This is a genomic window from Kosakonia sp. R1.Fl (assembly GCF_023516815.1).
In the GTDB taxonomy this organism is placed as follows: domain Bacteria; phylum Pseudomonadota; class Gammaproteobacteria; order Enterobacterales; family Enterobacteriaceae; genus Kosakonia.
In genome coordinates this window covers 3,501,153-3,558,823 of sequence record NZ_JAMGSQ010000001.1, presented here as the reverse complement: position 1 = coordinate 3,558,823, position 57,671 = coordinate 3,501,153, and the positions used below count along the sequence as shown (strand labels likewise).

Genomic DNA, 57,671 nt, shown 5'->3' with positions numbered 1-57,671 from the left:
GCACGCCGTGCCCAACATTGCCGCCACCACCATATGTGCCATGCGCCAGGGAAATGACGGGTTGATAATTGCCGCCCACCAGTCGACCGGCACAAAGCGACCATCGGCCGCCACGGCGAAGCCATCCGGCGTTTGCATCCATGAGTTGGCCGCAAGGATCCAAAACGCGCTGAAAAGCGAACCAAGCGCCACAATACAGGTCGCTATAAAATGCACCCACGGCCGGACTTTGCCCATGCCGAAAAGCACCACGCCCATAAACCCCGCTTCAAGAAAGAACGCGACCAGCACCTCCATGTACATCATCGGGCCGAGTACGGCTCCCGCGCGGCTGGCCAGCCCGCTCCAGTTCGTCCCGAAGGCGAACTCCATTACCACGCCGGTGACCACGCCCACCGCCACGTTAAGGGCAAAAATTTTGCTCCAGTAGCGCCACAGTGACAGCCAGAGCCGCTGCTTGCGCCAGAGCCACATCGCCTCAAGGAACATCAAAAAATGCGCCAGACCAATGGAAAAAGCCGCCAGCACAATGTGAAAGCCGATGGTAAAAGCAAACTGGCCGCGCGCCAGCAACAGTGCGGTTTCCTCGTTCATTATGCGTCGCTGGGTTTCCCGGTCCACGCGGAGATCGGCTTATCAACCGGTTGCTCCATGCGCCGCGCGAAGGCTTTCATCCCGGTAAGCAGGGGTTGCAGGGCATGCCACAGATCCTCGTCCTGCAGCATCTTCCACGCCCCTTGCAGACCCGGAGCAGTATGCTCACCCGCTCCGGCAGGCTGGCTTAGCGCATCGGCCATATCGCGCAGGCCAAAGGCCAGTTTGTACATTTTCTCCGGTGGAATGCTGGAGAGCGCGAGCAGCAGCACCGAGATATTCTGCATCGCATTGAGCGTGCCTTCGCGCTGTAAACCCTTTACTAAAACCTGGGCGATCTCCTGATTAGCACCTACTAAATCATTTGCCAGTCGCAGCACGCCATGCTGATGCAGCGACTCCAGCAACCGCGCCAGTTCTTCATGGGCATCGGGGCCAATCTTTGCCGGTTCCGGCTGATAATCAATCGCTTTTGCCATCAGAATTTCTCCGGGTGGGGTTCGGTTGCTGGCGGTTCGCGGTAATCTTCGCGCCGCCATTTCTCTTCCACTGGCACCTTGTCAATCGGGGTACGTTTACCGTGGCGGAAATTGTGCTTCGGTAGCGGGTCGGGCAGCGGCGGGCGATCCAGCGTTTCCAGGCGCACGGCCAGCTCTTTATAAGCGGGTGTATTGACCGACGGATCGTGGTGTTCGCCAGTGAGTTTGTTAATGCCATCTTTACCCTGATGAATGGAGATAAACAGCACCTTCCCCTGAACGCGATCGGTCACCACCACCGGCACCTCAACTTCTCCGCGCCGGGAGATAAGTTTTACCCAGTCCCCCTCCTGCAAGCTGCGCGCGCTCGCCAGTTGCGGGCTGATTTCCACAAACCAGTCCGGTGAAAGACTGGTGGTGCGCCCGCCCTGCCCGCTCTGGTTGGTGGACTGGAAATGCTCCAGCATCCGGCCATTGTTGAGCAACAAATCATATTCGGCATCCGCCTCTTCCGCGGGCGGTTGCCAGCTCAGCGGATAAAGCGTGGCGCGCCCGTCGGGGGATTTAAAGCGTTCTGTGTTGAGCAGCGGCGTGCTGCTGCCATCGGCGTTGACCGGCCAGATTTGCGATTTCCAGCCCTCAAGACGTGAATAGCTGACACCGGCAAAACTTTCGGCAATGCCCGCCACTTCTGCCATGATCTCCTGCGGATGTTGATAGCCCCAGTCATGGCCCATGCGAGCCGCCAGTTGCGTGAGGATCCACCAGTCCGGGCGGCTGTCACCGAGCGGCGCCATAACCGGGTAAAAGCGCTGAATTCGCCGCTCAGTGTTCACAAATGAGCCCTCTTTTTCCACGCTCGGACAGCCAGGCAACACCACATCAGCAAACTGCGCCGTGCGGCTAAGAAACAGATCCTGCACCACCAGAAAATCGAGGTTGGTAAAGCCCTGATGGACATTTTCCGCATCCGCATCGGAAAAGGCCGTTTCCTCGCCAATGACGTACATGGCGCGGATCACCTCCTTGCGCGCCAGTTCGACCATCATAAAGTTATCCTGGCCGACCTTGAGCGACAGGCGCTCAGCCGGTACGCCCCAGGCGTTGGCCCATTTTTCGCGGATCTGTGGATCGCTGACCGATTCGTAGCCAGGGTAGAAGTTTTTCAGGCAGCCGAAGTCACTGGCGCCCTGCACATTGTTATGCCCGCGCATCGGATAACCACCGGTACCTGGTCGGCCATAGTTGCCGGTAACCAGTAGCAGGTTGGATAACGCGGTGCTGGTGTCCGCGCCGTGGCTGTGCTGCGTGATGCCCATCGCCCACATAATGCAGACGCTACCCGCCTTGCCGATCAACTCGGCCGCTTCGCGCAGGGTCTCTTCCTGTATGCCGGTGATTTGCGCGGCGTAATCCAGCGTAAAGGGGGTAAGCGACTGGCGATAGGCTTCCACCTGGTTGACACGTTCCGCGAGGAAGCCTGCATCTTCATAACCATGGTCAAACATATAGCGCGCCATCGCCGATGCCCAAACCAGATCGCTGCCGGGATGAATGCGTAAATGCAGGTCGGCGCGTTCTGCCATTTCGTGGCGTCTTGGGTCGACCACCAGCCATTTTTGCCCATGATGTTTTTTTGCCGCTTTCAGGCGTGAAGCGATCACCGGATGGTTTTCCGCCGTGTTGCTGCCGACGATAATCACCAGTTCGGCCTGTTGCAGGTCGTCAATCGTCCCGGCATCGCCGCCATAACCCACCGTGCGAAACAGCCCTTCCGTGGCCGGGTTCTGGCAATAGCGCGATGAATTATCCACGCTGTTGGTGCCAATAATCGCGCGGGCAATTTTTTGCGTCAGATACGCTTCCTCATTGCTGCCTTTGCTGGAGCCGATAAAACCAATACTGTCCGGGCCGTACTGGTCACGGGTCTGTAATAAGCGGCTGGCGACAAGGGTTAACGCTTCCTCCCAGCTTGCCGGGCGAAAACGGTCATTTTCGCGGATCAGCGGCGTGGTCAGGCGCTGCGGACTGTTAATGAAATCCCACGCGAATTTGCCCTTAACACAGGTGGAGATGCCATTCACCGGCGCATCAACCACCGGCTGCACTTTCAGAAGCTGGCGGTCGCGGGTCCACATTTCAAAGCTGCATCCGACGCCGCAATAGGTGCAGACGGTTTTGGTGCGTTTGATCTCCTGCTGGCGTAACGCGGTATCCATCACCGAAATACCGGAAATAATTTCGGCACCGGTGGAATTCTCCAGCACTTTGATTACATCGATCAGCGGACGTTTGAGCGACTGGCGCATCGAGGTGAAGGGGCCGGCATCCGGCTGCATGCTTTTTTCCAGCAGGGCGTTGCACGGGCAGACCGTCACGCAATGCCCGCAGCTAACGCAGCTTGAACCGGCAATCTGATTTCCCCCATCCCACAACACGCGCGGATGCTCCATGGTGTAATCAATGCTCAGCGTTTCGTTGACTTCCACATTCTGACAGGCGTCCACGCAGCGACCACACAATATGCATTGATCCGGATCGTAGGTGTAAAACGGGTTGGAGTGATCTTTAACGTAAGGCTTGCGCGTATACGGGTAGCGCTGAATGGGAATGTGCATATCCACCATGGTGTTATGCAATGTACAGTCGCCAGTGTTGTGTTCGCACACGGTACAATAAAGTTCATGTTTCGCCAGCAGACGATCCATACCCTCTTCGCGCGCCGCCCGCGCCTGAGTATCCAGCGAATTAATCACCAGCCCGTCATGGCTTCGCAGCGTACAGCCGCGCACCAGCTTCCCCTCTTGTTCGACCCAGCACACATCGCAGGTCTGTAACGGATCGAGCGCCGGGTGGTAACAAACATGGGGCAGCGTGATATTGCAGGTTTCAAGAAAATCGATCAGCGGGACATTTTCGGGGCCAACCAGCGCCCTACCGTCGTACAGGACGGTACATTTTTGCAGGCTCATCTTACTTCCTCACCAAAAAACGCTGTACGCGCACTCCCCGGTTCGACAGCTCAGTAAACTTGCAAAAAGTCGTTCCTGTTCAGGGTGACGTATCGGTTATTGAAGTTTAAAAGTAGTTGTCGCGTTGGTTGCGAGCCAAACGGCAAGATACATTCTGCATCCCTGTTTAAGACTTCTCTTAAAACCATAAGCGATAATGATGATTCAACAAAGCCAAATGTAAATTTATGTCAATAAATGCCATTTTCATGCCAGAAATCACACGAAAAAAGGTAGGTAATAACGATAGGTAATATTCGTTTTCTATCTACTTTTTGCTAAGTGACTTATTTTAAAGATACATCCTCAATGCCGCTTTGTTTAAATAACCAGCAGCTACACCTAAAGGAGTATTTTTTAACGTAGGAATTTTCACGTTTGACTATTTCACTACAGCGACTAACTTTAATCCCTGAACGCAGTGAACATGGTTTCGAATATTCATGTTCATATATTTAACAACGAAACAGGAGAAATATTATGGCTGAACATCGTGGCGGCTCAGGTAATTTCGCCGAAGATCGTGAAAAAGCGTCCGAAGCGGGCCGCAAAGGCGGTCAACACAGCGGTGGTAATTTCAAAAATGATCCACAGCGCGCTTCCGAAGCAGGTAAAAAAGGCGGCCAGAATAGCCACAGCGGCGGCCGTAAATCAGGGGATTAATTTCTGATTTAATTTTTTACCGCATCAATATATTTATTTTATTACTGGCGAGTCGGCAACGGCTCGCTATTTTTAACCTGAAATTAAAGGTCTTTAATTATGCAGATTAATACGCTAAACGATTTATTTATCCACGGCTTGTCGGACATTTACAGTGCGGAAAAACAACTTGCCCGCGCGTTAGCCAAACTGGCACGCGAAGCCTCTACCACCGAGCTGGTGCAAGCCTTCAAACAACACATGGAAGAGACGCAAGGCCAGATAGAGCGCATCGATCAGCTACTTGAAGCCGAAAGCGGCCTGAAGTTAAAACGCATGAAGTGTCATGCGATGGAAGGTTTAGTAGAAGAAGCCGACGAGGTGATTGAAAGCACTGAAAAAGGCACCATTCGTGACGCCGCGTTAATTGCCGCTGCGCAAAAAGTTGAACATTATGAAATTGCCTCTTACGGTACGCTTTGTACCCTTGCCGATCAATTAGGCTATAAAAAAGCGAAAAATCTTCTGGCGCAAACGCTGGAAGAAGAAAAAAACACCGACAATTTGCTTACCAAAATTGCGACCAGCAAAATTAATTCCAAAGCGGAAGTAGAATAAACGTCATTGAGTTAATTCCACCTGAGGTAAACGTATGACACGCGAAGAGAATTATCACGACTGGCTACGTGACGCACATGGGATGGAAAAACAGGCAGAGTCGATGCTGGAGGCAATGGCTAAACGCATCGATAATTATCCTGTGTTGAAAAGCAAAATTGAAAGTCATTTAGCCGAAACCCGCGAACAAATAGTGTTACTTGAAGGGCTTATTGATCAATGCGGAATATCGCGATCGGTCCTCAAAGACACCATGGGTAAAATGGCGGCGATGGGTCAGGCCGTTGGCGGTGTCTTTAATTCCGACGAGGTGGTTAAAGGCGCAATAGGTGGCTATGTCTTTGAGCAATTTGAAATTGCGTGCTACACCTCATTGATTAGAACGGCTGAAGAATTGGGCGATGTTAACGGCGTGCAGGTGCTGCAAAAAATCGTGGCGCAAGAGATTGAAATGGCGGAGTGGATGCTCCAGCACGTGCCGGAAGTGACAACCCAATTCCTTGACCGCTCCAGCGCGCCCGGCGTTGAAGCGAAAAAATAACCTGCGTTTATTGTTAATGGAGAGACGACGATGCTGCCAAAGCTGAAACGCGTAAGGAATGTGTTAATGAACAACCGTGCCAGTGACGATCTCGGCTGGCAGGTGTTGAGTGAGTTTGAACGCGCCCGGGAGCAAAAACCGTTTGTCGCCGGACAACCCGCCAGCAACCATGATGAGGCTGAATTGCCGCAACCCGATCTTTCTCTCGACCCCGTGCAGGAATATCTGGTCACGACCATGGCTAACCGTAAACAGGCCAGCGAATAACGCTCACAGACCGCGTTATTCCATAACATTTTGTGTCTTGTTAGATTTGCCCGGAGCGGAGACTCCGGGTTTTTTATTGCCCGTCATCCGCCCTCTTCCGCACCTGCTTGACTTAAAATGTAATTAGCGTACGTTTCAGGACATGAAAACATTCCTGATTATTGTTCCTGATGGCGGCATGCTGTTCGAAGCCGCCGGTATTGCCGACATTCTGATGCAGGCCAACCAGCTGCATCCGGATGAGACCGCCCAGCCGCGCTATCGCGTTGCTGTTGCCACCACCCAGCCACATCAGGTGATCCACGGACAGTCCGGGCTGAACCTGCTGGCGGATCATCGCCTGCCGGAAATCGATCCGCGCCAGCCGTGGGATACCATCATGATAACCGGTCGCGGTACTGATGCCGAAGAAGGTACGGCCGTGGTGGACTGGCTGCGCCTTGCCGCGCCGCACGCGCGCCGTGTGGTTTCTATTTGCGGCGGCGCGATGCTGCTGGCACAAAGTGGATTGCTCAACGGGCGGCGCGCAACCACTCACTGGCGGTTACTGGAAACCATGCAGAAGGAGTACCCCGCGATTACTGTTGAAGGCGGCCCGCTCTATATTCAGGACGGGCCAGTCTGGACCTCCGGCGGCGTCAGTTCCGGCTTCGATCTCACGCTGGCGCTGGTCGAAGATGATTACGGCTTCTCGCTGGCGCTGGATATCGCACAGAACATGGTGATGTACCTGCGCCGTCCCGGCGGGCAGTTGCAGTTCAGCCGCTATCAATTGCAGCAGGCCAGCGGCGTCGGGCCAATCAGCGAACTGCAAAACTGGATCCTTGCCAACCTGGCTGAGGATTTATCTGTTGAGCGGCTGGCGGAACAGGTTGCAATGAGCCCGCGCAATTTCACCCGCGTCTTTACCCGTGAAAGCGGCGTTTCTCCTGCGCGCTACGTGGCCGAAGCGCGGCTCGCCGCCGCACGTAGCCGGCTGGAGCAAACCGGTGAAACGCTGGAGCAGATCGCCGCCGCCACCGGTTTTGGCAGCAGCATCAATCTGCGGCGCATTTTCGAACGCCAGTTACACCTGACACCAGGCGATTATCGCCAGCGCTTCCACTGCCGCAAATTGGCGTAAAGTGATCCTTTTTTGTCGTTTACGCCAAACCATGACCGGCCTACAGTAACTGCAGTTAGTTACCGCACAGGAAGGAGTCAATTATGGTTAAGGTCGGCATTAATGGTTTTGGCAGAATTGGACGCAACGTGTTACGCGCGGCGCTGGGCAACCCGGAGATTCAGATCGTGGCGATTAACGATCTGGCAGACAGCAAAACCCTCGCCCATCTGCTGAAACATGATTCTCTGCTCGGCACCCTGCCCGTTCCGGTAGAAGCGGGTGAAGGCCAGTTGTTCGTCGATGGCAACGCGGTGCGTGTGTTCAGCGAACGCGATCCGGGCAACATTCCATGGCGCGATGTTGGCGTGGAAGTGGTGATTGAAGCCACCGGTTTCTTCACCGAACGCGACAAAGCCGAAGTGCATATCAGCCGCGGCGGCGCAAAACGGGTGATTATCTCCGCACCCGGTAAAAATGATGATTTAACCATCGTGCTGGGCGTGAACGACAGCCAGTACGATCCCAAACGCCATTTTGTGGTCAGCAACGGCAGTTGTACCACCAACGGCCTGGCCCCTGCCGCGCAAGTGCTGCATCAGCGCTTCGGGATCGAACATGGCCTGATGAACACCACCCACGCCTATACCAACAGCCAGGCGCTGCATGACCAGCCGGAAAAAGATCTGCGAGGCGCGCGTGCTGCGGCGCTGTCGATTGTGCCTTACTCCAGCGGAGCGGCGAAAGCGCTCGGCAAAGTGATCCCGGAACTCGACGGCCGGTTGACAGGCTACTCTCTGCGCGTGCCGGTTCCGGTGGTGTCGATTGTTGACCTGACGGTCACGCTGAAACGTGATGTCACGGTCGAAGAGGTGAATGCCGCGTTCCGCGAAGCGGCAGAGACCGTTCCGCTGAAAGGTATTCTGGGCTATAGCGACGAACCGCTGGTTTCCAGCGATTACCAGGGCGACCCGCGTTCGTCAATCATTGATGGATTATCAACACTGGTGATTGGCGGCAATCTGGTAAAAATCCTCGCCTGGTATGATAACGAGTGGGGCTTCTCAAATCGCCTGGTCGAACTGGCAAGCCTGATCGGCAAACGCGGTTTATAACGGCGAGACTTCCGCCCTGCACATTATGACGACGCCTCAGGGCGTCGTTTTTTGTTTTGTCGCGCCCAGAGCGGCAACCAGTTGCGCGCGGCGGCGTTCAAGGGTGGCGATTTGCGCCTCAATCGTCGCCAGCCGTTTACGCTGTAACGCGCGCGTTTGCGGACACATCGTCGCCCCTTCTTCATTGCGCATACAGGCAGGAAAGGCGGCAATTTCAGCAATGCTAAACCCCGTGGCGATTAACTGCTGGATTTGCCTCACCTGGCCGAGCGCCTGCGGTGGAAAGTAGCGATAACCGTTGCAGGCACGCGTGCTGCACAGCAGACCGTGGCGATCATAATGGCGGATAGAGCGCACGCTGATGCCCGTTTGTCGGGCGAGTTCGCCAATTGAAAACATTCTCTTCCTCCCGGTAAATGGCTTGACTCTGACACCAGTGTCAGGGTTGAGGATAGCCGCGAACATTCATCTGGAGGAACATTTTATGCTGTTATCCCCTGGCCGTTATCTCGCTATTTTGTTATTCAGCTTTTCCGCCTCACTGTTTGCCAGCGACAAACAGTACACCGTGACCTCGGCGGACGGTGTGGAACTGGCGGTACAAGAGTCCGGCTCGCCGCAAGGTAAACCGATTATTTTTATTCACGGCTTATTAGGCAGCCACCTGAACTGGGAAAAACAGCGTCAGGATCCGGCTTTGCAACGTTTTCGCTTAATCAGTTTTGATATGCGCGGCCATGGTCTGTCGGCAAAACCGACGCAGGCTGAGGCCTACCGCGAGGGAAGCCGCTGGGCGCAAGATGTCGCCGCCGTGATTGCCGCAAGCCATGCAAAAAAACCGCTGCTGGTCGGCTGGTCGCTGGGTGGCGCGGTGATCAGTCACTACCTGGCGCAGTTTGGTGACAGAGCCCTGTCTGGTGCGCTGTATGTCGACGCCGTAGTGGAGTTAACGCCCGATCAGATCCCGGCGCACCCGCAAGTCTATCAGGCGATGACCTCGGCGGATTTAGCCACCCACCTGGATGGCGAGCGCGAGTTTCTGCGGCTCTGCTTCTACCAGCAGCCTGACGCGGTCACGTTTGCGCGCCTGCAAGCCAATGCGGCGATGGCCTCCTGGGAGATGCAACGCGCCGTGCCGTCAATGAAAGTTGCGCTTGCGCAAGGGTTGGGAAAAGCGACAATCCCGGTACGCTTTATCTACGGCAGGCATGATCAACTGGTGGATCCGCAGGCGTCGCTGGCGCGGGCCAGAAGCGTGAATCCCCGGATTAGCGCAGTGTGGTTTGACCATTCGGGGCATGCTCCGTTCCTGGAAGAGCCAGCCCGTTTTAGCCAGCAGCTGGCAGAGTTTGCAGATTTCCTGCCCTGAAACACAAAACGGGGCATCGCTGCCCCGTTTTTACTCTGTTACTTCGACATATCAACGACGATCCTGCCGGTGATTTTCCCGGCGCGCATCCGCTCAAAGATACTGTTGATATTCTCCAGCGGCTCCACGGCGATTTCCGCATGCACTTTGTTGCGCCCGGCGAAATCCAGCGCTTCCTGCAGATCTTTACGCGTACCGACAATCGAACCGCGCACCGTGGTGCCGTCGAGCACCATGTCAAAAATCGACAGGTCGAATTTCCCCGGTGGTAAGCCGTTGAGCACCATGGTGCCGCCACGGCGCATCATGGTGGTTGCCTGCTCAAACGCTTTTGGCGATACCGCGGTCACCAGCACGCCGTGCGCACCGCCAAACTCGCTATGGAAACGCGTTCCCGGATCTTCCTGGCGCGCATTGACCACCACCGAGGCACCGAGACGGCGGGCAAACGCCAGCTTGTCATCATCAATATCGACCGCCGCCACGTTCATGCCCATCGCCACCGCGTACTGGATCGCCAGGTGTCCCAGACCGCCGATACCCGACACGACCACCCACTCTCCGGCGCGCGCTTCGGTCATTTTCAGCCCTTTATAGACTGTCACCCCGGCGCAGAGGATCGGCGCGATACTCTGAAAATCGACATTATCCGGCAAAATCCCGACATAGCTGGCATCGGCCAGGCAATATTCGGCAAACGTACCGTTTACCGAATAGCCGGAGTTTTGCTGCGAATGGCACAGGGTTTCCCAGCCGCCAAGGCAGTGTTCACAGTGACCACATGCTGAGTAGAGCCACGGCACACCGACACGATCGCCCTCTTTCACATGCTTCACGCCCGGCCCGACAGCCACCACATGGCCGACACCTTCGTGGCCGGGGATAAACGGCGGGTTCGGTTTAATCGGCCAGTCGCCATCGGCGGCGTGTAAATCCGTGTGACACACGCCGGTCGCTTCAATTTTGACGAGGATCTTGCCCGGTTCAACCGCCGGCACCATCACCTCTTCAATTACCAGCGGCTGACCAAAGGCTTTCACCACTGCGGCTTTCATGGTTTTCAGTTGCATATTATCGCCTCATCCTGATGTAGATAATTAATACAGCCCCAGCGGCGAACCGCTGTAACTCACCAGCAGGTTTTTGATCTGCTGATAGTGGCTCAGCGCCAGTTTGTGGGTTTCACGCCCGACGCCCGAGTTTTTGTAACCGCCAAACGCCGCATGTGCCGGGTAGAGGTGGTAACAGTTTGTCCATACGCGACCTGCTTTAATGCCGCGCCCCATGCGCCATGCGCGATTAATATCCAGCGTCCACACCCCGGCGCCGAGGCCAAACTCGGTGTCGTTAGCGATACGCAGCGCTTCGGCTTCATCTTTAAAGGTGGTAATGCCCAGCACCGGCCCAAAAATCTCTTCCTGGAAGCAGCGCATCCCGTTATGGCCTTTAATCAATGTCGGCTGGATATAGAAACCGTTTTGCAGCCCGTCGCCGTGTTCCACGTGAGCGCCACCGGTAATGATTTCGCCGCCTTCGTCGCGGGCAATCGAGATGTAAGAGAGGATCTTGTCGTACTGCTCTTGTGACGCCTGCGCACCAATCATGGTGTCGGTGTCAAACGGGTCACCTTTGCGGATGTTTTCCATGCGGGCGATGACTTTTTCGACAAACTGCGGATAGATCGATTCCTGCACCAGCACGCGCGACGGGCAGGTGCAGACTTCGCCCTGGTTGAAGAAGCCGAGCACCACGCCTTCCACCGCTTTATCAATAAAGCCTTCATCACCATTCATCACATCTTCGAAGTAAATATTCGGTGATTTGCCGCCGAGCTCGACGGTGCTAGGGATGATGTTTTCCGCCGCGCACGAAAGGATGTGGCGGCCAATCGGCGTGGAGCCGGTAAAGGCGATTTTTTCGATGCGTTTGCTGCGCGCCAGCGGTTCACCGGCTTCAGTGCCGAAGCCGTGCACCACATTCAGCACGCCTTTGGGTAGCAGATCGCCAATCAGTTCCATCAACACGCAGATGCCAAGCGGCGTCTGTTCAGCCGGTTTCAGTACCACGCAGTTGCCCGCCGCCAGCGCCGGCGCCAGTTTCCACGCCGCCATCAGCAGCGGGAAGTTCCACGGGATGATCTGCCCGACCACGCCCAGCGGTTCATAGATGTGGTAAGCAACTGTATTGCTGTCGATCTCTGCCGCTGTCCCTTCCTGCGCGCGGATACAACCGGCGAAATAACGGAAGTGATCAACAGCCAGCGGCAAATCCGCGCCCATGGTTTCGCGGATCGGTTTTCCGTTATCCCAGGTTTCTGTTAATGCCAGCATTTCCAGATTGGCTTCGATGCGATCGGCAATGGCCAGCAGCACATTGGCGCGATCCTGCACGCTGGTTTTTCCCCAGGCGTCGGCGGCAGCATGCGCTGCGTCCAGAGCCTTCTCAATATCCGCCGCATCTGAGCGCGGGAATTCGGCAATCACCTGTCCGGTGACCGGCGAGGTGTTGGTAAACCAACGCCCTTCCACCGGGTCAACAAATTCACCGCCAATATAGTTGCCATAACGCTGTTTAAAAGAGACTTTCGCGCCAGCAAGGCCAGGGTGGACATATTTCATAAGATGTTCCTCTTTTATTATCGGTACAGGTGAGGCGTCGCGCATCGTGGCGGACACAGGGTCATAAGCAGTTCTTATGCCAGGTCGTAGAAAACGATCCGTCGCAGGTGAATTTATGCTGATAAAACAAGAAAATAACTGAAAGCCAGACTTTTGCCGGAATGAAATGACACAAAAAAGGCTGGTACCGGGTGCGGGAAGTGTGTCGCACGTCGCTACATACGGGACACTGTTATGCTACACAAATGTAACATCTCATTTAATGGAGAGTCACATGCCGCCACGCGCCTTGTCCCTCGCTCCTGCCGGGTTACCCTGCTTGCTTGAAACTTCCTGGCAGCGTAGTCGCAGCTACGGGTTGACCCGCGATGATGACGCCCAGCCCTGGGTGGCGACATCGATGCTGAAAGACGCCCGCGCGGAAAACGGTTGGGTCAACCATCTGGCCGCCCCGCTGCTGGCGCGATTGCGCCCGGAGCTTGCCAGTCATCCGTCGATAATGGTGCTTTCCGACGCGACCGGTCTGGTGCTGGAGACCCACGGCAACCGCGACTTTCTGCAAAAAGCGCAGCGCTATGCGCTGGCACCTGGCAACCTGTGGGGTGAACACGCGCGCGGCACCAACGCGATAGGCACCGCGCTGGCCTTGCAACGCCACTGTGAAGTCTCCGGCGGCGAACATTATCTCAGCCGCAACGCAGGCTTGTTTTGCTCGGCGTCCCCCGTTTTCCGACCAGATGGGCAAATTGCTGGCGTTTTAGATCTCTCGACACCCGCCCAGACGCCACGCCGCGATGCCGCTGCGCTGATCCGTCGCGCGGTGTGCCAAATAGAGCATGAATGGGCCACCAGCGCGCTCGGTGCCGATCGCTGGCTGCTGAGTCTGCATCATGACCCGTCTGTGCTCGGCAGTGCGCAAGAGTTGCTGCTGATTTTCGCCGATCAAACCCTGCTCGGCGCAAACAAGCTGGCGATGGATGAATTTTCGCTGACCTCCCAGCATTTTGGTGAACTCTCGTTGCAAACCCTTTTCCCGCAGGCCGGTTTACAGGTGGGCGAAACCACCCTCGACGCCAGCAATACCCGGCGCTACTACGCGCGTCAGACGCTGCCTGCGCGGCGCTATATCGGGCGCGGCACGGCATTTGCGCAGGATCAGTTGACCAGGGAAAAAGAGAAAGCGCTACGCATTGTTAATGCCGGGATTGCCTTGTGTGTGACGGGCGAAACCGGCAGCGGAAAAGAGTATCTGGCACGCGAGTTATATGCCCGCAGCCAGTGGCGTACGGGAAATTTCGTCGCCATTAACTGTGCGGCGCTCCCGGAGCATTTGATTGAGTCCGAACTGTTTGGCTATGTCCCCGGCGCGTTTACCGGCGCAAGCCCGAAAGGCTATATCGGTAAGTGCCGGGAAGCCCACGGCGGTGTGCTGTTCCTTGATGAAATCGGCGATATGCCGCTGGCGCTGCAAACCCGCCTGCTGCGCGTGTTGCAGGAGAAAAAAGTGACGCCGCTGGGTGCCAACAGTGTGTATGACGTCAATTTCACGCTGATTTGTGCCACCCATCAGGATCTCGCCGCACGGGTGCAGGCCGGGACATTCCGCGAAGATCTGCTGTACCGCATTCAGGAGTTTCACCTGCGCATTCCCCCGTTGCGCGAATGGCAGAATGTTGATGGGTTTATCCAAAAACTGTGGCAGGAACTGGGTGCAGCCAGCCGTGGCCTTACCCTTAGCGCCGAGGTGGTCGCCGCGCTGGCAGGCCGCCCCTGGCCGGGCAATGTGCGCCAGTTACTCAGCCAGTTGCGGGTATTGATGGCGCTGGCGGAAGACGGTGATTGCATTACGCTTGAGGATTTACCGGCCGAGATAGCCGCCCCGCGTCGGCCTGTGGCTGCGGTCACGCCGAAGGATGAGCAGAGCGCGATTGACGAAGCGCAGGGCAATATGAGCCTGGCGGCGAAAAAACTGGGTATTTCACGCAGCACACTTTATCGGCGGCTGGAGAAACGACAAACCAGCGAGTAAGATAACACGTTGTTTTTAACCATTTGATTTTAAATATAAATGATACAAAAGGGATATATACATAATATGGATATTTCGACCCATAAACTCGCCAACGGTATCGCCGTAACGCTGCATATGCAGGCCACGGATAAAGACCAGCCGGTGATCATCCTGTGTCACGGCTTCTGCGGCATTCAAAAAATCCTGCTACCTGAATTTGTCGAGGCATTTAACCAGGCAGGCTTTGCGACGATCACCTTCGATTATCGGGGTTTTGGCGACAGCGACGGTGAACGCGGTCGGCTGGTTCCGGCGTTGCAAATTGCCGATATTCTCTCGGTCGTTGACTGGGCGCGCCAGCAACCGGGGCTTGATCCTGACAGAGTTGGACTTTGGGGCACCTCATTCGGCGGCTGTCATGTTTTTGCCGCCGCGGCGCAGGATCGCAGCATTAAATGTCTTGTCAGCCAGCTGGCGTTTGCCGATGGAGAAGAGATGGTTACCGGCAAGATGAACGCGGATGAGAAAAGCGCATTTATCGCCACGCTGGATAAAATGGCGGAAAAACAGCGCGCCACCGGGAAAGAGATGTTTGTCGCCATTACTCGCGTGGTCAGCGACAGCGAGTCGAAAGCCTTTTTTGAGGAAAACCGCGCCCGGTTCCCGGAAATGGATATTAAAATTCCGTTCCTTACCGTACGGGAAACGCTGAATTACAACCCGGCGCACTTTGCGCGCGAGGTCACCTGCCCTTCGCTGGTGGTCGTCGCCGGGCAGGACACCGTCAATCCGCCGGAATATGGGCGGGCGCTGTTCGCCGCCGTCGCGGCCGAGAAAAAAGCGTTATACGAAGAGAGCGACGCGCGACACTATGATGTTTACACTGGCGAACATTTTGCGCGCGTCAGCCATGCTGAAATAGCCTGGTTTACTACCTATCTTTAATCGATATTCGTGACGGGTTGCCTGACCCGTCACGCTCACGCTTCGTTATTCCTCTCCTCGACACAATAAAAATTGTTTCCTCAGTAATATTATTTTTGCGTATGCGAATTTTGTGATCGGCTTCAAATAAAATTGGCTAAAGTCTAAGGCATGGAAAAATAAGTACGTTTTGTTATGCAAATGCACATTGTCTGCGGATGGGGATAATCCTATCTTTGGCAAAGTGAATAATGATCAGGGAAATTAATGCACCCGTATAAAGAGACTTAATCTAAATAAATCCACTGCGCTCATGTTAATAATCCATTCACTCCGAAAGCACCGAGCCGGAATGTATTGATTATTAACATTTCGAATTTATGGCAAATTTAAGGTGGTTTCGCATGAGTCAGGTGAATAATCTTGAGGGCGTCGCACAGGCGAAAAAAACGAATGTCCGCTGGCATATCGTTATTATCCTCTTTGTAATTACGGCGGTGAGCGTCGGCGATCGTTCTACGCTGGCGATTGCCGGTAAAGACATGTCTGCCGCACTTGGTATCAACCCTGGACAAATGGGTTGGGTGTTCTCTGCTTTTGCCTGGGCTTACTGCCTGGCACAAATTCCCGGTGGCTGGTTACTTGATCGTTTCGGGTCGAAAAAAGTCTATCTGTGCGGTTTGTGCATGTGGTCGGTGTTTACGCTGCTGCAAGGTTGCGTGGAGATCTTCCACGGCTTCGGCGCAATTATTTGCTTTACCATTTTATTGTTTCTGGTGGGTCTGTTTGAAGCACCGGTGATGCCAGGCAACAGCCGTTTTGTCGCCGCCTGGTTTCCGTCGAAAGAGCGGGCAACAGCCGCCGCGATTTTTAATTCAGCGCAATATTTTGCCACGGCTATTTTTGCGCCAATAATGGGGTGGTTAACGCTTAATTATGGCTGGCAATCCATTTTTATTTTTATGGGTACGCTGGGGGTAATTATTACCTTTGTTGCGGCAAGAATTGTACATAATCCGTTAAATCATCCGCACGTTAACAGTGAAGAAATTGAGTATATTCGCAACGGTGGCGCGCTGGTGGATATGGATCAGCGTAAAGTGCGCACGGGCCCGGCATTTGATTTTGCCGCATTTAAGCAGTTAATCACCAACCGTATGCTGCTTGGTGTTTATCTTGGTCAGTACTGCATCAACGTTTTAACCTTCTTTTTCATTACCTGGTTTCCGCTGTATCTGGCAATGGAAAAAGGGCTGGATATTAAAACTGTCGGTTTTATTGCCGCTATTCCGGCAATTTGCGGATTTGTCGGCGGGTTACTTGGCGGCGTGATTTCCGATCTCATTTTGCGCCTCAGCCAGTCGCTGTCGATTGCCCGCAAAACGCCGATTGTGCTTGGTATGTTGCTGTCGATGGTGATGGTGTTCTGCAACTACGTTGATTCGATTTACCTGGTCGTTTTCTTTATGTCGCTGGCCTTTCTGGGTAAAGGGATTGGCGCGCTGGGCTGGGCGGTGATGTCCGATACCGCACCGAAAGAGATGGCGGGCGTCGCCGGAGGCTTCTTTAATCTGTGCGGCAACATTGCCGGCATTATTTCACCAGTGGTAATTGGTTATATCGTCAAAGCGACCGGTCATTTTGAGTGGGCGCTGGTGTTTGTCGCGCTGCACGCGCTGGTTGCCATTTTCAGCTTTGTGGTGATTGTTGGTCCAATCAAACGTATCGAGCTGAAAAAAGCGCAGTAAGCACCGGAAAAATAAGGGCGCACCGCGGTGCGCCCTTTTCTCTTTACAGCGCCATATCGTGCTGCGGGGAGGCTTCGCTTTTCGCTTCTGCCGGTTTGTCGGCAGGCGCGTTGCTCTGATCGTTCATCTGAATCACCGGCGGTTTCGCCAGTTGCAGCGTGGCGGCGGTGTCATCCCACACTTTCTGGGTCAACGCCACATTACCGTTCATCTCCTGACCGTAGCTCGGCACGATGTCGCGGATTTTGCTCTGCCACTGCGGCGAGTTGAACTGCTCCGGGAACATCTTCTTCAGCACATTCAGAGTGATTGGCGCAGCCGTCGACGCGCCCGGCGATGCGCCAAGCAGCGCAGAGATGGTTTTTTGCTGATCGACCACCACTTCGGTGCCGAGTTTCAGCACGCCACCTTTGTCTTCATCTTTCTTGATGATCTGCACACGCTGGCCGGCCTGGATCAGTTTCCAGTCCTCTTTACGCGCCTGCGGATAGTACTCTTTCAGTGCTTCAAAGCGGTCTTCATCGCTCAGCATGACCTGACCAATCAGGTATTTCACCAGGTCGAAGTTGTCGAGCCCTACGTGGGTCATCGGCATAAAGTTGCTGGTGGTGGTAGTGCTCAGCAGGTCAAAGAAGGAGCCGTTTTTCAGGAACTTGGTGGAGAAGGTCGCGAACGGCCCGAACAGCACCACACGTTTGCCATCAATAAAGCGGGCATCAATATGCGGCACCGACATCGGCGGTGCGCCAACGGACGCCTGACCGTAGACTTTTTGCAGGTGCTGGCTGGTGATCGCCGGGTTTTCCGTCATCAGGAAGGAACCGCCGACCGGGAAGCCCGCGTAGTTATCCGCTTCCGGGATGCCGGTTTTTTGCAGCAGCTTCAGCGCCCCGCCACCGGCACCGATAAAGACATATTTCGCATCGATGGCGTGCTCGTTACCGCTATTCACGTCTTTGACGGTGACATGCCAGGAGTTATCGGCATTGCGTTTGAAATCGGTCACTTCGGAAGAGGTCTGCAGCGAGAAGTTGCTGCTTTTTTTCAGGCTACCGACCAGCTGACGGGTAATTTCACCGTAGTTAACATCGGTGCCAACCGGCGTCCAGGTGGCGGCGACTTTCTGGTTCGGGTCGCGCCCTTCCATCACCAGCGGTGCCCACTGTTTAATTTGCTGATGGTCGGTGGAGAATTTCATGCCCTGGAATAAGGTCGTTTGCTGCAAAGCGGCATAACGTTTTGCCAGATAATCCACATTATCGCCCCAGACGAAACTCATGTGCGGCGTGGAATTAATAAAAGCGTGCGGGTTATTCAAAATACCGCGCTTCACCTGTGCCGACCAGAACTGGCGGGAAATCATAAACTGCTCATTAATTTCCAGCGCTTTGCTGACATCAATAGAACCATCCGCACGCTGCGGCGTGTAGTTAAGTTCCATATTTGCCGAGTGACCGGTGCCGGCATTATTCCAGCCGTTAGAAGACTCGAGCGCTACGCCATCGAGTTTTTCCACCATCACTTGTTTCCACTCCGGCTGCAGCTCTTGCAGCCAGGTGCCCAGAGAGGCGCTCATGATGCCGCCGCCAATCAGCAGGAAGTCCGTTTTTTGCGTCTCTTCTGCGTACGCGCTGGTCACTGAACTGACGAGTAACGCGACGGCGCTCAGCGAGATAATTGTCTTTTTCATTGCAGGCATAATTATAAGGTTACATAGCAGGTGTGATTTGTGAAAACAGATATTAACGCACTTTTACGTTAATTTAAAATATCATTCACAAATCAGCTCATATCGGTAAATATTATTTCATTGCTTTTTTAAATTAAAAAAAGCAGTGACATAATTTGTGTGGAATTAATAGCGACGAGATTTATTTTAAAGCAGAGAAATATCAAACGACTCCTGGAAAATTAAACGAAAATAAAAAAGCCCGCAAGATGAGTACCTGCGGGCTTTTTTGTTATTCAGACATCAGCAAAATGCGTTTTCGCCTCCTGTAAGGCAATTCGCAAATGATCGTTATTCTCGGTTAGCAGATCGCGCGCGCGCCAGGCATCCAGACCGGTCAGCACCATTAATATCGCCGTACGGCAGTTATGGTCGCAGCTCTCCAGCGCGCTTTTCGCTTGCTCGCGAGAGCACTGCGTCGCCGCCATCACCAGCGTGATTTGCCGCTCTGCCCAGTGCACACTGGTCGCCTGCACATCCACCCGCAGGTTGCTATAAACACGCCCGGTACGGATAGCAAGACCGGTTGCCAGCATGTTGAGGATTTGCTGCTGGGCAAGCCGCGCTTTCGGTTCGCTAAAACCACTCACCACCTCCGCGCCGCTGTCCGGTGCCAGCACGATATCCGCTAACCGGGCGGCTTCACTATCGTGACCCCGGCAAACCAGCGCGATGCGTGCGCCGAGCACCCAGGCGTGGCGCAGCGCGCCCCATGTCCACGGCGTTTTACCACTGACCGACAGCGCCACCAGCATATCGTCATGGCTAAAGTTGATGGCCTGTAAATCGGCAACCCCGCGTTCATAATTTGCCGCCGCCGCGTCACGCGCTTGCGCGTTAGCATTGATACCACCGGCCAACAAGCCGATAACGCCGTGACGCGAATCCGGGGCAAAACCTTGTGCGGTTTGTATCGCTGCCAGCCCGGACGCGCCCGCACCGATAATCACCACCCGGCCGGCGCGGTTCAGCGTCGCGCTGGCGTTATCCACCAGCCGGGCGATCTCCGGCAAACAGGCGCTTACCGCGTCGGTAACCTGTTTATCTTCCTCATTGATGAGCGTCAGCATATCCAGCGTGGCGAGCCGGTCGATGTCGGTCGTGCGGCGGTTGCGACGTTCCACTAGTGAACCGTTTGGCTTACTGCTCATACCCTGCTCCTTCTGAATGGTTCCACACTCACTATAAGGTTATTTATCTGCCTTACCTGCGAATGGGGTCACGCTTCACGGTTACACCGCGCATTTTGTGCTTCTCACGCCGCTTTAAGATTTTTACGCCTTCGGTGATAATAAATATATTGATGTGAATAATTGGGTTTGGCATGAAAGAGTTAGCGCAGCGGATAAAACCGCGCAAACGCCCTATGAAGCTCAGTACCACCGTGACGCTAATGGTATGCAGCGTTATCGGTTCGGTGTTGCTGCTGGCCTTTGCCCTGTGGTTCTGGCAAATCAGTAATGCCACGCGTGATGGGGTAAAAGAGACGGCGCTGGCCGTTGCGCGCACGCTGGCTGATTCGCCTGAAATCAAGCGTGGATTATTGTTGCCGCCTGACAGCAACGTGATCCAGCCGCTGACGGAAGCGGTCGCTGCCCGTAACGATCTGCTGTATGCCATTGTCACCAATATGCACGGCATCCGTTATTCGCACCCGAACGCCGGGATCATCGGGCAACACTTTATTGGCGAGGATCTTAACCCGGCGCTGAAAGGCAAAGAGAATGTCGCGGTGAATCGCGGCGTGCTGGCACCCGCATTACGCGTTTTTACGCCGGTATACGACGATGCCAACCAGCAAATTGGCGTGGTCGTGGTCGGGATCTCGCTGAGCAAAGTCGATCAGCAAGTCAGCCGCAGCCGCTGGGCGGTGATGTGGACGCTGCTGTTTAGCGCACTGGTGGGCTCGCTCGGCACCTGGCAACTGGTGCGCGTGCTGAAACGCATTTTGCTTGGCCTTGAGCCGCATGAGATATCGGCGCAATTCAAGCAGCGCCAGGCAATGTTACAGTCACTGAAAGAAGGGGTGATTGCCGTCGATGCTGACGGGCGCGTAACGCTGCTTAACCATGCCGCACGGCAGATGCTGCTGACCAACGCGCCAGATGGTGCCGCCGGGCACGGGCCGCTGCTCGCCGACCTGCTGGAAGTGCTGGAAACCGGCGAGCCAACCCATGACCGCGAGCTCGGTTGCAACGGCCTGCTGCTGCTCAGCAACACCGTGCCGGTGCGCAGCCAGGGGGTGGTGATTGGCGCGATCAGCACTTTCCGCGATAAAACCGAAGTCAGCCAGCTACTCCAGCGGCTGGACGGGATGGTGAATTATGTTGATGCGTTGCGCACCACATCGCACGAATTTATGAACAAGCTGCATGTTATTCTCGGCCTGTTAAACATGAAAAGTTATGACAAGCTTGAAGAGTACGTGCTGCAAACCGCGCAGAATTATCAAACCGATATTGGCGCTATTCAGCACCGGGTTAAATCACCGGTGGTGGCGGGTTTTCTGTTAGGCAAAATCAACCGGGCAAAAGAACGCGGTTTTACGCTGACGCTGGCGGATGAGAGCCTGGTACCGGATAACCCCAATGAGAAGCAAGTTACCGTGCTGGTGACGGTGCTGGGGAATCTCATCGAAAATGCGCTTGATGCCATGAGTAGTCAGCCGGAAGGCGAAGTGGGTATCCTGCTGCATTATCAGGATGGCTGGCTGACTGGCGAAGTGAGCGACGATGGTCCGGGCATTGCGCCGGGCAATATCGACGCCATTTTCCGCAAAGGATTCTCGACGAAAGGTGATAACCGGGGCGTTGGGCTGTTTCTTGCCAGCCAGCAGCTCACCGAACTTGGCGGCACGATCACCGTCGAGTCTGAACCCGGTGTCTTTACCCAATTTTTTGTCCATCTCCCCTGGGATAGTGAAAGGAAGAACGCGTGATAAATGTATTAATTGTTGACGATGATGCCATGGTCGCCGAGCTGAACCGCATGTATGTGGCGCAGATCGCCGGCTTTCAGTGCTGCGGCACGGCGTCGACGCTGCGCCAGGCCGAGGAGATGATTAACGATCCGCAGCGGGATATCGATCTGGTACTGCTGGATGTCTATATGCAGCAGGACAGCGGGCTGGATCTGCTCCCTATCATTCGCGCCAGCGGCCGGGCGATTGATGTCATTATGATCACCTCCTCCGCTGATGCGGCGACCATTCAGACCTCGCTGCACTATGGGGTGGTGGATTATCTGATCAAGCCTTTCCAGTTCCCGCGCTTTGAAGAGGCCCTGACGTCGTGGCGCGAAAAACGCAAGCTGATGAGTGCGCACCCTTATTATGAGCAGTCTGATGTCGATCGCCTTTTACACGGTGGCGCGCCGGAAGCCGCAGACACGCGCCGTCTGCCAAAAGGGTTAACCGCGCAGACATTGCGCACCATTTGCCAGTGGATTGACGCCCATCCGGGCATTGAGTTTTCCACCGATGAACTGGCGAATGCCGTGAATATTTCGCGCGTGTCGTGCCGTAAATATCTGATTTGGCTTGCCCAAATCAATATTCTCTACACCACCATTCACTACGGTGCAACCGGTCGCCCGGTGTATCGCTACCAGTTGATCGCCGATCAATACAGCTTACTTAAGCAGTACAGTCAGTGATCCGGTAGCTGTCGTCGCACGGCGTAAAGCGGAACTGACGCTGTGAAGAGAGGATAATGTCGCGGTTTTTGGTGACGAAAATCGCTTCAATATCCTCGCGCTGTTTCAGTAATGCGCAGCCTTTTTCCACACCGAGACCGAAGATAAGCGTGGTCCAGATATCACCGTCGAGTGAATCGCGGGAAATAATGGTCACGCTGTCGAGTTCGTTATCCAGCGGGTAACCACTGCGCGGGTCAAGAATATGGTGCCAGCGTTTACCATCCTGTTCGAAATAGCGCTCGTAGGTGCCGGATGTCACCACCGATTGGTTCACCACGTCTATCGACCCCACCAGCGCATCACCGGACGAGAAAGGCTTTTTCAGCCCGATAGACCAGCTACCTTGCGGTGTGCCCAGAGTTTGAACATTCCCCCCCAGGTTAATCAGCCCGTCGCGCACATCCTGCTGATGCAGGTAATCGCGCACCCGATCGGCGATAAAGCCTTTGGCGATTGCGCCAAGATCGATCTCCATCCCCGGCTGGGTGAGAAACACGCTGCTGTCGGCATCATTCAGCACCACATCCTGTGGACGGGTAATGCGCAGCCGCGCGGTTATCTCGTCGGCTGGCGGTACGCGGTCGCCTTTAAAGCCGATACGCCACAGTTTCACCAGCGGGCCAATCGCCAGGTTAAAGGCGCTGTCCTGTACCATGCTGGCGGCTTTGGCGCATTTAATCAGTTCATACACCGGACGGCTGACCGCCACCGGATGCTGACCCGCCGCGTGATTGATATCCATCACCTGCGAATGGGCGCGGTTTACCGTCAGCAGATCTTCGTAACGTTTGATAAGACCAAAAACGCGGGCGGCGAGCGCTTCGTTATCGGCAAAGAGTTTCAGCAGAATGGGAGAACCCATAAGGGTTGCAGAGTAGCTCCAGACACGGTTATCGGACATCGCACTCTCCTGATGGGCTAAATTGAACAGGCCTGCACAGTGGCAGGCCTGAAGTGTAGCACGTGGTTAGCCGCGTTTGGCGCGCATCGCCGCCTGGTGCCCCGCCAGTGAGCCGAAGATAATGATATCGGCCACGGCGTTCCCGCCGATACGGTTGCCGCCATGCAGGCCGCCAACCACTTCGCCGGCAGCATAGGCACCCGCGATAACCTGGTTTTCTGTGTTCAACACTTCGGTTTCAGTGTTGATGGTCACCCCGCCCATGGTGTGGTGCACACCCGGCGCAATCTGGATCGCGTGGAACGGACCTTCGTTGATCGGCGCACGCAGTGCGGTGGTGCGACCAAAGTCTTCATCGTGCTGTTTTTCCACAAAGCCGTTGTAGCGTTCAAGCGTGGCCAGGAAAGCGTGGTAATCGATACCCAGTTTATCCGCCAGTTCACGCGGCGAGCTGGCGCTGGTGACCAGGCCACGCGCGATATACTCGTCTGCCGCTTTGTTTTTCGCTCTGACATGCTCATCAAACACGATGTAAGCGTAATGTTCCGGCAGGGCGATGATTGCCGCCGAGACTTTATCGCGGGTCGACATTTCGTTAAAGAAGCGTTTGCCCTGCTGGCTGACGAGAATCGCACCGCCGCCGCGAATCGATTCGGAAATCAGGTACGAGGTATTTTGCTCAACGGTCGGGTGGATCTGAATTTCGCCCATATCCACAGTGCCCGCGCCAATACGTTCCAGCAGTGCGATACCGCCGCCGGTCGCGCCTTTATGGTTGGTGGTGACAAAACCTTCCAGGTCCGGACGGTATTTTACCACCATTGCGCTGTTGGCGCTGAAACCACCGGTCGCCACAATCACGCTTTTCGCTTCAACCACCACGCTCTCCTGCTCTTCGGTCAGCAGGCGCACACCGCGCACTTCACCTTTCTCGAACAGAATGTCGTCCACTGAAGTATCCAGCATTACATCAATGCCGCGTTTGGTAACGTTACGCACCAGGCCGCTAATCAGGTAGCCACCGACTGCCGATCCGTCGCGCGGGCGGTGCGTACGGTCAATGCTCATCCCGCCAGTGGTGGTGATGTCGTTAAGCATAATGCCGCGACGAGCCAGCCATTCGATGGCTTCTGGCGCATTCTCCACAAAGCGACGCAGCAGCGCTGGATTGTTTTTGTTACCGCCGCCTTTCAGGGTTTCCGCGTAGAACAGCTCTTTGCTGTCCTGAATGCCTTTTACGCGCTGGAAGCGGGTTTCCGCGGCGTTCATGCCTGCAGAGGCTTTAATGGTGTTACCGCCGATGGTTGGCATTTTTTCGACAATCAGTACGCTCGCCCCTTCGTCGTGTGCCTGAATCGCCGCCGCCAGACCCGCGCCGCCGCTCCCGACAACCACAACGTCATAGCGTTTGGGTTCCTGAGAGTCACTGCCCTCTTCCGCCGCCAGCGCTTTGCTGGATTTCACCATCGCTTTTGATACCGCTTTTTTCACCGCTTCGCTCTGGCTGGTTGCGCCTGAAATCGCGTCAACGTGCGGGCTGTTGGCCGTCAGGATGCGGCCACGGATCTCTTCAAAACTGCTGGTGAATTCAACGCTATCAACGGTACTCGAGGCGAGTTCGATATCGACGATGCGGTCTGTGTCGAGGCTGACATTGATAACCAGCTCGTTAGCGTCGTCCTGAACCGTTTCAGCAAAAAGACCTGGCTTAAATTTCGATGCGCCCATGCTCATATCGCGGATCATCGCTTCAACCAGCGAGAAGCGCCACAGCGGTTCCGGGATATTCAGCGCTTCACGCTGGGTACTATCAATGAACAGCTCCAGGGTTTCACCGTTGGCGATACGCGCCGTCCAGTCCGGATACGCGATGCACGCACGGCCTACCGCAATCAGGTCATAGCCGTGATCCAGCCCCTGCTCAGCGTCGGCGGCGTTAACGATACCGCCAACACCCATCACCGGCACCTGCGCCAGCGTTGCAGAACGCATGGCACAATATTTTTTAATCAGTGGCGTCGGATCGCTGGTGTCGTTAATGGAAGGACGCAGCGCCGCACCCAGCGAAAAGTGCAGGTAATCAACACCGCGCGCCGCCAGTTTTTCCAGCAGGAACATGGTGTCATCAAAACGGATGCCGGGCACTTCCAGCTCTTCCGGCGAGAAACGGTAACCGATAATAAAGGCGTCATCGGCATACTGACGCGCCATTTTATGGGTGATGTCCAGTACGGCCAGCGGGAACTTCGCGCGGTTGTCGCGGCTGCCGCCCCACTCATCATCGCGCTGGTTGGAGTTTGGCGAGAAGAATTGCTGGATAAGATAAGTATTCGCACCGTGAATTTCGACACCGTCGAACCCGGCCTGAATGGCGCGGCGCACGGCGTCACCAAATTTACCGACCATCCCTTCCACTTCAGCGGTGGTCAACGCAACCGGGGTGGCCGCACCATCACGCGGGGCGGCAATAGCGCTCGGACCAACCGGCGTACGACCGCCAATCAGCTTCGGTTCGACCATGCGGCCGCCGTGGTAAATCTGCAAAATCGCTTTTGAACCTTCGGCTTTAATCGCCGAGGCAATTTTTGCCAGACCGGCAATTTTCTCGTCGTTATCAATACCGATAGCACCCGGAAATGCCAGACCGAGATCGTCGACAAAACAGCATTCAACAATAATGGTGCCGATACTTCCGGCGCGGGCGCGATAATATTCCACCAGTTCACTGCTGACAGTGCCGTCAAAATAACCTGTGCAGGTGGTCATTGGCGCCATTAACAAACGGTTTTTCAGTTCTGCGCCATTCGGCAAGGTAAACGGGCTGAGGATGCGTTCGTTGCTGGTCATAATTAAACTCCAAATCTAAAAATTAAAAACTTTGAATTCGGTGACGGATTTATTTTTCGTTCTGTTTTTTTAATCCTGATGTCGTGTATTTAATATACCGTGAATTTTAATTACCAAATTAATTACGTTAGTTATAAAACTATTTAACCACCCTAATAACAGAGCTACCTCCAGCGTATTATCATTTTTAAATATCGCGTTCACAGCATATTAATTACCGGTAACATTACGATTACTTCACACTTTTCCTTTCCAGCTTTATTCGAATAATAAAATAGATAACTATTATATAGTTAAAAGAAATCTCCTCGTTAATGAGAGTTATTATCAGCACCATCTTTTAACATTTGCGGCAATTTTGTGAAATTAACCACATAATACTCTGTGGGTATTCAGTTTATTAAAAAAAGTGTCGTTCGTTTCGTTTTCTTGATCTCAATCAAGAGTATTCGCCAATGGAAGAGCAATATATAAATACGCTCAGATTTTTATTTAATGCGATTGAATTTGCGTTAAACAACACATGCCAGAATGTGAAAAGTCTCAATAAAAAATTAAAGTAACTTTTGAAACTAAAATAATCATAGATTCACTTCCGCGCATGACCGAATTTTTAACTACTTGTAGATGCTCACTATGACAGAGAAAACAACAACCCCACCGTCTGCTCCTGCAGCCAGTGCAAAAGCCGGAAATAAAAACCGCCTGATAATGATGGCGTTGCCGATTATCGTGGCAGTGCTTCTGCTGTTTGTCCCGGTGCCGGAAGGTTTACCGCCGTTTGCCTGGCACTACTTTGCTATCTTCGTTGGTGTGATTGTCGGCCTGATTTTCGAACCCCTGCCGGGTGCGGTTATCGGCATGACCGGCGTGGTGGTTATCGCGCTGTGTAGCCAGTGGCTGCTGTTCAGCCCGGAACAACTGGCCGACCCGAAATTCAAACTTGCCGGACAGTCCTTTAAATGGGCGGTAAGCGGTTTCGGTAACTCCACCGTGTGGCTTATCTTCGGCGCGTTTATGTTTGCCGCCGGTTACGATAAAACCCAGTTTGGTCGCCGCCTGGCGCTGATTCTGGTGAAATATCTTGGCCGCCGCAGCCTGACGCTCGGTTATGCCATTACTTTCGCCGACCTGCTGCTGGCCCCGTTCACACCGTCAAACACCGCGCGCAGCGGCGGGACAATCTACCCGATTATCGCCAACCTGCCGCCGCTGTACGGTTCCAAACCGAACGATCCAAGCGCGCGCCGCATCGGTTCTTACCTGATGTGGGTGGCGATTACCGCAGCCTGTATCACCAGTTCTATGTTCCTTTCCGCACTGGCACCGAACCTGCTGGCGCTGGCGCTGGTGAAAAGCACCGTTGGCATTAACATCTCCTGGGGTAGCTGGTTTATCGCCTTCCTGCCGCTGGGCGTGCTGTTGATTCTGACCATGCCGCTGCTGGCTTACTGGTTCTACCCGCCAGAAGTGAAAGTCAATGACGAAGTGCCGCTATGGGCCAGCCGCGAGCTGGAAAAACTGGGCAGAATGTCACGCAATGAAATCCTGCTGCTGGTGTTTGTCTGCTGTGCGCTGCTGATGTGGATCTTTGCCGCCGACTTTATCGAGCCTGCGCTTGCCGCGCTGCTGGTGGTCGTGCTGATGCTGTGGACCGGCGTGTTAACCTGGAACGACATCACCAGCAACAAACCGGCATGGAACACCTTTGTCTGGTTTGCCACGTTGGTTGCGCTGGCCGATGGCCTCTCCACCACCGGCTTTATCGCCTGGTTGGGTAAAGAAGGCGGCCTGCTGATGAGCGGTATCTCTCCGGGGATGGCGACCATCGCTCTGCTGCTGGCGTTCTACCTGCTGCACTATCTGTTCGCCAGCACCACTGCGCACACCACGGCGCTGCTGCCTGCGATGCTGACCATCGCGGCGACAATTCCTGGCATCAATATGGAAGTGGTGGTTCTGGTTCTGTGTACCTCGCTCGGCGTGATGGGCATCATCACCCCGTACGGTACTGGCCCAAGCCCGATCTACTACGGTAGCGGCTACCTGCCGACCAAAGATTACTGGCGTCTGGGCACCATCTTCGGTGCTATCTTCCTGGCCGCCCTGCTGTTGATTGGTTATCCGTGGATCACCATGATGTTCTGATTCGTAACCGCCGGGCATTCCCGGCGGTTTTATTTTATGGAGTAAAGAGCTATGTCGAACAAACCCTTTGTTTATCAGGACCCGTTCCCGCTGGCGAAAGACGATACGGAATATTATCTGCTGAGCCGTGAATATGTCTCCGTCGCCGACTTTGACGGCCAGCAAGTACTGAAAGTCGAGCCGGAAGCGCTGACGCTGCTGGCACAACGCGCGTTTCATGACGCGTCTTTTATGCTGCGCCCTTCCCACCAGAAACAGGTGGCGGCCATTCTGCATGACCCGCAAGCGAGCGAAAACGACAAATACGTTGCTCTGCAATTCCTGCGTAACTCCGAAATCGCCGCTAAAGGCGTGTTGCCGACCTGCCAGGACACCGGCACGGCAATCATTATGGGTAAAAAAGGTCAGCGCGTGTGGACCGGCGGCGGCGATGAAGCCGCGCTGGCGCGTGGTGTTTATAACACCTACACCGAAGACAACCTGCGTTATTCGCAGAATGCGCCGCTGGATATGTATAAAGAGGTCAACACCGGCACTAACCTGCCGGCGCAGATCGATCTCTATAGCGTCGATGGCGACGAGTATAAATTCCTCTGCATCGCCAAAGGCGGCGGTTCAGCCAACAAAACCTATCTCTATCAGGAAACCAAAGCGCTGATTACGCCGGCGAAGCTGAAAAACTATCTGGTTGAGAAGATGCGTACCCTCGGTACGGCAGCCTGCCCGCCATACCATATCGCCTTTGTGATTGGTGGTACGTCTGCGGAATCCACGCTGAAAACGGTGAAACTGGCATCAACCCGCTACTATGACGGCTTGCCGACCGAAGGTAACGAGCATGGTCAGGCATTCCGCGATGTCCAGCTTGAACAAGAGCTGATGCAGGAAGCGCAGAACCTTGGCCTTGGCGCGCAGTTCGGCGGTAAATATTTCGCTCACGATGTCCGCGTGATCCGTCTGCCGCGCCACGGTGCCTCCTGCCCTATCGGCATGGGCGTCTCCTGCTCCGCCGACCGTAACATCAAAGCGAAAATCAACCGCGAAGGTATCTGGATCGAGAAGATGGAGCACAATCCGGGGCAGTATATTCCGGAAGAACTGCGCCAGCAGGGTGAAGGCGATGTGGCGAAAATCGACCTCAACCAGCCGATGAAAGCGATCCTCGCGCAGCTTTCTGCGTTCCCGGTTTCAACCCGTGTTTCGCTGAACGGTACGATTATCGTGGCGCGCGATATTGCTCACGCGAAGCTGAAAGAGCTGATTGATAACGGCGAAGAGCTGCCACAGTACGTGAAAGATCACCCGATCTACTACGCCGGCCCGGCAAAAACGCCAGAAGGTTATGCGTCCGGTTCACTTGGCCCAACCACCGCCGGGCGGATGGACTCCTATGTGGATCTGCTGCAATCGCACGGCGCGAGCATGATCATGCTGGCAAAAGGCAACCGCAGCCAGCAAGTGACCGATGCCTGTGCCAAACACGGTGGTTTCTATCTGGGGAGTATTGGCGGCCCGGCTGCCGTACTGGCGCAGCAGAGCATTAAGAGCCTCGAATGCGTGGCTTACCCGGAACTGGGTATGGAAGCGATCTGGAAAATTGAAGTGGAGAACTTCCCGGCGTTCATTCTGGTGGACGATAAAGGTAACGACTTCTTCCAGCAGATCCAGAACAAACAGTGCGCCGGCTGTAACCAGCGTTAAGTAAGATGTGAAAAACCCCCGGCGGAGTGTCCGACCGGGGGTTTTTTATTGCGCGAACATCAGCGGGTAGCGTCGGGTTTTAGATACTGCAATGCTTTCCGCCGCGCGCTATTCATCCTCGCTAACCACCAGCAGCGCATAAAGCGTGGCGATGTAACGGGCAGGCTGTTGCTCTTTATAACTGAAGATAACCAGCGTTTTCCCCTGCCCGTCTTCACAGCTATGCACAGAACATAAAAGCGAACCCTCTGGCGCAGAGTAACGCGTATAAGCCTCAGGATTGAAGGTAATGGCTTTGATTCTTGCTGCCACCGCGGCCTGGATGTGCTCTGGCAGCCGGGCAAAATCCCCGCTCTGGTAGAGATCCGTCTCAATTGGCGTCTGGCAACGCGGACAAATCAATTCGACAGGTTGATTAAAAAAGCGCGTTTCCACGCCATCGTGCAGCATCACGCGTTTCTTAATAAGTTTGTCGATTTTCATCGTCGTCACCCTGCGCGAAAAATTGAAAATTCAGGTCGCCCTTCAGTCATTTCCAGTGCTGATATTAATGGCCCGCACTTTGCCGCCGGTGACATCGAAAGCGATATTTTTGTGCGCCAGTGAATACATAATCCACTCTTCGCCATCGCTGTTATCGGTTTCACCCGCGCCATACTGCTCAATCACACGCTGTTTCGCATCTCCGGGCGCTACACCACGCGCGGTATGCAATGTGGGAGAATGCAGCGTTATCTGCCCGATGACATAACTGTCGACGCTTTTGCCGCGCTGCTGCCAGTCAATATTGGTGCTGTAGATATCAAAGCCCGCAAAAATGTGGCGGTAAAATTTATAGTTTTCCTCGCCAAACGGCACTTCGCCGACAAAATCTTCGCTGGTTTGTTTCCCGAGCGCCGTCAGCAGATTGCGATCCCACTCCTGCCCCAGGGTAATAGCCTGTTTATTGATTTCCACGCTGAAGTCGTTTTCCGTCAGCGGCGTTTGCGCCGCCTGGGCAGAAAAAGCAAACAGCAGCGCAAAAACAGGGAATATTCGACGCATTAACCTTTCCATAGTCAGTCAAAAGAAGCGCTATTTAAGCCAGCTACCCGCCTGGTTGACAAGCGTTTTACCCGCCTGCGTCACCACCAGTTTCGGCGGGTTGTAATCGACAAGATAAAGCACATCGCCATTACGGAATTCTGCGCCAATTACGCGGTTTGCATCATCCACCCGCGTTTTACCGTGCAGGCTAATCTGCTGGCTGTCGCGGTTTCGCGCACCCGTATAAAGCAGATCATCGCAAGGCGTGGTAAACGCGCCGCAATTATTGCGGATCGCAATCATAAAATTATCCGTGCGGATAATTTTCGTCGTCGCGCCAGCGTGAACGGTCTCTTTAACCAGCGCGTAATTTTCCGGGGCGTAATAATCACCGTGTTCAGGCGGTTGCGTCAGATGCCACGCCAGCTTGTCACCATTAATAACCAGCGCGGCTTTGCCGTTTTTACCGCCAAAGCTCGAATCAAACGTAACGATGGCGGTATTATTTTTCACCTCGCCGCGCAGGTTATCCTGCTGTTCATCCGGGCAATCAATGCGGTTGCCGCGCTGAGTAATAAAGCAATACGATCCGCTGAGCCTGTTATTCTGCTGAGCTAAATTCAGCGTTAATGTGGATTCGTTGCTTTCACTGCCGTGCCACTGCCCGGAAAAATCAGTTGCTGAAGCAGCGCTGGCGCACCAGGAGAGCAAGAAGCTCGCAACGACAAAATAAAGCCGCTGCTGAGTTGAATGAATAGCGTGCATAACGTGCGTCTGTTCCTTTTCAGCATCACAGAAAATGAGTTGATTCTTAAGGCCCGTAAAAAAACATCAAGGTCGACAGGTCGTCAAGATCCGCTTTCGATAACGTATTTTTTTCCATGCGATCGTACTGGTAGATAATCCCTTTCATGGGAATGGTCGATGGATGTTCTCTGGCCAATGCCATTAATGTTTCAACATCTGAGGTATTTTTGAGCGCTCTGCTGAGGAATTTGCACAGTAACGCTTCGCCCTCTTCACGGGTTAACAGATCCATGCGCATTTTCTCATACGGTTAATTCAGCAGCAAAAAGCTGATGGCTGAAATAATTACCCTCGATAACGCCATCAGCGCATCTCTGTTTTGCAGTACTATTACCTGCGCCTTTGGAACGCACGGTGACAGGCATGCGAATCTACTCATGCGCTTTCCAGATACCTTTTTCATCGAGGAGGATTTTATTGTTTTGTATCACGGTTAAGCTGTTATCAATTTTACTCAGCAGATAAGTGGTGGTGCCGTTTTTAAAGGTGTAGGTAATAACAGGGCAGACTGGCTGTTCACAGGATTCCCGCACCGCAAAGCCGTGCAGATTGACTTCGGCCCGATCATTTTTACGCACGCCGTAGTACGTTGCTTCGTCACAATTCGCGCCGTTACTACACACCGTGACCACTTTTATCTTAAATTTAGGGGTTTCAAAAAAATCGACGAAGGTTTCAGCCGTTTGATTAACCGCAGGCGTGCTAAACGACACGTCCTGAAAGCGGCTAACCCATTGTTGCAGCGCGTCAGGAATGCGTTTTTCGCCTGTGTTGCTTTTATAGTGAGCAACCGATGCCGCTGGCACTACCCATGCGGCAGAAAGTCGACCATCCGGATAAATAACAAATGCGGAGGCATTTTCCAGATAGAGATCTTTCAGCCAGCCTTCCACGAATAACCCGCCATCCGCAGTGTGTCGCGGTTCGCCATAGACATCGAAATTGCCTGCAAACGCAGCGTAATCTGCCCCCAAGACATTTTTTAACGACGCCTGCACCTGCTTATCCATGGTGATATTTTCGACCGTTTCGAGCGTGTCAAAATGGTTAATATCAATAACCGCAGCAGCGTTAAATGAAAAAAAAGAGAACAAGCAAACGAAAAGGATCGACAAACGCACGTTGCCAGTAAAAAGATTTCGCATAAAGTTAATTCACTTCCTAATTAGCGCACTTTAAACTCAGGAACCGGGACTTCACGATGTTTGTATTTATCATAATTGTCGCGCATATCTTTTGCTAACGAGACCATTTCATGAAAATCGCCATATCGACTTAACTCGGCATGGTCGAGAATAAAACATTTTTGCACATCCCACATACTGTTACAGGGCCAAATCATGCAAATAAGATATTTATCGTCGCTTTGCAAAATAAAGAAATCGCCCTTTTCTTTATGAATAACGTTCACTTCAGCCATAACTACTCCTGATAATTCTATAAAACAGCAAAGCTGAATATGCTAAAAAGCATCATCAAGATAATTTTTTCTTTACTGTCATGTCGATAAATCAAAAATAAGGGCTCAAAATTTCAGCAAGCGAGTCCAGTGGGAATGGAATTTCTGAATAGAAGCTAACAGACTTTATATGCGTCTGATTTTTATTGTTTGATGGAGTAATTCTGTTGTTCCATTCGAAAGATAATTACACATCAAAATCATCTGGATACAGCAAAGCCAGCCTTTTTTGTTTCTCATAATAATTTTTATTAATTTGGTGCGGCAACTGTACCTTTAACCCCTTTCGGATCTGAGAGGCAATATAAAAGGCATCAGTCAATCGTTCAAAGAAAACCTCATCTGAAGATTCAAATTCTTTTGCAGCATAGATACCAAAAGTCAGCTCGCGTAACTTACTTTTATCTTTCTCTGTACCATTTACCACATCCTTTAAATATTTAAGCTGCGCAGCGATTGACTGATACATTGGCACAACTGAATTTTCTGTTTGATTATTCTCTATGTCCTGACATCTTTTAGTCGCAAGGTTTAATGCTTTCTCTATATATTCAGATGCTGTCAGTTCAGGCATTGGATACTCGTTTATATGCATAATAACTCGTTGCAAATTATACCTAAAATTATTCTATTCTCGTTAAAATTACGCCAGCAAAGATAAAACTTATTAATTACATTAAATTATTAAACTATAATTGCTTCTCATCTAATTAATTTTCTTTTAAAGGTATATTATTAACAATAAAACGGCCCATATTAAAATTAATATCAAAATCCACCACTATGTTATCGGCCTACCCTAAGAGTTAGAGTGGCAAGTCTAATTAACAAAATCAATGAAGAAATACATCTATGAAATATATGTTCATTTACTGCATAAGAAAAAATAGTCATGCACGATTACTGAAAGCCTGTTGCGACGTTATATTGAGCCGCTAATTTATAAGTTATTGAAACCGCAATCTTTTCAAATAACGGTTAACTCACTTAAATAAGCTTTTGGATAATAACATTTAATGATTTCCAGGATCGTATCTCGTTCTTGCTCTTCAATTAGTTTTCCGTTATCCCAGCGCTTAATGCTTTTTTTACTTAACATTGCATCTCGTGCAGAAATTGTGCAAATTAGTGCTCTGTCATTTAACTGAAAGTATAGCCCTTCACCACGATAAATTGTTTTAAGGCGAATTACACCATAGGTTTCATCTACAAATTCGGAAGCAGAATCATCATTTTTTAATTCTTGAAGATAAGTGAGTTCGTCGCTATTCACTTCATCCCTCTATTATAGAGTCCGTGGTATGTACTTAACAGTAGAGTAAGAATACCAAATATTCTCTCTGCTAAATAGGCTGCTTCATGCAACTACAAAACTAGCGAATAAAATATCCACATTGGCATAGGTCCTTTACTTAATTAGCGACGGTAATGGCATACAATCTCAGCAGTCTGATTATGTGGATCATATGACGCATCTATATCACCCCATTTTTTTTGGAGCGGTAATAAATGATTTGTTTGCTCCTGAAACCAAGCTCTTAGATTTTTAGTCAATTTCCCATCAACTTTTTTTTGTACGCCATAAAATTTTTGAGTTGGAGCTAGTAACCAACCTTTCAGAGCAGCGGTTTCAACGGAAAACCCATCAAAATAAATAATAACAGTAACTTTTTCTTTTTTATTTTTCTGGTTAATATCTATAGTTGTTCGATAGTTAAAAATCATATCATCTACTTTGGGAAACCATTCATCCCATAAAACATTTTGCGATAGAATGTCTTTCTTTGCCATATGAGGTGAAAGGGTTAAATTTTCATTAACTTCTAATGTTCCAGTATCACTATCAAAGTTCATTTCACATTCCTAATTTAAACGGAAGGCCAATTGGTTCAAGCACGGTTTTATAGTTTGATATAAAATATTGCGTCCCGTTTCCTTGACCAAAGATAGTCGTATCCTGAGCTAAAGCTTTTCCTGTTCCAGCAATCGCAACACGTTTAACACGATAGGCCTGGATCTGACCACGATAGCCAAAGTCACGATGTGGTAAAACTTGTAAACTTTGCCACAATTTACTCCTGCTTCCACCAGCAGCATCAAGAGTTGCCTTATCGAAATAGAACCCCGACTGCCCCGGTGTACCACCATAAATTATCTCACCTTCTTTCAGCATGGTATTTGACCATGAATCACGACCTTTATACGCTCCATGCCCTTGCCATTGTCGACCAAATGCGGCCTGATTATGGTCATTTGCTTTTGTCGGCTTACTCGGTTTACAAGACCTTCTCAACCCCCACGGGTCCACCCAGCCCTGCGCATTCGGCGCATACTGGTAAAGATTGAGCCCACCCGCCAGCCCTATCGGGTCCTGCTGGGTAAAGCGCCCGCAGTCGGGGTCGTAATAGCGGAACAGATTGTAGTGTAAGCCGGTTTCGCGATCCAGGTACTGTCCCTGCATGCGCAGGTTCTGGGCATATTCTGGTGCGCGCAGCGGTGTTTCATGCAGCAGTTTACCCCACGCGCTATTCTGCCCTTCCCAACGCAACTCCCCTTCCGCGTCGGTGAGACGCTCCGGCGTGCCATTTGGCTGATTATGGAACCAGTAAATGTCCGGGTTGGTAATACCGTCGATGCGCGCCAGCGGATCGAAACTGCCTTGATCGCTGTAAACATAGGTCAGCGGCACATCGTCGTGAATTTCCTGTAATAGCCTGAAACCGTCCCAGACGAAACGCGTGGTAACGCTTTGCCCGACCGGCTGGCCAGCGCGCATCTGGCGGCGTGTTTTGCTGATGCGTCGTCCCAACGGGTCATAACGAAAACTGACCTGCACCTGCGGCTTATTGCGGTCACGCGGCTGGCTGATGACCTCCGTCAGCCGGTGTTCGCCATCATAGCGATAGCGCCAGCGTATCTGACCGTTATCTTTCTCCACGGTACGACCGTGGATGTCATATTGCCAGCGGATACCATGCAACTGCGTGACGCGGTTGTGACGCACGGCATGCTGCACCGTTGTATCGACAGGGTTGCTCGCCGCATCCCAGCGCCACTGCTCCTGCCCCGGCAGAGTACCGTCCTGCGTCAGCAAGCGCCCGGCATCGTCATATTTCCAGCGATACCAGTTAAACGGATTATCGTCCCGTTCTTCGCGCACCAGGTTATTGCGGTGATCGTAATCCCAGCGGCGGGACCAGCGGCGTGGTGCCGGACGCTGCGCGTTGCCGCTAAAGACGTCTCGTCGATGCAGGCGTCCAAGGCGATCGTAATCACTGCGGGTGGTAAGCAGCCCTTGCGTGCGGCTAATTTCCCGGTGCAAGGTGTCGCGGCCAAAATCACTGATCGGCAGGTTATCCAGCGCAATGCTCAACAAATGCCCGCTGCCGTAATAGAACTGTTTCAGCTCACGGCCATCCGGCAACTGTAGCGAGGTACGATTACCCAGCACATCGTAACCCCAGCCGAGTGTACCGTTTTCCCCCTGCTCACCTATCACGCGTCCCAGCGCATCGAAAGTAAAGTTTAGTTCCTGCTCCGCTTCGGCGCTCCAGCTGTTTTCATCAAGCGCGGGATGCAGGCTAATGCGTTCAGGAAATCCCGCAGCAGACCAGCGCCAGCGCGTCTGGCCTTCCGGTGTGGATCGCGCGAGCAACAGTCCTGCCGCGCTCCAGCTAAAACGGTGGGTAATCGCCTCAGGGTGCCCGGCGGCAAATGTGCGCGACAACGTGCGTCCGCAGGCATCGTAGGTATAGCGGCTGACAACACCATCCAGCCCCTGCTCTTCCAGCAACAGGGAATCCGCCCCCCAACGGAACTGGTAGGCTTCCCCGTTCTCATTATGCAGGGCGACCAGGCGGCCACGGCTATCCCAACTGCGGCGGATCTCTTCCCCAAGATGGTTACGCGTCGCCACCAGCCGTCCGGTGTTGTCATAACGAAACGTGCTGCGGCTGCCATCCGCCGCTTCATGTTCTGTCGGCAACCCCTGTTCGTTCCAGCGCAGCGTTTCCAGCCAGCCTTCTGCCCGCTCAAGCTGCACCGGGCGGCCTGCGGCATCATAGTGGTAACGGGTTTCTTCCCCGTCCGCCGCCTGCACCGCCACCAGCCAGCCGAGAGGATGGTAGTGATAACGAGTGAGATGCCCGGAACAATCTGTTTCGCGGATAACCTGACCGGCATCGTTGTACTCCATGCGACGACTGTTACCTGCCGCATCCACTTCTTCGATAACCTGACCAAACTCGTCGCGATGCCAGAGAGTGCTCTGCCCCAGCGCATCCACGGTGCGCGCCAGACCAAAATGTGGATCGTAAAAAAAGCGTGTTGTACTGCCGCCAGGTTCGGTTATTACCGCTGGCAACGCGCGATTTTCCAGCCACTGGGTGGCGCGTTCATTGCCGTCAGCATCAATCTCCTGGACCCGGTTGCCCATCTCGTCATAAACGAAGGTCATGGCATTGCCGAGCGGATCGATACGACGGGTTAATTGCTCGTTGTCGTCCCATTCGAAACGCCAGCTCTCACCGCGCTCATCAACGAAACGTACAATCAACCCCTGCGGGTTCCAGAAATGCTGGCGCGTCTGACCGTCATAGTGCGTAACGGTGGTTAATCCGGCATCGAGATCGTAGGCAAAGCGGCAGCCGTCTCCGGTATTGGTACGGTTTTCAATGACGCGCCAGTGATCAAACATCGCCCAGCGGTATTCGCTTTCCAGCCCGCCTGCAGCGCGGTGCCAGACCATCAGGCCGTCATCGTTATAACGATACTCGCGCGTCACGATCCCGCTGGCATCGGTTATCGTTGCCAGTTGACCGCGCCCGTCGTAATGCCAGCGCATCAGCAGCCAGTGGTGTTCGCCATCAAAATGGCTGGCGGAGGTCACACGCTGCGCAAAACGCGCGTCGTCATAAGCGAACGTCACATCAATCGCGCAGGGCGCATCATGAAGCCGTACCAGACGTCCGTGCTCATCCCAGCCGGTTTCCAGCGCGTTGCCATATTCATCACTGAGCGAGGCAAGGCGCAGGATCGCCGGGTTGGCGCGGGTGGGTTTGAATAAACGCCATACCGCGCCGTCATCATCAGCAATGGCGACATCGCCATTATCATTGCGCCGGATGATCACCCCTTCACTGATGCTGTACATCGCCTGATCAACCGACGGCAAAGTGAAACGCAATTCACGCCCGGTTTCGTCAAACCAACAGGCTTCATCGCCCGTCAGCACCAGATAACTATCAAAAACGGTTGACCAGCCCAGACCAAACAGCCCGGCGCGTGACGTCAGGCTGTTATAGCTGCGCTGCAACAGCAGCGGAAAGCGCCCCGGCAGTGAGAAATCAAGTTCCTGCTCGTCATTAAGCACTTTCACACCGGTGGCGGCATGCACCGGGTGCGATGAACCAAAGATCGCATTCACCGCCATGTCCGCTAACATACCGCCGCCTGCGGATGCCAGCGCACAGGGCATATTTTTTAAAATTTTGCCGGGGCGTCCACGGATAAGCGACAACGCGATCATCGCCACCGCTAAACCGGGCAATTTGCCACTTTTGATATCGCGCACCGTCAGGGTTTCGCCGCCAATGATCACATTCGGCGAGACATTATCGGAAACGGTGGCTTCACAGGTGGTTTTGTCTTTCGCGCGAACGGCTGGCTGGCCGTTGATAAACACGCTTTTCGACCCCTGGGCCAGATATTGCGGCCCGGAGTGCTTCTTGCAGGCCACTTTGTCCTGCTCCAGCGGCGACGTACCAGCGTCCGCCGAGCCGACGGTCGGCTGCCACATTTCGTTGCCAAAATGTTTTGCTCCGGCAAGTAGCATGCCGGCGTAATCGGCGAAACTGGCGGGCGATTGCGGCTCGGCAGGCGGTGTATCCGCAGGGGTTAACGTTCCGGCGGCTCGCGCTGCCAGCTTGTTATTGGTCAACACGTTGGACGAACCGGTAACGATTTTACCCGCAGGCGACGGCGGGAAAAGCGCATCGCCAAGGCTATTGGCCATATTGCTGATGTCGTCGGTGATCCCGGCGACGTTAGCGAGGATGCCACCAACAATTCCGCTCAGCAGGCAACTGGAACCAATCGCCGCCACACTCGCAGCGGCGGCACCGGCACCCAGTAAAGGCGCAGCAGTCGCCGCCGCAAACGCCACCGCCGAACCAATCGCCGCATAGGCGACCCCTTCAGCAACGATACTGGTGATATCGGCGAAAACGCTCGAGTGAATGATTTCATCGCCCTGACGGGCCGCGTGTTTGTCGCTCATGCTACCGATTCCGTTATTCGTGCAGCGTCAGACTGTGTTTGATGGCGTCCCAGCGCTCGCCGTCTTCATCGGTAAAGGCGCGCAGTGCCGAAAGGGTAAAGATCATCACTACCGCCGCGCCCGGCGCCTGAACGGCAAACTGTTTTTGCCAGATTTGCTGACCGTTACGGGTAAATACCGTTTCCACTTCCACCGCGCGGGTTTTGTTGTCGCGGCCAACGAGAATGCGCGCGAATTCGCTCTGTGCGATGTCGCCCATTTGCGTGCGCAGCACGTCCCACTGGCGATAAAACTCTTTCTCAAAATCGCTGCCGTCCGGGATCGGGCCGCGACTGACGATCAGCGATAAGCCACTCTCTTCATCGCGAAGCATGGTCATACTGGTGTCCTGCCAGCCGGCAGGAAATAATGAAAAGGAACCTTCCTGGAGGGTGTATTGCATAAGTTAATCCTGAAAATTCCTGAGGGTCATATTTTTTAAATAAGAGGGTTGGGCATAAGGAAAACCAAACCCGATGGCGTTACCCCGTTCATCAAGTGGGGTGATCCAGGAGAAAGTTTCATCCTCTGAATGCCCGTGCGGCACATCAATTAACTTTAATTGTGGGTAGGTTTTCCGGACGTCCTCTAACAAAATATTTGCATTCGCAACATCATAAGAAATGATATAAACCTTTCCCGGATTGTGCAGATCAAGACGGACTTTTATATTTCTGATTTCAATACCGCCGTCAATCGTGAACGGTTCTGCTTTTAAACTCTCCGCAATATTGGGATCTTCACGCACAAATCTGCCGGGGACAATTGCATCCAGTTTTTCTGCATCTTGTCCTACTGTATTTTTAAGCTGTGTAGCAAAGTGCCATAATGATTGCACTTTTATATTATTTTCTTCTGCGCATGAATAAAACGAGGAGAATAAAGTTAATGCCATTACGATTATTTTAATGAGGTGCTTTACCTTGCATATAGTCATCGTACATTTTCCCGTCATGGTCTTCATAAACTTCATCGGCAGTTGAACTGGATGCAATTTCCCCCCTGCGGTAGATCTCTCTGCAGCCGAACGGCATCTGGTGATAGAGAATGATTTCGTAGCCGCTGAAGGGCTGATATTCGGTCGCCGCTATTCAGATCCCTTGACTTAAAATACAGAGACAGGAAGTTTTAATGATGAAATATCAAAAATCGTAATCCGACATCGTAATCTCGCTAAGGCATTTGCGGTCCAGCGCCGGGAAACCAAATCCCCAGGCTAACTGCTTATTGTCGCGTGCGGTGAGATAACCAAACGTTCTTCCCGGTAATTTTTCGCGGGGGACAAAGCGCAATGTGACATCCGGGAAATTATCCTGGACCTCTTCAAGCGTAATACATTCTCCACTGATGGAAAACGAGACCAGCTTAACGGTCCCGCCACCATTCGGGCTAAGGCGCACATCCAGGTTGCTGATGGTGATCCCATCATTTAAGGTAAATGGCGCGGAGGTGAAACGATCTTTTGCTGTCGGTTTATAAGGAATCATCGGCTGGTTTAAAAGGGCGCTGACCGCATCTATTTTTTTGCCCCACAGTGATTTTAATTCTTTTGTTATTTGCCACAGAGAATCATGATTCATTTTTTTTTGTTCCGCATGCGTCGTCAACGTGAAAAGAGAAAGGAGTAATAACACCGGGAAATTTGTCGCCATCCTACTGGTCATAATGACTCCCATAATAATCGTTATAATTTTGTTCGGTTCCAGAGGCGATTTCATTTTTACCGATAATCTTACCAATGGATTGCATGGCACTATTCCGTGATATTTCACCGCTAACCATCTTGTTGTACGTCTGATTATAGGCCGCTTCCGTTGCATCGCTGCCTGCGGCGACACCAATATCAAGCCCACCATTTGCCAGTATTTCGCGCTGGATCTTGATGTTGTTCAACGTCGCGCCACCCTCGTCCATCAGTTGGCTATTGATATAATTTTCACGGCTGGATAAATCCGGCGTAACCGGATACATCGCATGGCCCGCTTCGTGCGCCAGCGTTTGTACCGTGTCCTGAGCATTAACCATATGCTCAGGATCCATGACAATAAGCCTGCTCTCGCCGCTGGTGAAACTCCCTTCCCCGGCAGCCCCTGGCTGGATAGCCCAGCCTTTCGTTTTCAATTCTTTAAGCTGCGACTGAAGGGTAGGCGATTTATTGATCTGGTTAACCACATCCTCATTGAGCGGCATAGTCTGAGAATTCTCAGGATCATTCTTATAAACATAATCCCCCTTCAGCGGCGGTGGTGCTTTGTATTTCGTCACCGGTTTGGCCGCCCCCACCGAAGCCGCTGCCACAGGAGCCGCGTGCTGCACGTTACCCTGCGGGGAAAATTTTGCCTGAACCGCGGAGTTAATATTCCCTTTATGGTCAGTCCCTGGCGCGGTAGTCGGGGCTTTTGTTCCGGGAGCATTCAGATGTAACTTACCGCCGGTGGTAATGTGCCCATCTTCTTCGACAAAGAAGTTAAAGGATTTACCGATCAGGTTAATTTTGCCGTTCGCGTTAAGCTCAATGGCGGTGTGACCGGACACCAGCCGCAACTGCGTCCCGGAAGCCAGAATAAACTGCTCCACTACGGCATCGAGCTTGCCTTTGCCGGTGAGGATTTCCGTTTGCCCTTTCACCGCCTGTGTCTGATTCGTTTCGACGCGGTGCAGCTCATTTTTACGCACATAGTGGCTGTGATTACTGCCAATCGATCGCGAGGCGTCGTTTTTGACGTGGACATCCATGTTGCGTTCCGCCTGGATCCACACCTGCTCTTCACCCGCCTTGTCTTCAAAGCGCAGGGCGTTAGCGTTATCGACCGAACCATCTTTCGAGCGGCTAAGGAAGCCCATCTGCGTGGCTGCCGCAGGTAATGCCCACGGCGGCATACTCGCTTCGTTGTAGACGCGCCCGGTGATAATCGGTCTGTCCGGGTCGCCGTTAATAAAGTCGATCACCACTTCGTCCCCCACGCGCGGGATCTGCACCCCGCCGAAGCCCTGCCCCGCCCAGGCACTCGACACCCGCACCCAGCAGGAGCTGGTGTCATCGCCTTTCGCCAGACGGTCCCAGTGGAATTTCACCTTCACCCGACCATATTTATCCGTCCAGATGCTCTCGCCCTGCGGGCCGACCACTTTCGCCGTCTGCGGCCCGTAGGTTTTCGGCCACGCCGTCACCGCCGCCGGGCGGAACACCACCGACGACGGAATGACAGTGAAATCGATGCGGTGCACCGTTTCGCCGTCGGAGCCGCTGGCGTAGCGGTTTTCCTCGAAAATGTAGTTCGCTTCGGTGGTCAGGTACTCGCCGTTATCGCTGAAAAACGGCGCGTTATACAGCGCAAAGGTGTTTCCCGGTGCGACACCAACCGCCGTGGCGGTGCCCTGAATCTGCTGGTGCTCCACCTGCCAGCGCTCCTGGCGGATACGCGCGTAATACTCCCCGTGACCGTGCTCGACAAAACGCCCCGGCCAGTCGTACACGTCAATGCTGCCCGGCTGCGGTGACGCCGGGTTCTGCCGCGCCTGGAACAGCCACGCGTTCGGTTTGCGGAAGTCGTAATCGTCGAGGCTGTAAATGCCCGGCGTCACGCTGTCCTCCAGCGCCCACTGGCTGATGCCCTCTTCGGCTGTGCTGCCGCCGGACGGCGTCTGGTGATACGGAATGGTTTCGTAGCCGCTGAAGGGCTGATGTTCGGTCGCCGCGTCGGTCAGCACCAGCACATGGCGGTCGGCTTCGTGGCGGAAATGGTAGGCGATGCCCTCAAGCTCCATCAGACGGCTGATGAAGTCGAGACTCGATTCCTGGTACTGCACGCAGTAATCCCAGGTGCGGTAACTGCCGGTCAGCTTATCTTCCACGTTCACCTGATATTCGCCGAGCAGCGTTTTCACTATCTGCGGCGCAGTCTGGCCCTGGAAGATACGCAGGTTGCGGTCGCGTTTCATCGGCCACAAATCCGGCTCCACGGTGAGCTGGTACACCGCGTAACGCGTCCCCGAAAGTTCAACGGCGCTCACCGCCACGCGGGTGATTTTGCCGTTGATATAACGCGTACCCGTTCCCTGAGTGGGAATATTGACGGTTGCGGATTGACCCAGCAGTTTGCTGCGATCGACCCGCGCATCGGTGCTCAGCACCGTCAGCGTCAGCGTAAATGACTCCGACAGCGCTTCGCGCCCGGAGAGTTTCCAGAAAAGCAGGCCGTCGACCGGCAGCTTGACCGTGATCCTGTTCGCCATAACCATGATTCCGTAAAAATCAATCACCGGAAAGCGCACTTGCTGTTGCCTGTGCGTTCGTTTTTTTAGGTGGAAAATGACTGTGCGTTGCGTGTGCCGTTACGGTGCCAGCATTAATACTTTGAACTGGCTTGGCACAATGCGCATGCCAATGGCATTGGTGGAGTTTTGCAGGCTGACGCTGGTTAAGCGCGTGGCCGGTGTACCTTTAAGCAGCACGGTGAATGCGCCGGTCAGGTGGCGCGATGGCCCCATCACCGTGCCGGAAGCGACACCCGTCGCCACGCCCGGGTTATCGCCATTAGTCAGCGGTGTAATGGTCGCCATATTGTGTGCGGGCATGCCCATAAACAGAATATTGAGCGCGTTCGGTATCGCGGTTGGTCCCAGCGCGATATCCGGGTACGGGATCGGTGTCGGAGCAGGCATCGGCGTCAGGCAGACATCCGGAAATGCGAGATCAACCCCCATCAACTGGCAGTTTGCAAACATCGAATTACCCCATATGGATCTGTTCAGAATCGACTTTAGTGATCGCTTTCGAGGTGATCACCGTGTTTTGCGCGTGCATACGCAGATAATCTTCCGCTTTCATATCCAGTTGCCCGGCGCGCACATGCTCGGTCTGCCGGGTGGTGCGAAACAGGTGCTGGCTCATCTGCGTGACCGTCTGCCAGACGGATTCCGCGCGTTTGCCAACAATGCGCGAAAGCGTAACCCACGCGGAAATCTTGTCGCCGCTGTAGTTCATCTCGCTGATATGGCAATCGCCTTTCGCCGCACTGACATTCAGCGCATCGCTGCTAAGGGTTAACGCGCCCTGGCTTGTGATACGCAAGTCACCCGGCACACTAAGCTCAGTGGCGTCTTCGTTACCGCGCTCCAGCACGGCGAGTAGCCACATCTGGTTATCGACCGCGCTTATCAGCACCGTATCGCCCGCCTGCGGTGCAATCACGCAGCTTACTGCCCGGCGGCAGTGCCAGCCGCGCCCGTCGCATTCGACCATCAGGCTGCCATCGTCAAAACAGTGGGTGACGCGTGCGGAAAACTGGCCGCCGGGCAGCGTGGCGAGAGTCAAAGGTTGATTGAGGTTGTTCATTGCAGGTCTCCGTAAATTCTGCTGTGGCGTTCGGCGGTCCAGGCCTCCGCCGCCAGTAACTCTTCGTCGTACTCAAGAATGCCTTTGCGATCGGCAAAGCGCGCGCCCTCTTGCCGCGCGCGATGAAAACGGCTGCGTGAGAATGTCGCACCGCGAAAATCGGCTTCGCACACCTCCGCGCCGCTGAAATCGGCATAGGTAAAATCACACAGGGTGAAATCGACCTGCCGGGCCGCAACGTGTTGCAGGATGCTCTGGAAAAAACGGCTCTGTTTAAAACTGGCCTGCTGTAATGTCGCGCCGACAAAAATCGCCTGATCGAACAGGCTGCCGTGGGCGTGCGCGCCGCTCAAATCGGCCTGCATAAACAGCGCCTGCGTGGCATTAACGTTGTTCAGTCGCGCTTGTCTGAGCGATGCGCCTTTGAAATTGCACTGGGTGAGCTGCGCCCCGCTAAAATCAGCGCCATCAAGCTGGTTATCGGTAAACTGACAGCCGGTGAACTGATGCTGCGCATAGTTTTTGCCGCGCTGGTCGCAGTTAAAAAACACCGCCCGTTCAAACTGGCTCCCGCTGAGATCCGTATCGCGCAGATCAATACCGAAGTACGTGGTCAGCAGGTTATGGCAATGATTGAGTTTCGCCCCTTCAAGCGGACACTCAAACAGGGTCGAACGTTCTAAACGCGCAGCGGTAAAAAGACTGTTATTCAGCGGGCTGCGCATGAACTGTGTGCTGTCAAAAGTTGACTGCGAGAAGTCGCAGCCGGTCAATGTGCATTCGTTGAATACGCAACGCAGCAGCGAGGTATTACTGAAATTCGCCGCGGCTACATCGCACTGGTTAAACACGGTCTCTTCGAGGTGTGCCGCTGTAAGCACGGTGCCTGCGAGCTGGCATTCGGTAAAGACGCTCTCCTGCAGATTGCAACCTTGCAGGTTGGCCCCTTCGAAAGACACCTCCTGAAAAATCCCGCCGGATAAATCACATCCGCGCAGATCGCAGCCATCAAGGTTGAGTTCCATAATGGCCTCGCCGCTTTTCACTTTTTGCTGCAGCTCAGCGGCACTTAACTGACTCATATCACCTCCCCGTCGCGCTTCGGCAGGGTTTTCACGCGTTTGTTATAGGCACCCTCAAATTTCGTGGCGCTGTCCGCTAGCGACTGGGAAAGATCGGCGCGAAACAGATTGCTGAAACTGAGATCGGCTCCTTCAAGGCGGCTTTTTTGCATCATCGCGCCCATTAAATTGGCGTCGGTAAAACGCACACGCCGAAAATCAGTACGCATAAACAGGCTGCCGGTTAGCGTCGCACCGCTAAAATCCGCCCCTTCACATTGCGCCTCGCTGAGATCGCTGTTATCGAGCTTCGCACGAACGAAACGGGCGTCAGTCAGTACCGCCTGGCGTAAATTGCTCTGCTTAAGCTGCGCGCCGCTGAAATCTGCACCGCACAGCGTGCCTCCGGATGCCACCGCACAGGTGATAAGCGAGGCGTCACGAAACAGGGCTCGCTCAAGGCGGCTCTCTACCCAGGAACAGCCTTCCAGATGTGCCCCGGCAAACGAGGCGCTTTGCAGTTCACACTGGATAAAACTGCTTTTATTCATTGTTGCCGCGCTGAAGTCAGGTTGCGGCAGCGTAAGTTCCATAAACACACAATTATCCAGCGTCGCATGATGGAATACGCACTGGCTAAAGCCGGTTTTACGCAGCAGCAGGTTTTCCAGCCGTGCATGGCTGAAATCACAGGCGTCAAACAGCGCATCGGTCATTTCCGATTCTGTAAATTGCGCACCGGTGAAATTGGTCTGGTGGCACTGCGCCAGCGCAAGACTTGCTTCGGTGAAGTTGCATTCGCAAAGCGAGGCACCCTGTAAATCCGTGCGCGCCAGCATCGCGTGGCTAAAATCAGCGCCGTCAAGCTGGCACTGACTGAGGTTGGCACACTCCAGCAGTGCATTGCGGAAATTGGCGCCACGGAGATCCATGCCGGAAAAATCCGCGCCGGTCAGATCCAGCCCGCTGAAATCCCCACCCTGCGCCATTGTTCTTTCGGCACGCTGGCGAATAATCAGCGCGATATCGCCAGTCAGTTTGATGGCAGGTGGTTGCTCTGCGGCGGACATCAGATAGAGTTTGTGCAGCGCTTCCCGGCTCTGCTTGAGCTTTTTCTCACTCATGCTGTCGGCGTTACGCTCGAGTAAATCCTGCATGCGCATCATCGATTCCGGCCCGCGCGGCTGATTTTCCTGCGCATTCATCTGGGGGAAACGCGCCTCCATCTCGGCCTTGCGTGTTTCGGCCTGCGCCTGCATTTGCTGGGCTTTGCGCTCCATCTCTTCGATAAACTCAGGCAACTCCTCCAGCTTCGGAAGTGCGGGCTCCTCCATCTCCTGGAGCAGATCGGCGGTGTCCGCACCCTGCGCTTCCAGCCGCGCACGATGCTGCTCGCGCAGCTGCATGGCGCGGTTTTGCTGGTTATCGCGCATCGGGCTGTGGTTTTCCTGTACCTCGCTGTCGATCCACGGGCCGATAACCTCTTCAGGTATCAAATCTTTTTCACGGAAGGCAAACAGCGCGCCTTTCTCTTTATCCAGCCGCTGATGAAGGACTTTGCGATAGTGGTTGACCGAACGGGCAGCACCGGTTTTTTCGAGCGCCGGCATCAGTTGCAAAACGTCTGCGGCATCGTCTTCATTGATACGCTGATTGCCCTGCCAGATAAGCACCATCTGCTCAAGATGCGGGAAAAACCACACCGTAGTGGCGCGCAGCGCTATCTCTTCAAACAGGATCTCATCGCCGCGCTGGCGCTGCATAAAGCAGCGCGCCTGCCACGGCGGCAGCGTGCCTTCCTGCAAATGCTGCTCCGGGTGCATATTCCAGATGCGCCATGCGGCCTGCGGTGGTAACGCATCCCGCTCTTCCCACCACTGATCGGGGCTAGCAGCGTTAAATACCCGCCAGTCGATATCAGGCGCGAAACCGGGGAAATCATGCTGTAACCAACGGGCATCGTAATTTTTACCCATCCGACGAAAGCGGCGAGGCCAGAGAAGATCCAGCGGGCCGAAAGAGGCTGGTTCAGGTTTTGCGCGCGGAGACGTGACACGCTGATTTAAGAGTTCAATATTAGGCAGACGACGAAATCGGGTGCCGTTGTGGTTTTCTTCCACCGCACCGATACCGTGCGGGTTTTCCTCAAAACCTTCGCCCCCGAAAGCGCGGCTCCAGTCGAGACGCATCTGTTCAAAAGGTTTGGCGGCGGTCGGGCGCAAACCAGCCCAGTAGCGATCGCCAGTGACGGCCAGCGTTTTACTGAGTTCGCCGATTTCAATGCGTACCGCACACGCGGTTTTATCCTGATGATGGTGCGAATAAGCGAAGCCGGTAGCGAGGAATTCGGCGCGCGCTTTTGGCATTGCCATATCCAGCACGCCGCCGCTGGTTTGTAGCTCACTGGCGGCCAGTTGCCACAACTCGACTTCAGGACGTAATTTTGGTTGTGCGCTCATATCCAGCAGCGCGAGAACAGAAACACCCAGGTGATTTTGCCCCTGCAGGCGAAATGGGCGATTAAGCACACTCAGCCGCAGCGGTTTAATAATCTTCATATAACATCCTTTGGAAGATTAAGTGTATCGTTGGCGTTTTTTTAACGTCAGGAAAGAGCGCCTTACGATGAAATAATTAATGAATTTAAAATACGCGCGGAAGATTAACCTTATTGAGCGAAGGATCGCTGCGCAAATAAATGACCGGAACGGTTTCGCCCGCTTTATAGTTAAGCATCTCCATTGTTTTCACCACGGTAACCACATTTTGTTGTGTGAAAACCTTGCCGGTATGATCGTTAAATTCATAATCCAGGGTGATATTGACGATGCCATTTGGCGCGGGCGTTCCCGCCACGGCCTGAGTTATTCGCGCATTGACATGCACAGGATCGCTGGCGATGCGCTTTTTTATTCGGTTGTTTTTTATATCGCGAATCGCGATTTTAATAAAAACAATAATTACCAGTGCGGGAAAGAGATAAGCCAGATACTTAAAATAATCCATTACGTTTCCTGAAATGATTCATCAAAAACAATATCGGCAACAGCGATTTTCTTTGTAAGCAACCCTTGATATTTTATGCGCAACTTAAGGCCCGGCTTTAACCTTTCGATATCACTGGCATTAATTAAAGCCGCTGCTTTTTTCTTTTGCGTTTGCCGATCAATCACAATGATGAAATGAAATAGAAAATATTCGCCTTTTGGCGTTGATTTTAACGGTGCCCATGTTTCCAGCACGCCCTCTTTTTCAGGGCCATACCAGTCACGTAACGTTGCACGATACTGGATTAATTTCGCATCGCCGGTAGGCTCACGCAGACCTTTAATAAAAAGGTAAATAAAAACAGCCAATATAGACCATGAAAAGAGCGTGAGGTTTTTTGCAATGAGGTCCGTCATGAATGGCAATACCTTATCTTCGCTAAAACTCAATTTTAATGACCGCTAAGCGGCCTTCGCTTCCTTTCTTCACTTTGATTCGCAGTCCAGGCTGGATCAATGGCATCTGAGAAATATTCACCAGTGTTTTAGCAGTGTAGAGTTGATCACCGCCCGGCAGGTGAAAGCGAATATCATAAAAGAAGTCATTACCAAATCGATCGCCGGTGATTTTGCAGGAAATAATTTCGCTTTCGATAATATCTCCAGGCCAAAGATGGCAAGTCAGAAAGATATCAATCTCAGCCTTTTTCTTATTTTCCACTCTGAACATCAAAAAGAAAATCAGACTGGCAATGACCGAAGCAGCAATACCGCCATACATAAAATATTTTGAATAGTATTCAATACCCATCATCACATTCCCGAATGAAGTCTATTTACGGTACTAAAATAAGATATTTTCGTCATCGAGATATTTTATTTGTATCTGTTTGCCAGGCTCTAACTGGTATGAATAAAAGGCATCGATCGTTTGCGATCCTTTGACGATGCGCTCGACACCGTCGAAATCCACCGCCAGTTCATAGACAACGTTTGTGCTGCCGCCGTCATTCGAACCGGTAGAGCGCATGCTCAAAATCTTTGCATTAAGCAGCCTGCCGTGCTGATCTGTCTGATACGCTAAATAACATTGCCTGCCTATATATAAAACGAACCCACCGACAAGTGCGATAACAAGAACAGCCTCCATGGGAATTACCTCATTATGCAAAATATCTATATCGAAAAACTACTAATGGGACCGGAAGAGTAAGAGATGCTCATTATATTTTTTGTTGAGCTTTAAAAAATGCGTAATGCAAACTTAATTATCTGAAATTCAAGGTTTATAAAAAATAATAATTTTTATTTATAGAAAATTATCTATCCAGTGGGTATGGAATATTAATCTTTATTTTCTTAGGTTCTTTCTTTGAGTAAGTCAGAGGCAGCTTTGTTCCTTTTTGATATTCTGAAACCTTAACGGCATCAATAACTGCCTTCCCTTCAGTGTTAACGATTTTATGATCGGCGGTAATAAACCGCACCTGAATGAGCACATTAATAAAAGCGGAATTCTCGCCACTTGAGCTACGGATATTAACAATCTCACCCTGCGCCTGCCCCGCATCAGTCGGGTCAATTTTAACCGCCCCTCTACCAGCCATGATGATGTTATAGACAAAGAAAACAAAAATGCCAAAGAAGATAACTAGCAAGGGATAAGTAACAAAATAAGAAATTGCCATTTGAACCTTTTTATCATGCCGTGTGGTTGTTATTAACGCTTTAAATTTTTTTGAAATGCAACCCAATAGTATAACCAGTCACGCACACTCAAAAAAACCAGCTAACTTATTCCATTTCGCCCGGCATAAGAAGTACTTGTTGAGGATCCTGAGGGAGATAGTAAAGCACAACAGTGTTGTTCCTCATGATTTTTATTAAATCCTCAGGCGTAAAGTATCTTTTAGTTGTAACGGTTACAGTTTCATTTTTAGTTGTAAACTCGACCACCATGCGAAATCGGGTATTTCCCGTGCCCGATGCGCCAATTTTCTCCTTACTTAAAATTTTCGCTTCTGTTCTAACGCCTTCTTTTTTAAATTTATCGTGAACAACACCTGTATGGTAACAGTATAAAAGGATGCCAATGCAAACAATAAAAATAAGTGAGATGGTAAAAACAGGAGAGTAAAACACGATAGCCGCCATGGTTAAAATAATTAAAACAATATAATTTGTATTTTTCACAGTCCAAAATGGTTGACTTACTGAAAAACCGTTAGCTTTACAGCCTCCAACCTTCAAAAAAAGCCAACCAGGATTATCTTTGCAACTAACCGATTCGATTAACTATTTACAATAATAGTTATTCCATATCTTGAGGGACCAAATAAATCTGTTGCGGATTTTCTGGCAGATAAAATAGTTGCACATTATTTTTATCATTTTCACCACCTATGGGAGTACGTTTTAGGCCAAGGTGCCGGCAGGGGGTAGAACGCCACAGATGTCCGAAGTTACATACCTTTTCACTTACACTTTGGCAATTAACTTATCCAGCGGGGAGGAGATTTTCAATTTTATTTTCTTAGATTCTAGCGCCCAGGCATAGAAGCAAATGAATTATTCGACATCTCCTGAACAACAACCAGGAATAATCAATAATAATCATCTTGCTTTTTTGTTATCAAATGTATTTTATTTCTCAAACATAAAAACATAATGTTTATCATCGACATACATAATTTTTATTTGCATTCCAGGTTGCATCTGTGGAGCGTAAAAGGTATCGATCTTTTCACGACCTTCAATTTTACGCCCTTCAACATTTAAAACATAAGCTACAGTTGTATTTCCTGAGTCATCCGTGGAAACAGGTCTGATATTTTCAATCACGGCCATAATCGGGCGACCTTCACGAATTATTTTCTCCGTTTTATTAACAGAAATGAAACACATAATAACAACCGCAGCAATTATGCCAATCGCTAATAAAATCCCCATCATATTGCTCATTCCTTTTTTCATAAATACATAGTCATCTGTGCAGACATAATACATAAAGAAGCATAGGCTGACTTCAAAGCTGATGTAAACTCGGTTCTGCCTTGTTTTTTAGAAACATCGAATCCTGTTTGATTATACTGAAGGCCTTTTATCCCGACAGATACGCCTGTCAATGAGGCATCCGCTATTTTAACGGTCATCGCTGCATGTTTATAAGTAAAGTATTCTTCCCAAAAGCTTTTCTCCTGCTTATGGGTATATTCTACCAACGGTGCATCGAACACGATCCGCTGTGCTTTTAAATGTATTTTTTGAGAAACCTCCTGATAAGAATCACCATCTACATATACGGTAGAACCACCATTAATGCTTTGCCAGGAGCCATTGCTTTGTACTGTTAACTTATACCCCTCACCAATTGTTTCTTTTTTCCCCCCCGCAACGATTGTCGTTTCAAGTCCCTGTGCGAATCTCTCCGTAACTTTCTCCGTTACATGAAGATATTCCGTGCCTTCGACGTCCGTGTTGCGTCCACCTTTTACCGTAACCTTATCACCGCCGCTGGTGATATTCAGCGTACGCCCATTCTTGATGGTTTCCGTCTGGCTGTTGTTGAAGGTGGTGGTTTCCGCTTCATCTACCGTAGTCGTGCGCTTCGCACGATAGTAAAACGAGGCGTCACCAGTGACATCGTCTTTCTGCTCTTTCAAAATGGTCGTCGTACGATTGCCGTCAATGTTGACCGTCTTGTCATTTTCCACCGAGACTTTCATATCTTTTTCGGAATGCAACTCGACAGTTTCGCTCCCGGCGCGATCCTCAAAAAACAGGTAGCTGGCGTTGTCTTTACTACCGTCTTTACTGCGGGTCATAAAGCCCATGCGCGTTGAGTCATCCGGCAGTGTCCACGGCGGCATGCTGGATTCGTTGTAGACTCGCCCGGTAACGATCGGCCGGTCCGGGTCGCCATTGATAAAGTCGATCACCACTTCGTCGCCCACGCGCGGGATCTGCACCCCGCCGAAGCCCTGCCCCGCCCAGGCACTCGACACGCGCACCCAGCAGGAGCTGGTGTCATCGCCTTTCGACAGGCGGTCCCAGTGGAATTTCACCTTCACCCGGCCATATTTATCCGTCCAGATGCTTTCGCCCTGCGGGCCGACCACTTTCGCCGTCTGCGGGCCGTAGGTTTTCGGCCACGCCGTCACCGCCGCCGGGCGGAACACCACCGACGACGGAATGACAGTGAAATCGATGCGGTGCACCGTTTCGCCGTCGGAGCCGCTGGCGTAGCGGTTTTCCTCGAAAAAGTAGTTCGCTTCGGTGGTCAGGTACTCGCCGTTATCGCTGAAAAACGGCGCGTTATACAGCGCAAAGGTGTTTCCCGGTGCGACGCCAACCGCCGTGGCGGTGCCCTGAATCTGCTGGTGCTCCACCTGCCAGCGTTCCTGGCGGATACGCGCGTAATACTCCCCGTGACCGTGCTCGACAAAACGCCCCGGCCAGTCGTACACGTCAATGCTGCCCGGCTGCGGTGACGCCGGGTTCTGCCGCGCCTGGAACAGCCACGCGTTCGGTTTGCGGAAGTCGTAATCGTCGAGGCTGTAAATGCCCGGCGTCACGCTGTCCTCCAGCGCCCACTGGCTGATGCCCTCTTCATCCGTGCTGCCGCCGGACGGCGTCTGGTGATACGGAATGGTTTCGTAGCCGCTGAAGGGCTGATGTTCGGTCGCCGCGTCAGTCAGCACCAGCACATGGCGGTCGGCTTCGTGGCGGAAATGGTAGGCGATGCCCTCAAGCTCCATCAGACGGCTGATGAAATCGAGGCTCGATTCCTGGTACTGCACGCAGTAATCCCAGGTGCGGTAACTGCCGGTCAGCTTATCTTCCACGTTCACCTGATATTCGCCGAGCAGCGTTTTCACAATCTGCGGCGCAGTCTGGCCCTGGAAGATACGCAGGTTACGGTCGCGTTTCATCGGCCACAAATCCGGCTCCACGGTGAGCTGGTACACCGCGTAACGCGTCCCCGAAAGTTCAACGGCGCTCACCGCCACGCGGGTGATTTTGCCGTTGATATAACGCGTACCCGTTCCCTGAGTGGGAATATTGACGGTTGCGGATTGACCCAGCAGTTTGCTGCGATCGACCCGCGCATCGGTGCTCAGCACCGTCAGCGCCAGCGTAAATGACTCCGACAGCGCTTCGCGCCCGGCAAGTTTCCAGAAAAGTAAACCCTCGACGGGTAACGTCGCCGTGATTCTGTTCTGCATAACGAGAGATCCCTACTCAATGTCTGTCAGCGGCAATCAGCGCACGGTAAAACCTGCGCGCTATTTTGCGCGATGAAATTTAATACTCTGGATGATTTGTTGATATTGCTTTTGATGTTCTTCGCTGAATTCGCCAGGGCAGGTGCCGACGTAGCTCACCATTTTTTTCCCGGCGGGATCGTCGAGCAAAATTAACGTCTGGCGCTGGAAGATAACGTGGTTGTCATTTTTGAACTGGTAGAAGAGCTCCACGGCGGGATAACCGTCCACTTCCAGCATTTCCGACGATTCAAGATGAAAATCGATGAGCGTCATCTCCAGCTCACGCGTTTTTCGGGCAGCGAGGGCGTGAACTTTATCGTCAGCTTTTGCATTACTTCGCGATACGACAAACGTAAATTCACCGCCACCCTGATTGCTGTGTGTTAATAAATTCATAGTTCTGTCTTTTTAATATAACGAGCGAGACGAGCGTTGTTATGGCAACAAGAAGACATTGCATCAGCATGCAATGTGAAAAATGACGCGCGCGGGAATGGCTTCCCGCGCGCTGCCGGGCGCCAGCCCGGAGGAACCACCACTATTGTGCTTGCGGGTTGATAAGCCAGGTGCCTGGCTGCCCAATAGTAATAGTCTGGCTGCGGGTCTGACCGTTGCCCTGCAGTACCAGGTTGTAACGCCCCGGTTGCAGCTTCAGTGATGCAAAACCGTTGGTGGCCGGAGAAACAGACTGCGCTTCGCCGTTCAGCGTCAGTTTTTCACCCTCGTTCATACGCACAAAAATCTGCGCAACCGGCTCTTGTACTGCAGGCGCAGTAGTCTGGCTTTGTGCCTGCGTGGTTTGTGAAGGCGTCGCCGCAGGTGCGGTAGTTGTCTCCTGCCCGCTCTGGCGCGGCGGTTCAGCGGCCTGCTGCGTGGTCTGCTGCTGATCGCTGTTACTGGCATTCTGCGTCGCCGCCGTGTCCGGCGAGGAACTCCCGCCAAACAGCGCCGCCCCCGCAATCACCCCAACGATCACGCCCGCCGCCACCAGCCCCGGCACTTTGTAACGTTTCACGCTACTCAGCGCATCGGTTTTTTCTGTCGTTTCTTCCACCGGCACCAGCATGGTGCCCGGCTGTTTTACGCTCATGACGTCGTCGATCCCGGCGACCGGCATTTCAATCAGCGCAGCGAATTCATCCACCGTTTGCGGACGGTCTTCCATTTTCAGCGACAGCGCGCGATCCACCGCCTGCAACAGCGTGTGCGAATAACCCGGCAAACCGCGCTGCGTCAGCGGAACATAGGTGTCCTGAATGCTGCGTACCACGCTCACCGGCGGCGGTGAGCCAATAATCAGCGTGTGCAGCACGGCGCCAAGGGCGTAAATATCGGTCCACGGCCCCTGCTCGCTTTCGTTGTCGTCGGTGTATTGTTCAATCGGCGCATAACCCGGACGCAGCATGGTTTCGGTTTCATCGGAAACCGAGCCAATACTGCGACGCGCAGAGCCGAAATCGAGCAACACCGGCAGACCGTTATCCTGAATCTGGATGTTATCCAGCGAGATATCGCGGTGCAGGTAGCCTTCGTCATGAATGGTTTTGATAGCACCCAGCAGCATCGGCAGCATGCGGCGGATCCACGCTTCATTAATCAGCGTCGGGTTCTTTTCACGCAGGCGGGAAAGCGTGGTGCCGCTGTAAAACACCGTTCCCATGTAGGCGGTGTCGTTCTGCACCCAGAAGCGCAGCACGTGCAGCAGGTTCGGGTGGTTGAAGCGCGCCAGCAGACGCGCCTCCTGAATAAAACTGTTCAGCCCGGCGGTAAATGCTTTACTGAAGCGCTCGCTGCGCAGCACCAGCGTCATGTCATCATTACGTACCGCCAGCGACGACGGCATAAACTCTTTAATCGCGATGGTTCGCTCAAGCTGGTGATCCTTGGCGCGATAGACGATGCCAAAACCACCGCCGCCGATCACTTCTAAAATTTCAAACTCGTTGAAGCGATATCCCGGTGGCAATGCATTCGGTACACTCCGGTTGTTATCGTGATCCGTCATATTGGAAAACTCTCTTGATAATGGCTTTACGCCGCAAACTGACAGTGAAACTCACCCTGCTCAAACGTGACCCGTAAGCGCTTATATTGCTCGTCGCGCGCGCTGGCGTCGAGTAATAGCTGGCTCATCAGCGGCAGCAGTGTATTAGTAAGGATGGCGTCCACCATACGGCCGCCTGATTCGACTTCCGTGCAGCGGGCTACAATTTGTTCCACCACGCTGTCGTCCACTTCCGACACAATCCCGTGGTTGTCCGCCAGGCGGCGCTGAATGCGTTTAAGCTGCAGGCGCACAATCATCGCCAGCATCTCGTCGCTGAGCGGGTAGTACGGCACCACCAGCAAACGGCCCAGCAGCGCGGGCGGGAAAACCTGCAACAGCGGCGGGCGCAGCGCGTCGCGCAGGGCGTCCGGTTCCGGCATCAGTTCCGGATCGGCGCACATGCCGGTAATCAGCTCAGTCCCGACGTTAGAGGTGAGAATAATAATGGTGTTACGAAAATCAATATGGCGACCTTCGCCATCTTCCATCCAGCCTTTATCGAATACCTGGAAGAAGATTTCATGCACATCCGGGTGGGCTTTTTCGATCTCATCGAGCAGCACCACGCTGTAAGGACGGCGGCGCACCGCTTCAGTTAACACCCCGCCTTCGCCGTAACCCACATAGCCCGGAGGCGCGCCTTTCAGCGTAGAAACCGTATGTGCTTCCTGGAATTCACTCATGTTGATGGTGATAACGTTCTGCTCGCCACCGTACAGCGACTCCGCCAGCGCCAACGCGGTTTCGGTTTTACCGACGCCGGACGGGCCGCACAACATAAAGACGCCCACCGGTTTGTTCGGATCGTCCAGGCGCGCACGCGAAGTCTGCACCCGTTTGGCAATCAGTTCCAGGCCGTGGCGCTGTCCAATCACGCGTTCGTTCAGGGTATCGGCCAGTTTTAACACCGCGTCGATTTCGTTTTTCACCATCCGGCCCAGCGGGATGCCGGTCCAGTCGGAAACCACGGCGGCGACCACGTTGGCATCGACCGAGGTAAACAGCAGTGGCGCGTCGCCCTGTAGCGCACGTAGTTCGGCCTGCTGTTGCGTCAGCGTGGCGCGTAAATCGGCCTGCGCCTCTTCCGGCGAAGTATGCAGCTGCGCGCGCAGCGCAATAATCGCGTCAACCAGCGCCTGCTCCTGCTCCCAGCGCGCCGTCAGTTCGTCGCGTTGTTGCGCCAGTTTTTCCAGCTCGACCTGCAATTTTTCCACGCGATCGCTTTCACCGGTCGCCATTTTCGCTTCACGGTTGGCAATCTCAACTTCCACGTCCAGCGCGGCGATGCGGTGCAGGCAATCT

53 protein-coding genes (2 of these 53 cut by a window edge) are annotated in these 57,671 nt (G+C 53.1%); 14 read left to right on the top strand and 39 right to left on the bottom strand.

The window, feature by feature from the left end; genetic code table 11:
* The 3 genes in view from M8Q36_RS16850 to fdhF are tightly spaced (each overlapping or abutting the next) and all read right to left on the bottom strand, a layout consistent with a single transcriptional unit that may run on beyond the window.
* Window positions 1-594: the 5' portion of a cytochrome ubiquinol oxidase subunit I gene (locus M8Q36_RS16850; RefSeq protein WP_249881644.1), read on the bottom strand. Its footprint begins 783 nt before the window's first position; the window shows 594 of its 1,377 coding nt (coding positions 1-594); it begins with the start codon at window positions 592-594; the stop codon falls past the left edge of the window.
* Window positions 594-1,073 carry a helical membrane plugin domain-containing protein gene (locus M8Q36_RS16845; RefSeq protein ID WP_249881643.1) on the bottom strand — a complete coding sequence of 160 codons (480 nt, stop codon included), beginning with the start codon at window positions 1,071-1,073 and terminating at the stop codon, window positions 594-596. Before M8Q36_RS16845 ends, M8Q36_RS16850 begins: the two co-directional genes overlap by 1 nt.
* Entirely contained in the window at window positions 1,073-4,045 is a 2,973-nt protein-coding gene (gene fdhF, locus M8Q36_RS16840) for a formate dehydrogenase subunit alpha (protein WP_249881642.1), read from the bottom strand. Before fdhF ends, M8Q36_RS16845 begins: the two co-directional genes overlap by 1 nt.
* A 519-nt stretch (window positions 4,046-4,564) precedes the next feature.
* On the opposite strand from fdhF, the gene M8Q36_RS16835 reads away from it, so the two are divergent.
* The 6 genes from M8Q36_RS16835 to gap all read left to right on the top strand — a co-directional run bounded on the left by M8Q36_RS16835 (window position 4,565) and on the right by gap (window position 8,369).
* Window positions 4,565-4,747: a con-10 family general stress protein gene (locus M8Q36_RS16835; protein ID WP_016495712.1), complete on the top strand. Its 183-nt coding sequence runs from the start codon at window positions 4,565-4,567 to the stop codon at window positions 4,745-4,747.
* A 99-nt stretch (window positions 4,748-4,846) separates the two neighbouring features.
* Entirely contained in the window at window positions 4,847-5,344 is a 498-nt protein-coding gene (locus M8Q36_RS16830; RefSeq protein WP_249881641.1) for a YciE/YciF ferroxidase family protein, read from the top strand.
* A 34-nt stretch (window positions 5,345-5,378) separates the two neighbouring features.
* A complete protein-coding gene (locus M8Q36_RS16825; protein WP_016495710.1) occupies window positions 5,379-5,885 on the top strand; it encodes a ferritin-like domain-containing protein in 507 nt (168 codons plus the stop codon).
* Window positions 5,886-5,951: 66 nt separating this feature from the next.
* Window positions 5,952-6,152: a hypothetical protein gene (locus tag M8Q36_RS16820; RefSeq protein ID WP_160269805.1), complete on the top strand. Its 201-nt coding sequence runs from the start codon at window positions 5,952-5,954 to the stop codon at window positions 6,150-6,152.
* A gap of 142 nt (window positions 6,153-6,294) precedes the next feature.
* The gene (locus M8Q36_RS16815) at window positions 6,295-7,275 is read left to right on the top strand and encodes a GlxA family transcriptional regulator (protein WP_249881640.1); all 981 of its coding nucleotides are present in this window, start codon (window positions 6,295-6,297) and stop codon (window positions 7,273-7,275) included.
* Window positions 7,276-7,358: 83 nt separating this feature from the next.
* The gene (gene gap, locus M8Q36_RS16810) at window positions 7,359-8,369 is read left to right on the top strand and encodes a type I glyceraldehyde-3-phosphate dehydrogenase (RefSeq protein WP_249881639.1); all 1,011 of its coding nucleotides are present in this window, start codon (window positions 7,359-7,361) and stop codon (window positions 8,367-8,369) included.
* A gap of 36 nt (window positions 8,370-8,405) precedes the next feature.
* Here the strand turns inward: gap and M8Q36_RS16805 are convergent, their stop codons facing one another.
* On the bottom strand, window positions 8,406-8,768 hold the full coding sequence (locus M8Q36_RS16805; RefSeq protein WP_249881638.1) for a MerR family transcriptional regulator: 363 nt from the start codon (window positions 8,766-8,768) through the stop codon (window positions 8,406-8,408).
* 85 nt (window positions 8,769-8,853) lie between these two features.
* Between M8Q36_RS16805 and M8Q36_RS16800 the strand changes: the two genes are divergently transcribed.
* On the top strand, window positions 8,854-9,738 hold the full coding sequence (locus M8Q36_RS16800) for an alpha/beta fold hydrolase (protein ID WP_249881637.1): 885 nt from the start codon (window positions 8,854-8,856) through the stop codon (window positions 9,736-9,738).
* Between the two features lie 38 nt (window positions 9,739-9,776).
* Here the strand turns inward: M8Q36_RS16800 and adhP are convergent, their stop codons facing one another.
* Window positions 9,777-10,808, bottom strand: a complete 1,032-nt coding sequence (gene adhP, locus M8Q36_RS16795) for an alcohol dehydrogenase AdhP (protein ID WP_016495704.1) — start codon at window positions 10,806-10,808, stop codon at window positions 9,777-9,779.
* 27 nt (window positions 10,809-10,835) lie between these two features.
* Complete coding sequence (exaC, locus tag M8Q36_RS16790; RefSeq protein ID WP_086874175.1) at window positions 10,836-12,356, bottom strand: acetaldehyde dehydrogenase ExaC; 1,521 nt, start codon at window positions 12,354-12,356, stop codon at window positions 10,836-10,838.
* Window positions 12,357-12,630: 274 nt separating this feature from the next.
* Between exaC and M8Q36_RS16785 the strand changes: the two genes are divergently transcribed.
* The 3 genes from M8Q36_RS16785 (at window position 12,631) to M8Q36_RS16775 (ending at window position 17,039) form a co-directional block, all read left to right on the top strand.
* The gene (locus tag M8Q36_RS16785; RefSeq protein WP_249881636.1) at window positions 12,631-14,385 is read left to right on the top strand and encodes a sigma-54-dependent Fis family transcriptional regulator; all 1,755 of its coding nucleotides are present in this window, start codon (window positions 12,631-12,633) and stop codon (window positions 14,383-14,385) included.
* A 66-nt stretch (window positions 14,386-14,451) separates the two neighbouring features.
* On the top strand, window positions 14,452-15,312 hold the full coding sequence (uilS, locus tag M8Q36_RS16780) for a UilS family quorum-quenching N-acyl-homoserine lactonase (RefSeq protein WP_249881635.1): 861 nt from the start codon (window positions 14,452-14,454) through the stop codon (window positions 15,310-15,312).
* Between the two features lie 383 nt (window positions 15,313-15,695).
* Window positions 15,696-17,039 carry an MFS transporter gene (locus M8Q36_RS16775; protein ID WP_249881634.1) on the top strand — a complete coding sequence of 448 codons (1,344 nt, stop codon included), beginning with the start codon at window positions 15,696-15,698 and terminating at the stop codon, window positions 17,037-17,039.
* Window positions 17,040-17,082: 43 nt separating this feature from the next.
* On the opposite strand, the gene mqo is transcribed toward M8Q36_RS16775, so the two are convergent.
* Both mqo and M8Q36_RS16765 read right to left on the bottom strand, forming a co-directional pair.
* On the bottom strand, window positions 17,083-18,738 hold the full coding sequence (gene mqo, locus M8Q36_RS16770; protein WP_249881633.1) for a malate dehydrogenase (quinone): 1,656 nt from the start codon (window positions 18,736-18,738) through the stop codon (window positions 17,083-17,085).
* Between the two features lie 266 nt (window positions 18,739-19,004).
* A complete protein-coding gene (locus tag M8Q36_RS16765; RefSeq protein ID WP_249881632.1) occupies window positions 19,005-19,919 on the bottom strand; it encodes an N-acetylmuramic acid 6-phosphate etherase in 915 nt (304 codons plus the stop codon).
* A gap of 173 nt (window positions 19,920-20,092) precedes the next feature.
* On the opposite strand from M8Q36_RS16765, the gene M8Q36_RS16760 reads away from it, so the two are divergent.
* Together M8Q36_RS16760 and dcuR are read left to right on the top strand one after the other, a co-directional pair.
* A complete protein-coding gene (locus tag M8Q36_RS16760) occupies window positions 20,093-21,706 on the top strand; it encodes a sensor histidine kinase (RefSeq protein WP_016495699.1) in 1,614 nt (537 codons plus the stop codon).
* Window positions 21,703-22,422 carry a two-component system response regulator DcuR gene (gene dcuR / locus M8Q36_RS16755; protein ID WP_016495698.1) on the top strand — a complete coding sequence of 240 codons (720 nt, stop codon included), beginning with the start codon at window positions 21,703-21,705 and terminating at the stop codon, window positions 22,420-22,422. The genes M8Q36_RS16760 and dcuR overlap by 4 nt, the downstream gene beginning before the upstream one ends.
* Here dcuR and M8Q36_RS16750 read toward each other — a convergent pair.
* Together M8Q36_RS16750 and M8Q36_RS16745 are read right to left on the bottom strand one after the other, a co-directional pair.
* Entirely contained in the window at window positions 22,403-23,365 is a 963-nt protein-coding gene (locus M8Q36_RS16750) for an FAD:protein FMN transferase (protein WP_249881631.1), read from the bottom strand. The two genes, dcuR and M8Q36_RS16750, sit on opposite strands and share 20 nt — an antisense overlap.
* A gap of 66 nt (window positions 23,366-23,431) precedes the next feature.
* Window positions 23,432-26,212 (bottom strand): flavocytochrome c, encoded by a 2,781-nt coding sequence (locus M8Q36_RS16745; protein WP_249881630.1) that lies wholly within the window; start codon window positions 26,210-26,212, stop codon window positions 23,432-23,434.
* Window positions 26,213-26,848: 636 nt separating this feature from the next.
* Here M8Q36_RS16745 and M8Q36_RS16740 point away from each other — a divergent pair.
* Both M8Q36_RS16740 and fumA read left to right on the top strand, forming a co-directional pair.
* Window positions 26,849-28,360, top strand: coding sequence for an anion permease (locus M8Q36_RS16740; protein WP_071925190.1), 1,512 nt, complete (start codon window positions 26,849-26,851; stop codon window positions 28,358-28,360).
* A 51-nt stretch (window positions 28,361-28,411) separates the two neighbouring features.
* Window positions 28,412-30,061: a class I fumarate hydratase FumA gene (gene fumA, locus M8Q36_RS16735; protein ID WP_249881629.1), complete on the top strand. Its 1,650-nt coding sequence runs from the start codon at window positions 28,412-28,414 to the stop codon at window positions 30,059-30,061.
* 108 nt (window positions 30,062-30,169) lie between these two features.
* On the opposite strand, the gene M8Q36_RS16730 is transcribed toward fumA, so the two are convergent.
* The 29 genes from M8Q36_RS16730 to tssH form a co-directional block, all read right to left on the bottom strand.
* Window positions 30,170-30,544 carry a hypothetical protein gene (locus M8Q36_RS16730; RefSeq protein WP_249881628.1) on the bottom strand — a complete coding sequence of 125 codons (375 nt, stop codon included), beginning with the start codon at window positions 30,542-30,544 and terminating at the stop codon, window positions 30,170-30,172.
* Window positions 30,545-30,586: 42 nt separating this feature from the next.
* Window positions 30,587-31,105, bottom strand: a complete 519-nt coding sequence (locus M8Q36_RS16725; protein ID WP_249881627.1) for a hypothetical protein — start codon at window positions 31,103-31,105, stop codon at window positions 30,587-30,589.
* A gap of 30 nt (window positions 31,106-31,135) precedes the next feature.
* Window positions 31,136-31,852, bottom strand: a complete 717-nt coding sequence (locus M8Q36_RS16720) for a hypothetical protein (RefSeq protein ID WP_249881626.1) — start codon at window positions 31,850-31,852, stop codon at window positions 31,136-31,138.
* Window positions 31,853-31,898: 46 nt separating this feature from the next.
* Complete coding sequence (locus tag M8Q36_RS16715; RefSeq protein ID WP_249881625.1) at window positions 31,899-32,126, bottom strand: hypothetical protein; 228 nt, start codon at window positions 32,124-32,126, stop codon at window positions 31,899-31,901.
* A 139-nt stretch (window positions 32,127-32,265) separates the two neighbouring features.
* Window positions 32,266-33,039: an Ivy family c-type lysozyme inhibitor gene (locus tag M8Q36_RS16710; protein WP_249881624.1), complete on the bottom strand. Its 774-nt coding sequence runs from the start codon at window positions 33,037-33,039 to the stop codon at window positions 32,266-32,268.
* A 20-nt stretch (window positions 33,040-33,059) separates the two neighbouring features.
* The gene (locus M8Q36_RS16705; RefSeq protein ID WP_249881623.1) at window positions 33,060-33,314 is read right to left on the bottom strand and encodes a hypothetical protein; all 255 of its coding nucleotides are present in this window, start codon (window positions 33,312-33,314) and stop codon (window positions 33,060-33,062) included.
* Window positions 33,315-33,540: 226 nt separating this feature from the next.
* Window positions 33,541-33,927 carry an immunity protein Tsi6 family protein gene (locus tag M8Q36_RS16700; RefSeq protein ID WP_249881622.1) on the bottom strand — a complete coding sequence of 129 codons (387 nt, stop codon included), beginning with the start codon at window positions 33,925-33,927 and terminating at the stop codon, window positions 33,541-33,543.
* Window positions 33,928-34,320: 393 nt separating this feature from the next.
* Entirely contained in the window at window positions 34,321-34,626 is a 306-nt protein-coding gene (locus M8Q36_RS16695) for a hypothetical protein (protein ID WP_249881621.1), read from the bottom strand.
* Window positions 34,627-34,769: 143 nt separating this feature from the next.
* Entirely contained in the window at window positions 34,770-35,207 is a 438-nt protein-coding gene (locus M8Q36_RS16690) for a hypothetical protein (RefSeq protein ID WP_249881620.1), read from the bottom strand.
* Window position 35,208: 1 nt separating this feature from the next.
* Complete coding sequence (locus M8Q36_RS16685; RefSeq protein ID WP_249881619.1) at window positions 35,209-39,630, bottom strand: RHS repeat-associated core domain-containing protein; 4,422 nt, start codon at window positions 39,628-39,630, stop codon at window positions 35,209-35,211.
* Window positions 39,631-39,643: 13 nt separating this feature from the next.
* Window positions 39,644-40,072 (bottom strand): DcrB-related protein, encoded by a 429-nt coding sequence (locus M8Q36_RS16680; RefSeq protein WP_045509739.1) that lies wholly within the window; start codon window positions 40,070-40,072, stop codon window positions 39,644-39,646.
* A gap of 3 nt (window positions 40,073-40,075) precedes the next feature.
* A complete protein-coding gene (locus M8Q36_RS16675) occupies window positions 40,076-40,633 on the bottom strand; it encodes a hypothetical protein (RefSeq protein ID WP_249881618.1) in 558 nt (185 codons plus the stop codon).
* A gap of 178 nt (window positions 40,634-40,811) precedes the next feature.
* On the bottom strand, window positions 40,812-41,321 hold the full coding sequence (locus M8Q36_RS16670; RefSeq protein WP_249881617.1) for a hypothetical protein: 510 nt from the start codon (window positions 41,319-41,321) through the stop codon (window positions 40,812-40,814).
* A 1-nt stretch (window position 41,322) separates the two neighbouring features.
* Window positions 41,323-43,905, bottom strand: a complete 2,583-nt coding sequence (locus tag M8Q36_RS16665; protein ID WP_249881616.1) for a type VI secretion system Vgr family protein — start codon at window positions 43,903-43,905, stop codon at window positions 41,323-41,325.
* 99 nt (window positions 43,906-44,004) lie between these two features.
* Window positions 44,005-44,397 carry a DUF4150 domain-containing protein gene (locus tag M8Q36_RS16660; RefSeq protein ID WP_016495682.1) on the bottom strand — a complete coding sequence of 131 codons (393 nt, stop codon included), beginning with the start codon at window positions 44,395-44,397 and terminating at the stop codon, window positions 44,005-44,007.
* A 4-nt stretch (window positions 44,398-44,401) separates the two neighbouring features.
* Window positions 44,402-45,007 (bottom strand): DUF3540 domain-containing protein, encoded by a 606-nt coding sequence (locus tag M8Q36_RS16655; protein ID WP_160269769.1) that lies wholly within the window; start codon window positions 45,005-45,007, stop codon window positions 44,402-44,404.
* Window positions 45,004-46,089: a pentapeptide repeat-containing protein gene (locus M8Q36_RS16650; protein WP_249881615.1), complete on the bottom strand. Its 1,086-nt coding sequence runs from the start codon at window positions 46,087-46,089 to the stop codon at window positions 45,004-45,006. The genes M8Q36_RS16655 and M8Q36_RS16650 overlap by 4 nt, the downstream gene beginning before the upstream one ends.
* Window positions 46,086-48,626 carry a DUF2169 family type VI secretion system accessory protein gene (locus M8Q36_RS16645; protein ID WP_249881614.1) on the bottom strand — a complete coding sequence of 847 codons (2,541 nt, stop codon included), beginning with the start codon at window positions 48,624-48,626 and terminating at the stop codon, window positions 46,086-46,088. Before M8Q36_RS16645 ends, M8Q36_RS16650 begins: the two co-directional genes overlap by 4 nt.
* 85 nt (window positions 48,627-48,711) lie before the next feature.
* Window positions 48,712-49,074: a hypothetical protein gene (locus tag M8Q36_RS16640; RefSeq protein ID WP_249881613.1), complete on the bottom strand. Its 363-nt coding sequence runs from the start codon at window positions 49,072-49,074 to the stop codon at window positions 48,712-48,714.
* On the bottom strand, window positions 49,074-49,472 hold the full coding sequence (locus M8Q36_RS16635; protein WP_249881612.1) for a hypothetical protein: 399 nt from the start codon (window positions 49,470-49,472) through the stop codon (window positions 49,074-49,076). Before M8Q36_RS16635 ends, M8Q36_RS16640 begins: the two co-directional genes overlap by 1 nt.
* Window positions 49,473-49,494: 22 nt before the next feature.
* The gene (locus M8Q36_RS16630; RefSeq protein ID WP_249881611.1) at window positions 49,495-49,869 is read right to left on the bottom strand and encodes a hypothetical protein; all 375 of its coding nucleotides are present in this window, start codon (window positions 49,867-49,869) and stop codon (window positions 49,495-49,497) included.
* Between the two features lie 30 nt (window positions 49,870-49,899).
* Window positions 49,900-50,205 (bottom strand): hypothetical protein, encoded by a 306-nt coding sequence (locus tag M8Q36_RS16625; protein WP_249881610.1) that lies wholly within the window; start codon window positions 50,203-50,205, stop codon window positions 49,900-49,902.
* Between the two features lie 169 nt (window positions 50,206-50,374).
* Window positions 50,375-50,743: a hypothetical protein gene (locus M8Q36_RS16620; RefSeq protein ID WP_249881609.1), complete on the bottom strand. Its 369-nt coding sequence runs from the start codon at window positions 50,741-50,743 to the stop codon at window positions 50,375-50,377.
* A gap of 106 nt (window positions 50,744-50,849) precedes the next feature.
* A complete protein-coding gene (locus M8Q36_RS16615; RefSeq protein WP_249881608.1) occupies window positions 50,850-51,305 on the bottom strand; it encodes a DUF3592 domain-containing protein in 456 nt (151 codons plus the stop codon).
* 393 nt (window positions 51,306-51,698) lie between these two features.
* Window positions 51,699-52,007, bottom strand: coding sequence for a hypothetical protein (locus tag M8Q36_RS16610; protein ID WP_249881607.1), 309 nt, complete (start codon window positions 52,005-52,007; stop codon window positions 51,699-51,701).
* A 17-nt stretch (window positions 52,008-52,024) separates the two neighbouring features.
* The gene (locus tag M8Q36_RS16605) at window positions 52,025-54,280 is read right to left on the bottom strand and encodes a type VI secretion system Vgr family protein (RefSeq protein ID WP_249881606.1); all 2,256 of its coding nucleotides are present in this window, start codon (window positions 54,278-54,280) and stop codon (window positions 52,025-52,027) included.
* Window positions 54,281-54,340: 60 nt separating this feature from the next.
* Window positions 54,341-54,718: a DcrB-related protein gene (locus tag M8Q36_RS16600; protein ID WP_016495669.1), complete on the bottom strand. Its 378-nt coding sequence runs from the start codon at window positions 54,716-54,718 to the stop codon at window positions 54,341-54,343.
* Window positions 54,719-54,860: 142 nt separating this feature from the next.
* Window positions 54,861-56,327 carry a serine/threonine protein kinase gene (locus tag M8Q36_RS16595; protein ID WP_249881605.1) on the bottom strand — a complete coding sequence of 489 codons (1,467 nt, stop codon included), beginning with the start codon at window positions 56,325-56,327 and terminating at the stop codon, window positions 54,861-54,863.
* Between the two features lie 26 nt (window positions 56,328-56,353).
* Window positions 56,354-57,671 carry the 3' portion of a type VI secretion system ATPase TssH gene (gene tssH, locus M8Q36_RS16590; protein WP_044489630.1) on the bottom strand. The gene runs 1,301 nt beyond the window's last position, so only the last 1,318 of its 2,619 coding nucleotides appear in the window; its start codon lies off the right edge, out of view; its stop codon occupies window positions 56,354-56,356.

What these genes read in the sequence shown, in the direction of transcription:
- M8Q36_RS16845 (WP_249881643.1), bottom strand. Translation starts at nt 1,073, where the DNA reads ATGGCAAAAGCGATTGATTATCAGCCGGAACCGGCAAAGATTGGCCCC.
- fdhF (WP_249881642.1), bottom strand. Translation starts at nt 4,045, where the DNA reads ATGAGCCTGCAAAAATGTACCGTCCTGTACGACGGTAGGGCGCTGGTT.
- M8Q36_RS16835 (WP_016495712.1), top strand. Translation starts at nt 4,565, where the DNA reads ATGGCTGAACATCGTGGCGGCTCAGGTAATTTCGCCGAAGATCGTGAA.
- M8Q36_RS16830 (WP_249881641.1), top strand. Translation starts at nt 4,847, where the DNA reads ATGCAGATTAATACGCTAAACGATTTATTTATCCACGGCTTGTCGGAC.
- M8Q36_RS16825 (WP_016495710.1), top strand. Translation starts at nt 5,379, where the DNA reads ATGACACGCGAAGAGAATTATCACGACTGGCTACGTGACGCACATGGG.
- M8Q36_RS16820 (WP_160269805.1), top strand. Translation starts at nt 5,952, where the DNA reads ATGAACAACCGTGCCAGTGACGATCTCGGCTGGCAGGTGTTGAGTGAG.
- M8Q36_RS16815 (WP_249881640.1), top strand. Translation starts at nt 6,295, where the DNA reads ATGAAAACATTCCTGATTATTGTTCCTGATGGCGGCATGCTGTTCGAA.
- gap (WP_249881639.1), top strand. Translation starts at nt 7,359, where the DNA reads ATGGTTAAGGTCGGCATTAATGGTTTTGGCAGAATTGGACGCAACGTG.
- M8Q36_RS16805 (WP_249881638.1), bottom strand. Translation starts at nt 8,768, where the DNA reads ATGTTTTCAATTGGCGAACTCGCCCGACAAACGGGCATCAGCGTGCGC.
- M8Q36_RS16800 (WP_249881637.1), top strand. Translation starts at nt 8,854, where the DNA reads ATGCTGTTATCCCCTGGCCGTTATCTCGCTATTTTGTTATTCAGCTTT.
- adhP (WP_016495704.1), bottom strand. Translation starts at nt 10,808, where the DNA reads ATGCAACTGAAAACCATGAAAGCCGCAGTGGTGAAAGCCTTTGGTCAG.
- exaC (WP_086874175.1), bottom strand. Translation starts at nt 12,356, where the DNA reads ATGAAATATGTCCACCCTGGCCTTGCTGGCGCGAAAGTCTCTTTTAAA.
- M8Q36_RS16785 (WP_249881636.1), top strand. Translation starts at nt 12,631, where the DNA reads ATGCCGCCACGCGCCTTGTCCCTCGCTCCTGCCGGGTTACCCTGCTTG.
- uilS (WP_249881635.1), top strand. Translation starts at nt 14,452, where the DNA reads ATGGATATTTCGACCCATAAACTCGCCAACGGTATCGCCGTAACGCTG.
- M8Q36_RS16775 (WP_249881634.1), top strand. Translation starts at nt 15,696, where the DNA reads ATGAGTCAGGTGAATAATCTTGAGGGCGTCGCACAGGCGAAAAAAACG.
- mqo (WP_249881633.1), bottom strand. Translation starts at nt 18,738, where the DNA reads ATGCCTGCAATGAAAAAGACAATTATCTCGCTGAGCGCCGTCGCGTTA.
- M8Q36_RS16765 (WP_249881632.1), bottom strand. Translation starts at nt 19,919, where the DNA reads ATGAGCAGTAAGCCAAACGGTTCACTAGTGGAACGTCGCAACCGCCGC.
- M8Q36_RS16760 (WP_016495699.1), top strand. Translation starts at nt 20,093, where the DNA reads ATGAAAGAGTTAGCGCAGCGGATAAAACCGCGCAAACGCCCTATGAAG.
- M8Q36_RS16750 (WP_249881631.1), bottom strand. Translation starts at nt 23,365, where the DNA reads ATGTCCGATAACCGTGTCTGGAGCTACTCTGCAACCCTTATGGGTTCT.
- M8Q36_RS16745 (WP_249881630.1), bottom strand. Translation starts at nt 26,212, where the DNA reads ATGACCAGCAACGAACGCATCCTCAGCCCGTTTACCTTGCCGAATGGC.
- M8Q36_RS16740 (WP_071925190.1), top strand. Translation starts at nt 26,849, where the DNA reads ATGACAGAGAAAACAACAACCCCACCGTCTGCTCCTGCAGCCAGTGCA.
- fumA (WP_249881629.1), top strand. Translation starts at nt 28,412, where the DNA reads ATGTCGAACAAACCCTTTGTTTATCAGGACCCGTTCCCGCTGGCGAAA.
- M8Q36_RS16730 (WP_249881628.1), bottom strand. Translation starts at nt 30,544, where the DNA reads ATGAAAATCGACAAACTTATTAAGAAACGCGTGATGCTGCACGATGGC.
- M8Q36_RS16725 (WP_249881627.1), bottom strand. Translation starts at nt 31,105, where the DNA reads ATGCGTCGAATATTCCCTGTTTTTGCGCTGCTGTTTGCTTTTTCTGCC.
- M8Q36_RS16720 (WP_249881626.1), bottom strand. Translation starts at nt 31,852, where the DNA reads ATGCACGCTATTCATTCAACTCAGCAGCGGCTTTATTTTGTCGTTGCG.
- M8Q36_RS16715 (WP_249881625.1), bottom strand. Translation starts at nt 32,126, where the DNA reads ATGGATCTGTTAACCCGTGAAGAGGGCGAAGCGTTACTGTGCAAATTC.
- M8Q36_RS16710 (WP_249881624.1), bottom strand. Translation starts at nt 33,039, where the DNA reads ATGCGAAATCTTTTTACTGGCAACGTGCGTTTGTCGATCCTTTTCGTT.
- M8Q36_RS16705 (WP_249881623.1), bottom strand. Translation starts at nt 33,314, where the DNA reads ATGGCTGAAGTGAACGTTATTCATAAAGAAAAGGGCGATTTCTTTATT.
- M8Q36_RS16700 (WP_249881622.1), bottom strand. Translation starts at nt 33,927, where the DNA reads ATGCCTGAACTGACAGCATCTGAATATATAGAGAAAGCATTAAACCTT.
- M8Q36_RS16690 (WP_249881620.1), bottom strand. Translation starts at nt 35,207, where the DNA reads ATGAACTTTGATAGTGATACTGGAACATTAGAAGTTAATGAAAATTTA.
- M8Q36_RS16685 (WP_249881619.1), bottom strand. Translation starts at nt 39,630, where the DNA reads ATGAGCGACAAACACGCGGCCCGTCAGGGCGATGAAATCATTCACTCG.
- M8Q36_RS16680 (WP_045509739.1), bottom strand. Translation starts at nt 40,072, where the DNA reads ATGCAATACACCCTCCAGGAAGGTTCCTTTTCATTATTTCCTGCCGGC.
- M8Q36_RS16675 (WP_249881618.1), bottom strand. Translation starts at nt 40,633, where the DNA reads ATGAAGACCATGACGGGAAAATGTACGATGACTATATGCAAGGTAAAG.
- M8Q36_RS16670 (WP_249881617.1), bottom strand. Translation starts at nt 41,321, where the DNA reads ATGGCGACAAATTTCCCGGTGTTATTACTCCTTTCTCTTTTCACGTTG.
- M8Q36_RS16665 (WP_249881616.1), bottom strand. Translation starts at nt 43,905, where the DNA reads ATGGCGAACAGGATCACGGTCAAGCTGCCGGTCGACGGCCTGCTTTTC.
- M8Q36_RS16660 (WP_016495682.1), bottom strand. Translation starts at nt 44,397, where the DNA reads ATGTTTGCAAACTGCCAGTTGATGGGGGTTGATCTCGCATTTCCGGAT.
- M8Q36_RS16655 (WP_160269769.1), bottom strand. Translation starts at nt 45,007, where the DNA reads ATGAACAACCTCAATCAACCTTTGACTCTCGCCACGCTGCCCGGCGGC.
- M8Q36_RS16650 (WP_249881615.1), bottom strand. Translation starts at nt 46,089, where the DNA reads ATGAGTCAGTTAAGTGCCGCTGAGCTGCAGCAAAAAGTGAAAAGCGGC.
- M8Q36_RS16645 (WP_249881614.1), bottom strand. Translation starts at nt 48,626, where the DNA reads ATGAAGATTATTAAACCGCTGCGGCTGAGTGTGCTTAATCGCCCATTT.
- M8Q36_RS16640 (WP_249881613.1), bottom strand. Translation starts at nt 49,074, where the DNA reads ATGGATTATTTTAAGTATCTGGCTTATCTCTTTCCCGCACTGGTAATT.
- M8Q36_RS16635 (WP_249881612.1), bottom strand. Translation starts at nt 49,472, where the DNA reads ATGACGGACCTCATTGCAAAAAACCTCACGCTCTTTTCATGGTCTATA.
- M8Q36_RS16630 (WP_249881611.1), bottom strand. Translation starts at nt 49,869, where the DNA reads ATGATGGGTATTGAATACTATTCAAAATATTTTATGTATGGCGGTATT.
- M8Q36_RS16625 (WP_249881610.1), bottom strand. Translation starts at nt 50,205, where the DNA reads ATGGAGGCTGTTCTTGTTATCGCACTTGTCGGTGGGTTCGTTTTATAT.
- M8Q36_RS16620 (WP_249881609.1), bottom strand. Translation starts at nt 50,743, where the DNA reads ATGGCAATTTCTTATTTTGTTACTTATCCCTTGCTAGTTATCTTCTTT.
- M8Q36_RS16610 (WP_249881607.1), bottom strand. Translation starts at nt 52,007, where the DNA reads ATGATGGGGATTTTATTAGCGATTGGCATAATTGCTGCGGTTGTTATT.
- M8Q36_RS16605 (WP_249881606.1), bottom strand. Translation starts at nt 54,280, where the DNA reads ATGCAGAACAGAATCACGGCGACGTTACCCGTCGAGGGTTTACTTTTC.
- M8Q36_RS16600 (WP_016495669.1), bottom strand. Translation starts at nt 54,718, where the DNA reads ATGAATTTATTAACACACAGCAATCAGGGTGGCGGTGAATTTACGTTT.
- M8Q36_RS16595 (WP_249881605.1), bottom strand. Translation starts at nt 56,327, where the DNA reads ATGACGGATCACGATAACAACCGGAGTGTACCGAATGCATTGCCACCG.